Annotated in this window: 61 protein-coding genes and 5 tRNA genes; 59 read left to right on the forward strand and 7 right to left on the reverse strand. The window is 49.9% G+C overall.

The window, feature by feature from the left end; all coding sequences use genetic code 11:
- The first annotated feature begins 225 nt into the window (after positions 1–225).
- The 48 genes from birA (at position 226) to rplQ (ending at position 34,569) form a co-directional block, all read left to right on the forward strand.
- Entirely contained in the window at positions 226–1,194 is a 969-nt protein-coding gene (gene birA, locus EDC56_RS18560; RefSeq protein WP_123714096.1) for a bifunctional biotin--[acetyl-CoA-carboxylase] ligase/biotin operon repressor BirA, read from the forward strand.
- 304 nt (positions 1,195–1,498) lie between these two features.
- Positions 1,499–2,161, forward strand: coding sequence for an SPOR domain-containing protein (locus tag EDC56_RS18565; protein WP_148059466.1), 663 nt, complete (start codon positions 1,499–1,501; stop codon positions 2,159–2,161).
- 26 nt (positions 2,162–2,187) lie between these two features.
- A tRNA-Thr gene (locus tag EDC56_RS18570) sits at positions 2,188–2,263 on the forward strand.
- A 76-nt stretch (positions 2,264–2,339) separates the two neighbouring features.
- Positions 2,340–2,423: transfer RNA gene (locus EDC56_RS18575), tRNA-Tyr, on the forward strand.
- 11 nt (positions 2,424–2,434) lie between these two features.
- Positions 2,435–2,508: transfer RNA gene (locus tag EDC56_RS18580), tRNA-Gly, on the forward strand.
- 15 nt (positions 2,509–2,523) lie between these two features.
- Positions 2,524–2,599 (forward strand) — tRNA-Thr (locus EDC56_RS18585).
- A gap of 89 nt (positions 2,600–2,688) precedes the next feature.
- Positions 2,689–3,912 (forward strand): elongation factor Tu, encoded by a 1,224-nt coding sequence (gene tuf / locus EDC56_RS18590; RefSeq protein ID WP_123714098.1) that lies wholly within the window; start codon positions 2,689–2,691, stop codon positions 3,910–3,912.
- A 39-nt stretch (positions 3,913–3,951) separates the two neighbouring features.
- A tRNA-Trp gene (locus EDC56_RS18595) sits at positions 3,952–4,027 on the forward strand.
- 83 nt (positions 4,028–4,110) lie between these two features.
- On the forward strand, positions 4,111–4,479 hold the full coding sequence (gene secE / locus EDC56_RS18600) for a preprotein translocase subunit SecE (protein ID WP_123714099.1): 369 nt from the start codon (positions 4,111–4,113) through the stop codon (positions 4,477–4,479).
- 6 nt (positions 4,480–4,485) lie between these two features.
- Complete coding sequence (gene nusG / locus EDC56_RS18605) at positions 4,486–5,019, forward strand: transcription termination/antitermination protein NusG (protein WP_123714100.1); 534 nt, start codon at positions 4,486–4,488, stop codon at positions 5,017–5,019.
- Positions 5,020–5,096: 77 nt separating this feature from the next.
- Positions 5,097–5,525 carry a 50S ribosomal protein L11 gene (rplK, locus tag EDC56_RS18610; RefSeq protein WP_123714101.1) on the forward strand — a complete coding sequence of 143 codons (429 nt, stop codon included), beginning with the start codon at positions 5,097–5,099 and terminating at the stop codon, positions 5,523–5,525.
- Positions 5,526–5,528: 3 nt separating this feature from the next.
- Positions 5,529–6,224 carry a 50S ribosomal protein L1 gene (gene rplA, locus EDC56_RS18615; RefSeq protein ID WP_123714102.1) on the forward strand — a complete coding sequence of 232 codons (696 nt, stop codon included), beginning with the start codon at positions 5,529–5,531 and terminating at the stop codon, positions 6,222–6,224.
- 230 nt (positions 6,225–6,454) lie between these two features.
- Positions 6,455–6,949 carry a 50S ribosomal protein L10 gene (gene rplJ / locus EDC56_RS18620; RefSeq protein ID WP_123714103.1) on the forward strand — a complete coding sequence of 165 codons (495 nt, stop codon included), beginning with the start codon at positions 6,455–6,457 and terminating at the stop codon, positions 6,947–6,949.
- A gap of 68 nt (positions 6,950–7,017) precedes the next feature.
- Positions 7,018–7,386, forward strand: a complete 369-nt coding sequence (gene rplL, locus EDC56_RS18625) for a 50S ribosomal protein L7/L12 (RefSeq protein WP_123714104.1) — start codon at positions 7,018–7,020, stop codon at positions 7,384–7,386.
- A gap of 219 nt (positions 7,387–7,605) precedes the next feature.
- Entirely contained in the window at positions 7,606–11,688 is a 4,083-nt protein-coding gene (gene rpoB, locus EDC56_RS18630) for a DNA-directed RNA polymerase subunit beta (RefSeq protein ID WP_123714105.1), read from the forward strand.
- Positions 11,689–11,759: 71 nt separating this feature from the next.
- Positions 11,760–15,977 carry a DNA-directed RNA polymerase subunit beta' gene (rpoC, locus tag EDC56_RS18635; protein WP_123714106.1) on the forward strand — a complete coding sequence of 1,406 codons (4,218 nt, stop codon included), beginning with the start codon at positions 11,760–11,762 and terminating at the stop codon, positions 15,975–15,977.
- Between the two features lie 180 nt (positions 15,978–16,157).
- Positions 16,158–16,532 (forward strand): 30S ribosomal protein S12, encoded by a 375-nt coding sequence (gene rpsL, locus EDC56_RS18640; RefSeq protein ID WP_123714107.1) that lies wholly within the window; start codon positions 16,158–16,160, stop codon positions 16,530–16,532.
- A 96-nt stretch (positions 16,533–16,628) separates the two neighbouring features.
- The gene (rpsG, locus tag EDC56_RS18645) at positions 16,629–17,099 is read left to right on the forward strand and encodes a 30S ribosomal protein S7 (RefSeq protein WP_123714108.1); all 471 of its coding nucleotides are present in this window, start codon (positions 16,629–16,631) and stop codon (positions 17,097–17,099) included.
- A 69-nt stretch (positions 17,100–17,168) separates the two neighbouring features.
- Positions 17,169–19,274: an elongation factor G gene (gene fusA, locus EDC56_RS18650; protein ID WP_123714109.1), complete on the forward strand. Its 2,106-nt coding sequence runs from the start codon at positions 17,169–17,171 to the stop codon at positions 19,272–19,274.
- Positions 19,275–19,316: 42 nt separating this feature from the next.
- A complete protein-coding gene (gene tuf, locus EDC56_RS18655) occupies positions 19,317–20,540 on the forward strand; it encodes an elongation factor Tu (protein WP_123714098.1) in 1,224 nt (407 codons plus the stop codon).
- 203 nt (positions 20,541–20,743) lie between these two features.
- The gene (gene rpsJ / locus EDC56_RS18660; protein WP_123714110.1) at positions 20,744–21,055 is read left to right on the forward strand and encodes a 30S ribosomal protein S10; all 312 of its coding nucleotides are present in this window, start codon (positions 20,744–20,746) and stop codon (positions 21,053–21,055) included.
- Between the two features lie 135 nt (positions 21,056–21,190).
- On the forward strand, positions 21,191–21,826 hold the full coding sequence (gene rplC / locus EDC56_RS18665; RefSeq protein ID WP_123714111.1) for a 50S ribosomal protein L3: 636 nt from the start codon (positions 21,191–21,193) through the stop codon (positions 21,824–21,826).
- Positions 21,827–21,844: 18 nt separating this feature from the next.
- On the forward strand, positions 21,845–22,447 hold the full coding sequence (gene rplD / locus EDC56_RS18670; RefSeq protein ID WP_123714112.1) for a 50S ribosomal protein L4: 603 nt from the start codon (positions 21,845–21,847) through the stop codon (positions 22,445–22,447).
- The gene (gene rplW / locus EDC56_RS18675) at positions 22,444–22,737 is read left to right on the forward strand and encodes a 50S ribosomal protein L23 (RefSeq protein ID WP_123714113.1); all 294 of its coding nucleotides are present in this window, start codon (positions 22,444–22,446) and stop codon (positions 22,735–22,737) included. Before rplD ends, rplW begins: the two co-directional genes overlap by 4 nt.
- Before the next feature lie 14 nt (positions 22,738–22,751).
- On the forward strand, positions 22,752–23,579 hold the full coding sequence (gene rplB, locus EDC56_RS18680; protein WP_123714114.1) for a 50S ribosomal protein L2: 828 nt from the start codon (positions 22,752–22,754) through the stop codon (positions 23,577–23,579).
- Positions 23,580–23,607: 28 nt separating this feature from the next.
- Complete coding sequence (gene rpsS, locus EDC56_RS18685) at positions 23,608–23,883, forward strand: 30S ribosomal protein S19 (protein ID WP_123714115.1); 276 nt, start codon at positions 23,608–23,610, stop codon at positions 23,881–23,883.
- A gap of 12 nt (positions 23,884–23,895) precedes the next feature.
- On the forward strand, positions 23,896–24,231 hold the full coding sequence (gene rplV, locus EDC56_RS18690; protein ID WP_123714116.1) for a 50S ribosomal protein L22: 336 nt from the start codon (positions 23,896–23,898) through the stop codon (positions 24,229–24,231).
- An 11-nt stretch (positions 24,232–24,242) separates the two neighbouring features.
- Positions 24,243–24,920 carry a 30S ribosomal protein S3 gene (rpsC, locus tag EDC56_RS18695; protein WP_123714117.1) on the forward strand — a complete coding sequence of 226 codons (678 nt, stop codon included), beginning with the start codon at positions 24,243–24,245 and terminating at the stop codon, positions 24,918–24,920.
- A gap of 11 nt (positions 24,921–24,931) precedes the next feature.
- Positions 24,932–25,345, forward strand: coding sequence for a 50S ribosomal protein L16 (gene rplP / locus EDC56_RS18700; protein ID WP_123714118.1), 414 nt, complete (start codon positions 24,932–24,934; stop codon positions 25,343–25,345).
- Positions 25,345–25,536 carry a 50S ribosomal protein L29 gene (rpmC, locus tag EDC56_RS18705; protein ID WP_123714119.1) on the forward strand — a complete coding sequence of 64 codons (192 nt, stop codon included), beginning with the start codon at positions 25,345–25,347 and terminating at the stop codon, positions 25,534–25,536. Before rplP ends, rpmC begins: the two co-directional genes overlap by 1 nt.
- A gap of 2 nt (positions 25,537–25,538) precedes the next feature.
- Entirely contained in the window at positions 25,539–25,799 is a 261-nt protein-coding gene (gene rpsQ / locus EDC56_RS18710; RefSeq protein WP_123714120.1) for a 30S ribosomal protein S17, read from the forward strand.
- A 51-nt stretch (positions 25,800–25,850) separates the two neighbouring features.
- Entirely contained in the window at positions 25,851–26,219 is a 369-nt protein-coding gene (gene rplN / locus EDC56_RS18715) for a 50S ribosomal protein L14 (RefSeq protein ID WP_123714121.1), read from the forward strand.
- Positions 26,220–26,250: 31 nt separating this feature from the next.
- Positions 26,251–26,565, forward strand: a complete 315-nt coding sequence (gene rplX, locus EDC56_RS18720) for a 50S ribosomal protein L24 (RefSeq protein ID WP_123714122.1) — start codon at positions 26,251–26,253, stop codon at positions 26,563–26,565.
- Between the two features lie 19 nt (positions 26,566–26,584).
- A complete protein-coding gene (gene rplE / locus EDC56_RS18725; protein ID WP_123714123.1) occupies positions 26,585–27,124 on the forward strand; it encodes a 50S ribosomal protein L5 in 540 nt (179 codons plus the stop codon).
- An 11-nt stretch (positions 27,125–27,135) separates the two neighbouring features.
- A complete protein-coding gene (rpsN, locus tag EDC56_RS18730) occupies positions 27,136–27,441 on the forward strand; it encodes a 30S ribosomal protein S14 (protein WP_123714124.1) in 306 nt (101 codons plus the stop codon).
- Between the two features lie 20 nt (positions 27,442–27,461).
- Complete coding sequence (gene rpsH, locus EDC56_RS18735; RefSeq protein WP_123714125.1) at positions 27,462–27,857, forward strand: 30S ribosomal protein S8; 396 nt, start codon at positions 27,462–27,464, stop codon at positions 27,855–27,857.
- A gap of 25 nt (positions 27,858–27,882) precedes the next feature.
- Positions 27,883–28,416, forward strand: a complete 534-nt coding sequence (rplF, locus tag EDC56_RS18740; protein WP_123714126.1) for a 50S ribosomal protein L6 — start codon at positions 27,883–27,885, stop codon at positions 28,414–28,416.
- Between the two features lie 9 nt (positions 28,417–28,425).
- The gene (rplR, locus tag EDC56_RS18745; RefSeq protein WP_123714127.1) at positions 28,426–28,776 is read left to right on the forward strand and encodes a 50S ribosomal protein L18; all 351 of its coding nucleotides are present in this window, start codon (positions 28,426–28,428) and stop codon (positions 28,774–28,776) included.
- A 9-nt stretch (positions 28,777–28,785) separates the two neighbouring features.
- Positions 28,786–29,295, forward strand: a complete 510-nt coding sequence (rpsE, locus tag EDC56_RS18750; protein ID WP_123714128.1) for a 30S ribosomal protein S5 — start codon at positions 28,786–28,788, stop codon at positions 29,293–29,295.
- A 9-nt stretch (positions 29,296–29,304) separates the two neighbouring features.
- Positions 29,305–29,490 carry a 50S ribosomal protein L30 gene (gene rpmD, locus EDC56_RS18755; protein ID WP_123714129.1) on the forward strand — a complete coding sequence of 62 codons (186 nt, stop codon included), beginning with the start codon at positions 29,305–29,307 and terminating at the stop codon, positions 29,488–29,490.
- 2 nt (positions 29,491–29,492) lie between these two features.
- On the forward strand, positions 29,493–29,936 hold the full coding sequence (rplO, locus tag EDC56_RS18760; RefSeq protein ID WP_123714130.1) for a 50S ribosomal protein L15: 444 nt from the start codon (positions 29,493–29,495) through the stop codon (positions 29,934–29,936).
- Positions 29,937–31,277, forward strand: a complete 1,341-nt coding sequence (gene secY, locus EDC56_RS18765; RefSeq protein ID WP_123714131.1) for a preprotein translocase subunit SecY — start codon at positions 29,937–29,939, stop codon at positions 31,275–31,277. It begins immediately after the preceding gene.
- A gap of 57 nt (positions 31,278–31,334) precedes the next feature.
- Entirely contained in the window at positions 31,335–31,451 is a 117-nt protein-coding gene (rpmJ, locus tag EDC56_RS18770) for a 50S ribosomal protein L36 (protein ID WP_123714132.1), read from the forward strand.
- 149 nt (positions 31,452–31,600) lie between these two features.
- A complete protein-coding gene (rpsM, locus tag EDC56_RS18775) occupies positions 31,601–31,957 on the forward strand; it encodes a 30S ribosomal protein S13 (protein WP_123714133.1) in 357 nt (118 codons plus the stop codon).
- Between the two features lie 68 nt (positions 31,958–32,025).
- Positions 32,026–32,418, forward strand: a complete 393-nt coding sequence (gene rpsK, locus EDC56_RS18780) for a 30S ribosomal protein S11 (RefSeq protein WP_123714134.1) — start codon at positions 32,026–32,028, stop codon at positions 32,416–32,418.
- A gap of 20 nt (positions 32,419–32,438) precedes the next feature.
- Positions 32,439–33,059, forward strand: coding sequence for a 30S ribosomal protein S4 (gene rpsD, locus EDC56_RS18785; protein WP_123714135.1), 621 nt, complete (start codon positions 32,439–32,441; stop codon positions 33,057–33,059).
- A gap of 33 nt (positions 33,060–33,092) precedes the next feature.
- Complete coding sequence (locus tag EDC56_RS18790; RefSeq protein ID WP_123714136.1) at positions 33,093–34,097, forward strand: DNA-directed RNA polymerase subunit alpha; 1,005 nt, start codon at positions 33,093–33,095, stop codon at positions 34,095–34,097.
- Between the two features lie 88 nt (positions 34,098–34,185).
- Entirely contained in the window at positions 34,186–34,569 is a 384-nt protein-coding gene (gene rplQ, locus EDC56_RS18795; RefSeq protein WP_123714137.1) for a 50S ribosomal protein L17, read from the forward strand.
- 72 nt (positions 34,570–34,641) lie between these two features.
- Here the strand turns inward: rplQ and uvrA are convergent, their stop codons facing one another.
- The gene (uvrA, locus tag EDC56_RS18800; protein WP_123714138.1) at positions 34,642–37,461 is read right to left on the reverse strand and encodes an excinuclease ABC subunit UvrA; all 2,820 of its coding nucleotides are present in this window, start codon (positions 37,459–37,461) and stop codon (positions 34,642–34,644) included.
- A 147-nt stretch (positions 37,462–37,608) separates the two neighbouring features.
- On the opposite strand from uvrA, the gene EDC56_RS18805 reads away from it, so the two are divergent.
- The 5 genes from EDC56_RS18805 to EDC56_RS18825 all read left to right on the forward strand — a co-directional run bounded on the left by EDC56_RS18805 (position 37,609) and on the right by EDC56_RS18825 (position 42,398).
- A complete protein-coding gene (locus EDC56_RS18805) occupies positions 37,609–38,988 on the forward strand; it encodes an MFS transporter (RefSeq protein WP_245980749.1) in 1,380 nt (459 codons plus the stop codon).
- A 72-nt stretch (positions 38,989–39,060) separates the two neighbouring features.
- A complete protein-coding gene (gene ssb / locus EDC56_RS18810; RefSeq protein WP_123714139.1) occupies positions 39,061–39,696 on the forward strand; it encodes a single-stranded DNA-binding protein in 636 nt (211 codons plus the stop codon).
- Positions 39,697–39,792: 96 nt separating this feature from the next.
- Positions 39,793–40,656: an SDR family oxidoreductase gene (locus EDC56_RS18815; RefSeq protein WP_148059467.1), complete on the forward strand. Its 864-nt coding sequence runs from the start codon at positions 39,793–39,795 to the stop codon at positions 40,654–40,656.
- A gap of 3 nt (positions 40,657–40,659) precedes the next feature.
- Positions 40,660–41,190 carry a molybdenum cofactor biosynthesis protein B gene (gene moaB, locus EDC56_RS18820; RefSeq protein WP_123714141.1) on the forward strand — a complete coding sequence of 177 codons (531 nt, stop codon included), beginning with the start codon at positions 40,660–40,662 and terminating at the stop codon, positions 41,188–41,190.
- Complete coding sequence (locus EDC56_RS18825; RefSeq protein WP_123714142.1) at positions 41,187–42,398, forward strand: molybdopterin molybdotransferase MoeA; 1,212 nt, start codon at positions 41,187–41,189, stop codon at positions 42,396–42,398. The genes moaB and EDC56_RS18825 overlap by 4 nt, the downstream gene beginning before the upstream one ends.
- A gap of 59 nt (positions 42,399–42,457) precedes the next feature.
- On the opposite strand, the gene fabB is transcribed toward EDC56_RS18825, so the two are convergent.
- Together fabB and fabA are read right to left on the reverse strand one after the other, a co-directional pair.
- The gene (gene fabB / locus EDC56_RS18830) at positions 42,458–43,675 is read right to left on the reverse strand and encodes a beta-ketoacyl-ACP synthase I (RefSeq protein WP_123714143.1); all 1,218 of its coding nucleotides are present in this window, start codon (positions 43,673–43,675) and stop codon (positions 42,458–42,460) included.
- Between the two features lie 63 nt (positions 43,676–43,738).
- Entirely contained in the window at positions 43,739–44,272 is a 534-nt protein-coding gene (fabA, locus tag EDC56_RS18835; protein WP_123714144.1) for a 3-hydroxyacyl-[acyl-carrier-protein] dehydratase FabA, read from the reverse strand.
- A 311-nt stretch (positions 44,273–44,583) separates the two neighbouring features.
- On the opposite strand from fabA, the gene EDC56_RS18840 reads away from it, so the two are divergent.
- A complete protein-coding gene (locus EDC56_RS18840) occupies positions 44,584–45,996 on the forward strand; it encodes a mannose-1-phosphate guanylyltransferase/mannose-6-phosphate isomerase (RefSeq protein ID WP_123714145.1) in 1,413 nt (470 codons plus the stop codon).
- Positions 45,997–46,102: 106 nt separating this feature from the next.
- Positions 46,103–47,455 (forward strand): phosphohexomutase domain-containing protein, encoded by a 1,353-nt coding sequence (locus EDC56_RS18845; protein WP_123714180.1) that lies wholly within the window; start codon positions 46,103–46,105, stop codon positions 47,453–47,455.
- A 55-nt stretch (positions 47,456–47,510) separates the two neighbouring features.
- On the opposite strand, the gene prsR is transcribed toward EDC56_RS18845, so the two are convergent.
- The 3 genes from prsR to EDC56_RS18860 all read right to left on the reverse strand — a co-directional run bounded on the left by prsR (position 47,511) and on the right by EDC56_RS18860 (position 52,235).
- The gene (gene prsR / locus EDC56_RS18850; RefSeq protein WP_123714146.1) at positions 47,511–48,902 is read right to left on the reverse strand and encodes a PEP-CTERM-box response regulator transcription factor; all 1,392 of its coding nucleotides are present in this window, start codon (positions 48,900–48,902) and stop codon (positions 47,511–47,513) included.
- A gap of 15 nt (positions 48,903–48,917) precedes the next feature.
- Positions 48,918–50,975, reverse strand: coding sequence for an XrtA/PEP-CTERM system histidine kinase PrsK (prsK, locus tag EDC56_RS18855; protein ID WP_123714147.1), 2,058 nt, complete (start codon positions 50,973–50,975; stop codon positions 48,918–48,920).
- Positions 50,976–51,272: 297 nt separating this feature from the next.
- Positions 51,273–52,235 (reverse strand): polyprenyl synthetase family protein, encoded by a 963-nt coding sequence (locus tag EDC56_RS18860; protein ID WP_123714148.1) that lies wholly within the window; start codon positions 52,233–52,235, stop codon positions 51,273–51,275.
- A gap of 261 nt (positions 52,236–52,496) precedes the next feature.
- Between EDC56_RS18860 and rplU the strand changes: the two genes are divergently transcribed.
- The 4 genes from rplU (at position 52,497) to proB (ending at position 55,530) form a co-directional block, all read left to right on the forward strand.
- Positions 52,497–52,808 carry a 50S ribosomal protein L21 gene (gene rplU, locus EDC56_RS18865; RefSeq protein ID WP_123714149.1) on the forward strand — a complete coding sequence of 104 codons (312 nt, stop codon included), beginning with the start codon at positions 52,497–52,499 and terminating at the stop codon, positions 52,806–52,808.
- An 11-nt stretch (positions 52,809–52,819) separates the two neighbouring features.
- Complete coding sequence (gene rpmA / locus EDC56_RS18870; RefSeq protein ID WP_123714150.1) at positions 52,820–53,077, forward strand: 50S ribosomal protein L27; 258 nt, start codon at positions 52,820–52,822, stop codon at positions 53,075–53,077.
- A gap of 97 nt (positions 53,078–53,174) precedes the next feature.
- Positions 53,175–54,392: an Obg family GTPase CgtA gene (cgtA, locus tag EDC56_RS18875; protein ID WP_123714151.1), complete on the forward strand. Its 1,218-nt coding sequence runs from the start codon at positions 53,175–53,177 to the stop codon at positions 54,390–54,392.
- 34 nt (positions 54,393–54,426) lie between these two features.
- Positions 54,427–55,530, forward strand: a complete 1,104-nt coding sequence (gene proB / locus EDC56_RS18880) for a glutamate 5-kinase (protein ID WP_123714152.1) — start codon at positions 54,427–54,429, stop codon at positions 55,528–55,530.
- A gap of 60 nt (positions 55,531–55,590) precedes the next feature.
- On the opposite strand, the gene rpsT is transcribed toward proB, so the two are convergent.
- Positions 55,591–55,857, reverse strand: a complete 267-nt coding sequence (gene rpsT / locus EDC56_RS18885; protein ID WP_123714153.1) for a 30S ribosomal protein S20 — start codon at positions 55,855–55,857, stop codon at positions 55,591–55,593.
- Between the last annotated feature and the right edge of the window lie 322 nt (positions 55,858–56,179).

A 56,179-nucleotide genomic window follows, 5' to 3' on the forward strand; every position in this document is an offset into this window, starting at 1 on the left:
GTGGGGCTTCCCCATGTGAGAGTAGGTCATTGTCAGGCTCTTATGCTAAAACCCCGTAAGCTAACGCTTACGGGGTTTTTTTATGCCTGGATAAAACGGATGTTATTTCCGTCGCAGTTCATTGCTCGCCAAAGATGTATTGTTAGTGTCAGCTCACTGGTAATAATGAGGTATTGAAAGTAACCTCTTTTGTCGGTTTGAGTGTTTAAATCTATAGGTAGATTGATGACGAATGACGATCTTATAAAAATATTGGCTGATGGTCAGTATCACTCTGGTGAGGCCCTAGGTGATTCACTTGGGATCTCGCGCTCGGCTGCTTGGAAGCAAATTAAGAAACTAAATCTCAGCGGAATGAACATAGAGAGCGTTAAGGGGCTGGGATATAGAGTCGAGGGTGGAATAGATCTACTGTTTCCAGCGGAGCTGTCAGAGCGTTTACGGCTTTCTGGTTCAGAAATTCAATACGACCATCGAGCTGTACTGAGTTCGACAAATAGCGAGCTAATGGCTGCCGCAGCAGATACGGTTGGCTTTCATAAGCAGGCGTTAACCTGTGATATGCAAACAGCTGGCCGTGGTCGTAGGGGACGCTGTTGGGTTAGTCCTTATGCACAGAACATCTATCTCTCTCTTGGTTGGAAATTTGATGGTGGTGCTTCGGTCTTGGAGGGAATGAGTCTCGCAGTCGGTGTGTCGCTAGCGAAGGCGCTAATGTCCCTGGGGATTGAAGGTGTGGCACTAAAATGGCCAAACGATGTGCTAGTGAGTGGTAGAAAGCTTGCAGGTGTGTTGTTGGAGATGACTGGCGATCCTTCAGGGCTTTGCAGCGTAGTTATCGGTATCGGTATAAATGTACACATGAAGGGAGAAGAGCAGAGTATAGATCAGCCATGGATTAGCTGTGATGAGGCTGCTGGAGGGCGAATATCGAGGGCTGAGCTTATTTTTTCGCTTTTGGTAGGGCTTGAAACCATGTTGACAGATTACGAGCAACTGGGCTTTTCTCACTATCGGGATGCTTGGCTTGCCTTGCATGCACATCAGAATAAGCAGGTAGTCGTCACCAGTGGTAATGACACATATGTTGGTGAGGCGTTGGGTGTTGATGAAAGTGGAGCACTACAGGTAAGTCGTGGTAATGAAATAAAGGTATTTCATGGTGGAGAAGTTAGTGTGCGGGGGCAGGCATAGGAGGCCCTGAGGCTAAATAGTGCTTATCAGTAGGTATAATTATCTTTCAGTTATGATATTAATACCTGTTCGTTATTTGCGTGCGGATGGTTGGGCTTGTTTTTAGGTCATGACCGGTAATTCATTGTGGGAACTTGACTATTGTGCTGCTGTTTTGCGTGGCTAGTGAAGTTGCACGACTTTAGCATCAGCTACCCTCACTCGGCAGCGGGCTATTTTAACTTTGGGTGTATTCGACGTTGTGCGCTTAATATTTATTGTCTGTTTAGTGTTTAATCTTGTCTATGTTGGCATAGGCTTATTTTTGCAGCATGGAACTGTCGTCAAGGTGGCGCTTCCGGTAGGGGAGGACTACCAGCCTTTCAAACTGTATAGCGAGCTAGGTGAAAAGGAGCATTCTGCCCTAATGGCGCTGCTCAGGCCTTCGGCAGTTGAGAAGGTTGATGCATCGGAGACGATCTCGGTAATCGATAAGCAAGCAGAGCTTTGTTGGGCTATCGGGCCGATAGGCGACGAACTTACCAAAGGTCAGCTGCAGAATCGTTTTGATGCTGCTGGAATAGATGTCGAATTTAAGGCGTTGCGCAACAAGACCGGCGAGGACTACTGGGTCTATTTAGGTCCTTACTCAAGCAAGAAAGAGGCGCTCCGCAAGCTAAGGCAGCTTCAGGCAAATCAGGTGGATAGCTTCCATATATCAACTGGCGACCTTAAGAATGGTATCTCTTTAGGGGTGTTTAAGAATCGTGCTCGAGCCGACCAATTGCAGCGCAAATATATCTCGCTTGGCTACGGGGTCAAGCTGAAAGTGGTGGAAAGGTTTGGCAGTGTGTTTTGGGCAGTGGGTGCGCAAAATGCAGCGCTAACGATCGATAAAGTGTATGAAAATCTCCATTCAGACTTCTCATACTTAGAAAATAGAAAATTAGTTTGTAAAACACTTGCCAACGCAGAAAGCTTCCACTAATATTCGCGTCGTTCTCAGGGCACAGTGCTGATGTAGCTCAGTCGGTAGAGCAGCTGATTTGTAATCAGCCGGTCGTAGGTTCAATTCCTATCATCAGCTCCATTCTGTTTTGAGAAAGATTGTCATCATTGATGGCAGGCTATTGAGGTAGTAAAAGCATTTGCTTGTACCTCATGTTGGTGGGATTCCCGAGTGGCCAAAGGGATCAGACTGTAAATCTGACGCGAAAGCTTCGGTGGTTCGAATCCACCTCCCACCACCATTATTTATACCGCGGGTATAGTTTAGTGGTAGAACCTCAGCCTTCCAAGCTGATGATGCGGGTTCGATTCCCGCTACCCGCTCCAGTTTTTATATATTTCGCTCTTGTAGCTCAGTTGGTAGAGCACACCCTTGGTAAGGGTGAGGTCGGCAGTTCAAATCTGCTCAAGAGCTCCAAATTTGTATGGACAGGAGAGTACTCTATTTGGGGCTCTCCTGTTTACGCATGGTTTAGTTGATAATTACTCTGTTTGGAGGTCGTCTCGATGGCTAAGGAAAAGTTTGAACGTAGTAAGCCGCACGTAAACGTCGGTACCATTGGTCACGTCGACCACGGTAAGACCACACTTACTGCGGCTCTTACCCGTGTATGTGCTGAAGTTTTTGGCGGCGAAGCTGTTGCATTTGACGGCATCGATAATGCGCCAGAAGAGCGTGAGCGCGGTATCACTATCGCAACATCTCACGTTGAGTATGACTCAACTATCCGTCACTACGCACACGTAGACTGCCCGGGTCACGCTGATTATGTTAAGAACATGATCACCGGTGCTGCGCAGATGGATGGTGCTATCCTAGTTTGTGGTGCGACCGATGGTCCAATGCCTCAGACTCGTGAGCACATCCTGCTTTCGCGTCAGGTCGGCGTACCTTACATTGTTGTTTTCCTTAACAAGGCCGACCTTCTTGCAGAAGATTGTGGTGGCGTTGATTCTGAGGAATTCGAAGAGATGCAAGAGTTGGTCGAAATGGAGCTGCGTGATCTGCTGAGCCAGTACGACTTCCCTGGCGACGACACGCCAATTATCTGTGGTTCTGCGCTGATGGCGCTAAACGGCGAAGATGATAACGAGCTAGGTACTACCGCTGTTAAGAAGCTGGTTGAAGCTCTTGATACTTACATCCCTGAGCCTGAGCGTGCTATCGACGGTGCTTTCATCATGCCGATTGAGGACGTATTCTCGATCTCTGGTCGTGGTACTGTTGTAACTGGTCGTATCGAGCGCGGTATTCTTAACACTGGTGACAGCGTTGAGATCGTTGGTATTCGCGACACTCAGACTACTACCTGTACTGGTGTAGAGATGTTCCGCAAGCTGCTTGACGAAGGTCGTGCAGGCGAGAACGTTGGTGCGTTATTGCGTGGTACTAAGCGTGATGACGTTGAACGTGGCCAGGTACTTTGTGCGCCAGGTTCGATCTCTCCTCATACTAAGTTTGAGGCAGAAGTATACGTGTTAGGTAAGGATGAGGGCGGACGTCACACTCCATTCTTCAAAGGTTACCGTCCACAGTTCTACTTCCGTACCACTGATATCACTGGTGCTTGTGAGTTGCCAGAGGGTGTTGAGATGGTAATGCCGGGTGATAACGTCCAGATGGTTGTTACTCTGATCAACCCAATCGCCATGGATGATGGTCTACGCTTCGCGATTCGCGAAGGTGGTCGTACCGTTGGTGCTGGTGTTGTTGCTAAAATCATCGAGTAATTGATGAAGAGGGGTGGTATACTGCCCCTCCAATTTTATAGGCCACTGGCTCAATTGGTAGAGCATCGGTTTCCAAAACCGAGGGTTGGCGGTTCGAGTCCGTCGTGGCCTGCCATATTTAACAAACCGCCCGCCTTAGGGCGGTTTGTGTTGGTGCGAGATGCACATTAACCTTGAGAAAGAGGCGTTAACCTCTCTATGAACGCTAAAGTAGAAGACCAAGCTAGCAAGTTCGACATCATCAAATGGGTGTTGGTAGTTGCTATTGTAGTTGCTGGTGTTGTCGGTAATACATATTTCTCCGATGAATCTTTGTTGTATAGGGTGTTGGCGTTGATTGTTATGGCAGGGGTTGCGGTGGCAATTGCGCTGCAGACTGCTAAGGGTGCTGCCTTCTGGGGGCTGATTAAAGATGCTCGCATCGAGATACGTAAAGTCGTTTGGCCTACGCATCAGGAGACGTTGCAGACTACATTTATTGTTGTGGCGCTGACTCTAGTGATGGCGCTGATATTGTGGATGCTAGACTCTGTGTTGGGTTGGGCTATCTCGAAAATTATAGGGTAGAGGCTAATGGCTAAGCGTTGGTATGTTGTTCATGCCTTTTCAGGTTATGAAAAACGTGTTCAGAATGCGATTAAAGAGCAAATAGAGCTTAAGCAGATGCACCATCTTTTTGGTGATGTGCTAGTTCCTACTGAGGAAGTGGTCGAGGTACGTGCCGGTCAAAAGCGTAAGAGTGAAAGAAAATTCTTTCCTGGTTATGTCTTGGTCGAAATGGAGTTGTGTGACGAGAGTTGGCACTTGGTCAAAGAGACGCCGCGTGTTATGGGCTTTATTGGTGGTAAGGCCGATAAGCCGGCACCGATCTCCGAGGCAGAGGCTCATACCATCCTTAATAGGATTCAGGATAGCAGCGAGAAGCCTAAGCCGAAAACACTGTTCGAGCCAGGTGAGACCGTCCGTGTTGTCGATGGTCCGTTTAATGACTTTAATGGCAGCGTGGAAGAAGTTGATTATGAGAAGAGTCGACTCAAAGTTGCTGTCTTGATTTTCGGGCGTTCTACACCAGTTGATCTCGAGTTTGGTCAGGTAGAAAAGATTTAGTTTTAACTGTAGCGAAAGCTACTAAGCCGGGAAGCATCATTGTTTGATGCGTTATACCCACATTGGAGAAGGTCGCAATGGCGAAGAAAGTAGAAGCTTATATTAAGCTGCAAGTTGCAGCTGGTAAAGCAAATCCAAGTCCACCAGTTGGTCCTGCATTGGGTCAGCACGGTGTGAATATCATGGAGTTCTGTAAGGCGTTTAACGCTCAGACTCAGGGTATGGAAGCAGGTCTGCCAATCCCAGTAGTTATTACTGTATATGGCGATCGTAGCTTTACCTTTATCACCAAGACACCACCTGCAGCAGTTTTGTTGTTGAAGGCCGCTGGTATCAAGAGTGGTTCAGGTACGCCTAACAGCAAGAAGGTTGGCAAGGTTACCCGCGCTCAACTGGAAGAAATTGCCACTACTAAGATGGCTGATTTAACTGCTGCTGATATGGATGCGGCTGTTCGCTGTATTGCGGGTACTGCTCGCAGCGCTGGTTTAGAGGTGGAGGGATAACTCATGGCTAAGCTAACTAAGCGCCAGAAGGCGATCAATGAGAAAGTTGAACCAGGTAAGCAGTACGCTATTGATGAAGCGGTTGCGTTGTTGACTGAGCTATCAACAGTAAAGTTTAAAGAGTCTGTTGAAATCGCGGTTAACCTTGGTGTTGATGCGCGTAAATCTGATCAGCAGGTTCGTGGTGCGACAGTAATGCCACACGGTACTGGTTCTGATGTACGTGTTGCGGTATTTACACAGGGTGCAAACGCTGAAGCTGCTAAGGCAGCTGGTGCAGAGTTTGTCGGTATGGATGATCTGGCTGCTGAAATCAAAGGCGGCATGATGGACTTCGACGTTGTTGTCGCTAGCCCGGACGCCATGCGTGTTGTCGGTCAGTTAGGTCAGGTGCTGGGTCCTCGTGGTCTTATGCCTAATCCAAAGACTGGCACCGTAACCCCTGATGTTGCTACAGCGGTTAAGAACGCTAAAGCCGGTCAGGTTCGTTATCGCACAGATAAAAAGGGCATCATCCACGGTGCTATCGGTAAGGTTGGCTTTGATGTCACTGCTGTCAAAGAGAACCTTGAAGCTCTAGTGGCTGACCTGAAGAAGGGTAAGCCAGCTTCAGCGAAGGGTATTTATCTTAAGAAGATAACTCTGAGCACTACTATGGGGCCTGGTCTTGTTTTGGACCAGTCTAGCTTAGAGCTGTAATTTCTTTGTTCGCAGTGATGCGAGCAAAGGGTGTGAACTTTGGGGTCTTTAGTTAAGACTGAAGACCATCAAAGACCGTCGGTGCGTAAGCTTAATTGCCTTTGGGCTGCCAACGTAGATGGTTGAATAGGTATTTAATTTACTTATTTTACTGAAATTGCATAGAGACCTTAACAGCTTTCTATGTGCAGAATAGATCGATTTATCGGTCATATTTCAGGAGAAATTTTGTGGCATTAGGACTAGAAGACAAAAAAGCGATTGTCGCTGAAGTCCATGAAGCTGCTAAAAACGCTCTGTCTGCAGTGGTTGCCGATGCACGTGGTGTATCTGTGACTGATATGACAGCTCTGCGTAGCGAAGCTCGTGAGGCAGGTGTAAGCCTTCGCGTGATTCGTAATACGCTAGCTCGTCGTGCCGTACAAGGTACCGATCTGGAATGTCTAGTCGACTCTTTCAGCGGTCCTACTCTAATTGCATTTTCTGACGAGCACCCTGGTGCTGGTGCGCGTATCCTCAAGGATTTCGCTAAAGGTAATGACAAGTTAGAGCTTCGCGCTGCAGCATTCGAAGGTGAGTTAACAGATATTGCTCTGTTGGCCAGCCTACCGACATACGACGAGGCTATTGCTAAGTTGATGAGCGTAATGAAGGAAGCTTCAGCTGGTAAGTTGGTTCGCACTTTTGCGGCCCTTCGCGACCAGAAAGAACAGGAAGCAGCGTAAGTTTTTACTTGCCGCTCCTAATTTAGATTTTAACGAACGAAAGTTCCCAAAGTACTAGGATTTGACAAATGTCTTTGACTAAAGAAGATATCATCAATGCTGTAGCCGAAATGTCTGTAAAGGACGTGGTTGAGCTAATCGAAGCAATGGAAGAGAAATTCGGCGTATCTGCAGCTGCTGTTGCTGCTGGTCCTGCTGCTGGTGGCGAAGCCGCTGCTGAAGCACAGACTGAATTCGACGTCATCTTGACTGACGCTGGTGAGAAGAAAGTATCTGCTATTAAGGCAGTTCGTGCTATCACCGGTCTTGGCCTGAAAGACGCTAAGGCGTTGGTTGACGGCATTCCTGCTACCATCAAAGAAGGCATTCCTAAGGAAGAAGCTGAGCAGATGGTTAAAGACTTCGAAGAAGCAGGTGCTAAAGCCGAGCTTAAGTAAGCTGGCAGTTGCATAAGGCTTTTCGAGAGAAAAGCAGAGAGGCTGGCGGTAATTTCACCGTCGGCCTTTTGTCGTCTCTAAAGGGTAATACTGACAGCGACGTTATTCTATGCCGGTTCAACGGGGTTTAGCCAACCTCTGAGGGAGCAGATCGAACGCGCAAGTGGTGGCGTTTTCCTCGACCATTTAGAGATCTCAATAAACTACTGGGGAGTACTGATGGCCTACTCGTACACTGAGAAAAAACGTATCCGTAAGGATTTTGGTAAACTGCCGCATGTTAAGGATATTCCTTATCTTTTGGCAATTCAGCTGGATTCCTATCGCAATTTTACCCAAAGCGGTATCACCGTAGCTGAGCGCCAAGATGTTGGCTTGCATGCAGCCTTTAAGTCGGTTTTCCCTATCGTTAGCTACTCAGGTAGTGCAGCGCTTGAGTATGTTGATTATGCTCTTGGTGCACCTGTTTTTGACGTTGTTGAGTGTCAGCAACGTGGTGTGACGTACGCGGTTCCCTTGCGCGTCAAGGTTCGCCTTATTATTTACGATAAAGACTCTGCTAATAAGTCCATTAAGGACATAAAAGAGCAGGAAGTCTACATGGGTGAAATTCCCTTGATGACTGAGAATGGTACCTTCGTTATTAACGGTACTGAACGAGTCATTGTTTCACAGCTACACCGTTCCCCGGGTGTATTCTTCGACCATGATAAGGGTAAGACCCACTCCTCAGGTAAGTTGCTTTACTCTGCGCGTGTGATTCCTTACCGTGGCTCGTGGTTGGATTTTGAATTTGATCCTAAAGATCTTGTATTTGTCCGTATCGATCGACGTCGCAAACTACCAGCGACCGTTCTACTTCGAGCTTTGGGATACAGCTCCGAAGAAATGATCGATATGTTCTACGGTGCTGACGAGTTTTCGTTACAGGCAGACGGCACCTACAACTATAAGTTGGTGCCAGAACGTCTGCGCGGTGAAGCTGCAGCCTTTGATCTCAAAGATGCTGACGGTAAGATCATTGTCGAGACGGGTCGACGTATAACAGCGCGCCATATTCGCCAAATCACCAAGCTGAATCTTCAAGAGCTTAATGTGCCTGCGGATTATTTGTTAGGTCGTGCGCTGGCAAAGGATGTGGTGAATACCGAAACCGGTGAGCTGCTGCTTGAGTGCAACACGCTGCTTACCGAAGAGGCGATTGAAGCGCTTGTTGAGGCAAAAGTCCCTGCCGTTGAGACTATTTACACTAACGAATTAGATTGTGGTTCGTTTATTGCCGACACACTACGTACTGATATTACTCGTAGTAGCTTGGAAGCTTTGGTCGAGATCTACCGGATGATGCGTCCAGGTGAGCCGCCGACAAAAGAAGCGGCTGAGACCTTGTTCCAGAACCTGTTCTTCTCGCCTGAGCGCTATGACCTTTCAAGCGTTGGTCGGATGAAGTTCAATCGCCGCTTGGGTCGCGAAGAGTCGGTGGGCGAGGGTACGCTGTCGCGTGATGATATTGTCGATGTTTTGAGGACTCTCGTTGCTATTCGCAACGGTGATGGCATGGTCGATGATATTGATCACCTCGGTAACCGACGCATTCGCTCTGTGGGTGAAATGGCTGAGAACCAGTTCCGTGTCGGACTTGTGCGTGTTGAACGTGCCGTTAAGGAACGCCTGAGCATGGCAGAGTCTGAAGGTTTAATGCCTCAAGACCTGATCAATGCCAAGCCTGTTGCTGCTGCCGTTAAAGAATTCTTCGGTTCTAGCCAGTTGTCGCAGTTCATGGATCAAAACAACCCGCTCTCGGAGGTCACGCATAAACGACGTGTCTCTGCTTTAGGCCCTGGTGGTTTAACGCGTGGGCGTGCTGGTTTTGAGGTGCGAGATGTACATCCAACTCACTATGGTCGTGTATGTCCTATCGAAACACCGGAAGGACCGAATATCGGTTTGATCAACTCGTTGGCCACCTATGCTCGTACCAACGAGTATGGTTTCCTAGAGTCGCCGTATCGAATCGTTAAAGATGGTCATGCGACTGACGAAATTGTTTTTCTTTCGGCAATTAACGAAGCTGAATATGTCATCGCCCAGTCTTCTGCGCAACTCGATGAGAACAATAACCTTATCGAAGACATGGTTAATGTTCGTCACTTGAATGAATTCACCCTCAAGACACCGGGTGAAGTGCAGTATATGGACGTGTCGCCGAAGCAGGTGGTTTCTGTCGCTGCCTCTTTGATCCCGTTTCTAGAGCACGATGACGCGAACCGCGCATTGATGGGCTCTAACATGCAGCGTCAGGCTGTACCGACGCTGAAGTCACAAGCACCAGTGGTTGGTACCGGTATTGAGCGCAACGTCGCGCAAGACTCCGGTGTCTGTGTTGTTGCACGCCGCGGTGGTGTGATTGACTCAGTTGATGCGCAGCGTATTGTTGTTCGTGTTAACGAAGAAGAGATTGCCGATGGCCGTAACGGTGTCGACATCTACAATCTAACCAAGTACACACGTTCTAACCAGAACACCTGTATTAATCAGCGTCCAATTGTTAAGAAGGGTGATGCCGTTAAGCGTCGCGATATTCTTGCTGACGGGCCCTCGATCGATCTTGGTGAGCTGGCACTTGGTCAGAATATGCGTATCGCGTTTATGCCTTGGAACGGTTACAACTTCGAAGACTCGATCCTTGTTTCAGAGCGCGTCGTTAAAGAAGATCGCTTTACCACTATTCACATTCAGGAGCTGACCTGTATCGCACGTGATACCAAGTTGGGAGCAGAAGAAATTACTGCTGATATTCCCAATGTAGGTGAAGGTGCTCTCGGCAAGCTTGATGACTCTGGTATTGTTTATATCGGTGCCGAAGTACTGGGTGGTGATATTCTGGTTGGTAAGGTCACACCGAAGGGCGAGACACAGCTAACTCCAGAGGAGAAGCTGCTACGTGCCATCTTTGGCGAGAAAGCCTCCGATGTTAAGGATACTTCATTACGTGTTCCTTCAAGCGTAAAAGGTACTGTCATCGACGTTCAGGTCTTCACGCGTGACGGTCTAGAGAAGGATTCGCGTGCGAAAGAGATTGAGACTTCGCAGCTGGATAACTACCGCAAGGACTTGCAGGAAGAGTTCCGCATTGTTGAATCGGCGGCACTTGATCGCTTGAAAACTGCATTGCTTGGCGCAACTGTTAGCGGTGGCGCAGGCCTTTCGGCTGGTACTGTTCTCGACGAGGCAAGCTTGAGCGGCCTTGAGGGCGAGCAGTGGTTCCGTCTACGTATGCAGGATGAGTCTCTTAACGAGCTGATCGAAGAATCTGAGAAGATCATGGTTGAGCTCCGTAAGGACCTCGACGAGCGCTTCGAGATCAAGAAAGGCAAGCTACAAAGTGGCGATGATCTCGCCCCAGGTGTACAGAAGATCGTTAAGGTCTACCTTGCTATTAAGCGTCGTATTCAGCCCGGTGATAAGATGGCTGGTCGTCACGGTAACAAGGGTGTTATCTCGGTCATCATGCCGGAAGAGGATATGCCTTACGACGAGAAGGGGCGTCCAGTCGATATCGTACTGAACCCGCTTGGCGTACCGTCACGAATGAACGTTGGTCAGATTCTTGAGACTCACCTTGGCCTTGCGGCGAAGGGGCTTGGTCATCGTATCGGCGATATGCTGGAGCAGCAGCGCGCTGTTGCAGATATTCGCAAGCTACTAGAAGAGATCTACAACACTACCGGTGAGGCCAACCGTAAAGAAGACCTTGATAGCTTTAGCGATCAGGAGATTATCGAGTTAGCTGAAAACCTCAAGACTGGTGTGCCGATGGCTACCCAGGTCTTCGATGGTGCGAAAGAAGCGGAGATCAAAGCGCTGCTGAAACTCGCTCACCTACCAGATAGTGGCCAGCTAGTGTTGAAAGACGGTCGTACCGGTGATGAGTTTACGCGTCCTGTAACCGTTGGTTATATGTACATGCTGAAGTTGAACCACTTGGTTGACGATAAGATGCATGCGCGTTCTACCGGTTCGTACAGCCTTGTCACGCAGCAGCCACTGGGCGGTAAAGCTCAGTTTGGTGGCCAGCGCTTCGGTGAGATGGAAGTGTGGGCATTGGAGGCATATGGTGCCGCCTATACCTTGCAGGAAATGCTGACGGTTAAGTCTGATGACGTTAATGGTCGTACTAAGATGTACAAGAATATCGTAGATGGTGATCATCGTATGGAGCCGGGCATGCCCGAGTCCTTCAATGTTTTGATCAAAGAGATCCGCTCGCTCGGTATCGACATCGACTTAGATACTGAATAAGCCAATCTATTGATTTTATCGGCGGCGGGCCTTGCGGCTCGCCAAGCTGACGCACCGAACGGAGAAAAGCCTTGAAAGACTTATTGAATTTGCTCAAGTCACAGGGACAATCTGATGAATTTGATTCTATCAAGATTGGCCTGGCATCCCCTGAGATGATTCGCTCTTGGTCTTATGGTGAAGTTAAAAAGCCTGAGACTATAAACTATCGTACCTTTAAGCCAGAGCGCGACGGCTTGTTCTGTGCCAAGATTTTTGGCCCAGTTAAAGATTACGAGTGCCTGTGTGGTAAATATAAGCGCCTGAAGCATCGTGGCGTGATTTGTGAGAAGTGTGGTGTCGAAGTCGCATTGGCAAAAGTGCGTCGTGAGCGCATGGGTCATATTGAGCTGGCTAGCCCAGTAGCCCACATTTGGTTCCTAAAATCACTGCCAAGCCGTATTGGCTTGCTACTCGATATGACCTTGCGTGATATCGAGCGTATTTTGTACTTCGAACACTTCGTTGTTATCGATCCAGGCATGACGACGCTGGAGCGTGGTCAGCTACTCAACGATGAGCAGTACTACGAAGCAATGGAAGAGTTCGGCGACGAGTTTGTCGCTAAGATGGGGGCTGAAGCGGTACAGGCCCTTATGTCGAGCATGGATCTTGAGGTAGAGGTTCGCGATATCCGCGAGGCGATGCCACTAACCAACTCTGAAACTAAGATCAAGAAGCTCTCTAAGCGACTGAAGCTTATGGAAGCCTTCCAAAATTCTGGCAATAAGCCAGAGTGGATGATTCTTGAGGTTCTACCGGTACTGCCGCCCGATCTTCGCCCGTTGGTACCGCTTGATGGTGGTCGTTTCGCGACTTCTGATCTTAACGATCTGTACCGTCGAGTAATCAACCGTAACAACCGTTTGAAGCGTCTACTCGAGCTCAACGCGCCAGATATCATTGTACGCAACGAAAAGCGTATGTTGCAGGAAGCCGTTGATGCGTTACTGGATAACGGTCGTCGTGGCCGTGCTATCACGGGTTCAAATAAGCGTCCGCTGAAGTCTCTTGCCGATATGATCAAAGGTAAGCAGGGTCGCTTCCGTCAGAACTTACTTGGTAAGCGTGTCGATTACTCCGGTCGTTCGGTTATCGTGGTTGGTCCGACGCTTCGACTGCATCAGTGTGGTCTGCCTAAGAAGATGGCGCTAGAGCTATTTAAGCCGTTTATCTATGCCAAGTTAGAGGCACGTGGTCAGGCGACTACGATCAAGGCGGCGAAGAAGCTTGTTGAGCGTGAGCCAGCGGAAGTCTGGGACATTCTAGAAGGCGTTATTCGCCAGCACCCAGTGCTACTTAACCGAGCACCGACATTGCACCGTCTTGGTATCCAAGCCTTCGAGCCTGTATTGATCGAAGGTAAGGCGATTCAATTGCACCCATTGGTCTGCGCGGCATACAACGCCGACTTCGATGGTGATCAGATGGCGGTACACGTACCGCTGACGATTGAGGCTCAGCTTGAGTCTCGTGCTTTGATGATGTCGACGAACAACATCTTATCGCCAGCGAACGGCGACCCAATCATCGTGCCTTCGCAGGATGTGGTATTGGGGCTTTACTGGATGACCCGTGAGCGCATTAACGCCAAAGGTGAGGGCACTTACTTTGCCGATATGGCAGAAGTAACACGCGCGTTTGGTTCGCACCAAGTTGATCTGCAGGCTAAGGTCAAGGTTCGTATCGAAGAAGCTATTTTTGATGAGGCCGGTGAAAAAATCGTTTCTCAGCGCATCGCCGATACAACGGTGGGTCGTGCTCTGCTTTGGCAGGCTGTGCCAGATGGACTTCCGTTTGATGCGACAACAGTCAACCGCGACATGACCAAGAAGGCCATTCAGCAGGTTTTGAACGAGTGTTATCGTAAGGTTGGTCTGAAAGCGACGGTTATTTTTGCCGATCAGCTGATGTATACCGGATTTGAGTACTCGACTAAGTCGGGTGCCTCGATCGGTGTTAATGACTTCGTCATCCCGGATGAGAAGAAAGTCATCATCGCAGACGCTGAAGCTGAAGTGAAAGAGATCGAAGACCAGTATGCATCTGGTCTAGTGACGCAGGGCGAAAAGTACAACAAGGTGATTGATATTTGGTCGCGCACCAACGACTTGGTCACCAAGAAAATGATGGAGACGTTGGAAGTGGAGAGTGTCATCGATCGTGATGGCAATGAAGTCCAGCAGAAGTCCTTCAACTCTGTCTTTATCATGGCCGACTCCGGTGCTCGTGGTTCGCAGGCGCAGATTCGTCAGCTCTCTGGTATGCGTGGCTTGATGGCCAAGCCGGACGGCTCGATCATTGAGACGCCAATCACGGCTAACTTCCGTGAAGGTCTTAACATCCTGCAGTACTTTATCTCGACTCACGGTGCTCGTAAGGGGCTAGCGGATACCGCCTTGAAGACGGCGAACTCGGGATACTTGACGCGCCGCCTGGTCGATGTGGCTCAGGATTTGGTTGTTACTGAAGACGATTGTGGCACTGAGAACGGTCTCACCATGACGCCTGTTATCGAGGGTGGTGACATCATCGAAACTCTTGGTGCGCGGGTACTTGGTCGTACCGTCGCTCGTGACGTTCTTAAGCCTGGTAGCGACCAGATTGCAGTCACTGCCGGCACCTTGATCGACGAAAAGTGGGTTATACGCCTTGAAGAGTTTGGTATTGATGAGGTACTGGTACGCTCTGTAATTACCTGTGATACATACCACGGCGTATGTTCAAGCTGTTACGGTCGTGATTTGGCTCGTGGTCACCGTGTTAATGCCGGTGAGTCAATTGGTGTTATTGCCGCGCAATCAATCGGTGAGCCCGGTACACAGTTGACGATGCGTACCTTCCACATTGGTGGTGCGGCCTCACGTGCTACCGCCGCCGATAGCGTACAGGTTAAGCAGTCGGGGACGATCCGCTATGTCAACGTTAAATCAGTAGATAAAGAAGACGGTAGCTGTATTACCGTTTCTCGTAGCTCTGAAATTACCGTTGCCGACCTAAATGGTCGCGAGCGTGAGCGTTACAAGCTACCGTTTGGTGCCATCATCAACGCCAAAGATGGAGCGAAGATCGAAGCTGGTGATATCGTCGCTAAGTGGGATCCGCACACGCACCCAATCGTTACCGAGGTGGGTGGTATCGCGAAGTTCTCCGGAATGGAAGAGGGTATTACCGTCCGCACCATTACTGACGAGCTGACTGGCTTGAGCAGTATCACGGTTATCGATCCAGCCGAGCGTCCGTTGGCCGGTAAAGATATTCGACCTGCTGTTACACTGGTTGACGCCTCTGGTGTTGAGGTTTGTATTGCCGGTACTAACGTACCCGCACACTACTTCTTGCCAGCGAATGCGATCCTACAGATGACCGATGGCAGTGATGTGAAGTCAGGCGACGTTCTGGCACGGATACCGCAGGAAGGTTCGAAGACCCGTGATATCACCGGTGGTCTGCCGCGTGTTGCCGATCTGTTCGAGGCGCGTAAGCCGAAAGAGCCAGCTATTTTGGCGGAAATTACCGGTACGATCAGTTTCGGTAAGGAAGCCAAAGGTAAGCGTCGACTGGTCATTACGCCACTCGAAGGACAGGAAGGGCCAAATGGCGCGGATCACTATGAACTGTTGATCCCGAAATGGCGCACCATGTCTGTGTTTGAAGGTGAGACGGTTGAGAAGGGTGATGTGGTTTCTGAAGGGCCACCAAGTCCACACGATATTCTGCGTCTTAAGGGTGAGGAGGTGCTTGCGCGCTACATCACTACTGAGATTCAGGAAGTTTATCGCCTACAGGGTGTTGGTATTAACGATAAGCATATTGAGGTTATCGTTAACCAGATGCTGCGTAAGGTTGATATCACGGACTCAGGAGACTCCAGCTTCATCAAAGGTGAGCAGGTAGAGTACGTTAACTTAATCAGAGAAAATGCCGCGCTGATTGCTGACGGCAAGTTCCCTGCTAAGTATGAGCGTGTGTTGCTAGGTATCACTAAGGCATCGTTGGCTACTGAGTCGTTCATCTCGGCGGCCTCGTTCCAGGAGACGACGCGTGTTCTTACTGAGGCAGCCGTTACTGGCAAGCGTGATTACTTACGCGGCTTGAAAGAAAACGTGGTAGTCGGTCGTTTGATTCCGGCCGGTACTGGCTTGGCATATCATGCTGAGCGTAAGCGTAAGAAAGACGAAGTCTTGACTCGTGGACAGGGCATCTCTGCCCTCGAAGCAGAGCAGGCTCTGTTCGAGGCCCTGAAGTAATTCAAGGCTGAATAATTCAGAGTGGGGGGGTGATAGCCTTCGCTCTGCTTGACGAAAGCGGTCAGGCCAGATAATATCTGCCTCCGCTTTTTCAACGAGAGCGGGATGATCAATACCGATCATCTTTTTGTAATGTTTTAGTGCAATGATGCGCTGAAATTATATTTGGAGTCCATATCTATGGCAACGATCAACCAGTTGGTTCGTAAGCCTAGGAAGCGTAAGGTCAAAAAGACTGACGTTCCGGCTCTGCAGGCTTGTCCGCAGCGTCGTGGCGTATGCACACGTGTTTATACAACCACTCCTAAGAAGCCGAACTCAGCGCTACGTAAAGTATGTCGTGTTCGTCTGACTAATGGTTTTGAAGTTACCTCCTACATCGGTGGTGAAGGTCATAACCTGCAGGAGCACAGTGTTGTGCTGATTCGTGGCGGTCGTGTTAAGGATTTGCCGGGTGTGCGTTATCACACCGTTCGTGGCGCCCTCGACACCTCTGGTGTAGCAGACCGTAAGCAAGGCCGTTCTAAGTACGGTACTAAGCGTCCTAAGTCATAAATCAATCCTGGCTTTTTCGGTGTCAACTGACACGAAGAGAAAGTAAGGCCAAACGGTCACAAGACACGTTTTGGAATAACCTGAAGAGAGCAAGACATGCCTAGAAGACGCGTTGTCGCTAAGCGTGAGATCCTACCAGACCCTAAGTTTGGTGATGTCACGCTAGCTAAGTTTATCAACCACGTAATGATTAGTGGTAAGAAGTCGGTTGCAGAGCGCATTGTTTACAAAGCGCTGGACCAGGTTGCAGAGAAAAGCAGCAAGCCGCCAGTAGAAGTATTCATCGAGGCGTTAGAGAATATCGCGCCTATGGTTGAGGTTAAGTCGCGTCGTGTTGGCGGTGCAACTTACCAGGTGCCCGTTGAAGTGCGTCCATCTCGCCGTCAAGCGCTAGCTATGCGCTGGTTGGTTGAGTACTCCCGTAACCGTGGTGAAAAATCCATGCAGCAGCGTCTAGCTGGTGAAATCCTTGATGCTTCACAGAGCAAGGGTGCAGCGGTTAAGAAGCGTGAAGATGTTCACCGTATGGCTGAGGCCAACAAGGCGTTCTCTCACTACCGCTTCTAAAGCTCGTAGATTGACTGGGGCATTTTTGCCCCAGTTTAATTTTGGCTTTAATAAACTGGAGATCGTGACGTGGCACGTCAGACCCCAATAAGCAAATACCGTAATATCGGTATATGTGCGCATGTAGATGCTGGTAAAACCACCACTACAGAGCGAGTTTTGTTCTATACCGGCCTTTCCCATAAAATTGGTGAGGTTCACGATGGTGCAGCCACCATGGACTGGATGGAGCAAGAGCAGGAGCGCGGTATAACTATTACCTCTGCAGCAACTACTTGTTTTTGGCAGGGTATGCAGCAGCAGTTTGATCAGCATCGAATCAATATTATCGACACCCCTGGGCACGTAGACTTTACCATCGAGGTAGAGCGTTCTCTGCGCGTGCTTGATGGCGCTGTGGTTGTGTTATGTGGTTCATCAGGTGTGCAGCCGCAGACCGAAACGGTGTGGCGTCAAGCAGATAAATATGAAGTTCCTCGCTTGGTGTTCGTCAACAAGATGGATCGAGCTGGAGCAGACTTTGGCATGGTTGTTGAGCAGCTAAAGACCCGCTTGGGTTGTAATGCTGTGCCATTACAAATGACCATTGGAGCTGAAGAAGAATTTAAGGGTGTTGTCGATCTTGTAAAAAACAAGGCAATACTTTGGAATGAGGCTGATCAGGGGATGACCTTCGATTATGCTGAGGTGCCTGCCGATATGGTCGAGCAGGTCCAAGAGATGCGTGAGTACATGATGGAGTCCGCGGCAGAAGCCAACGAGGAGCTCATGGAAAGGTATCTCGAGGAAGGGGAACTGACTGAGTCTGAGCTAAAGTCTGGCTTAAGGGCGCGCACCCTTGCGAATGAAATTGTGCCGGTTATCGGTGGTTCGGCCTTTAAAAACAAAGGCGTTCAAGCGATGTTGGATGCGGTGGTCGAATATATGCCGTCTCCTGAAGAGGTTAAAGCAATCGATGGTGAGCTGGAGGATGGCTCACACATCATTTGCGAGGCAAAGGATGATGCGCCTTTTGCGGCCTTAGCCTTTAAAATCGCGACTGACCCTTTTGTTGGCACGCTGACCTTCTTTCGGGCTTACTCTGGCACGCTGAAAAGTGGCGATGCTATTTATAATTCGGTTAAGCAGAAGCGTGAGCGGATTGGTCGGATGGTGCAGATGCACTCAAATGATCGTCAGGAAATCAAAGAGGTCTTGGCTGGCGATATTGCGGCGGCGATCGGCCTAAAAGATGTGACAACCGGCGACACGCTTTGCTCGATGGATCATAAGGTCGTGCTCGAGCGTATGGAGTTTCCTGAGCCTGTCATCTCGGTAGCTGTTGAGCCGAGGACAAAGGCGGATCAGGAACGGATGGGCATGGCGCTAGGTAAGTTGGCGCAAGAAGATCCATCGTTTAGGGTTGAGACTGACGAGGAGTCGGGGCAGACGATTATCTCTGGTATGGGTGAGCTGCACCTAGATATCCTTATTGATCGTATGCGTCGTGAGTTTAGTGTCGAGGCGAATATCGGTAAGCCGCAGGTCGCCTATCGCGAAACGATTCGCAATACTTCTGATATTGAAGGAAAGTTTGTGCGTCAGTCTGGCGGGCGAGGGCAGTATGGTCATGTCTGGATCAAATTTGAGCCAGCTGATGATAGTAATGCCGAAGAGTTAGAGTTTGTTAGCGAAATCGTCGGTGGCTCTGTGCCTCGTGAGTATATACCGGCAGTGCAGAAGGGTATTGCTGAACAAACTAAGAATGGCGTATTGGCGGGCTATCCTTTGCTGGGTATCAAGGCTACGCTTTACGATGGTTCGTTCCACGATGTTGACTCGAATGAAATGGCTTTTAAGGTTGCGGCAAGCATGGCAACCAAGAAGTTGAGTGAGCATGGTGGTGCAGTGCTGCTTGAACCGATAATGAAGGTTGAGGTGGTTACGCCGGAGAATTATATGGGTGACGTCGTTGGTGATTTGAATCGGCGTCGCGGTATAATTGGCGGCATGGAAGATGGTCCTTCTGGCAAAGTGGTAACTGCAGAGGTACCGTTGGCTCAGATGTTTGGCTATGCAACTGATTTACGTTCTGCGACTCAGGGGCGTGCGACATATGCTATGGAGTTCGACAAATATGCCGAGGCTCCAAAGAATGTTGCAGATGAAATAATTGCAAAAAACACCGGTAGATAACGGCGTTATATTTAACACTTATATATTTAGAGGATCACGAAAGTGGCAAAAGAAAAATTTGAACGTAGTAAGCCGCACGTTAACGTCGGCACCATCGGTCACGTTGACCACGGTAAGACCACACTTACTGCGGCTCTTACCCGTGTATGTGCTGAAGTTTTTGGTGGCGAAGCTGTTGCATTTGACGGCATCGATAATGCGCCAGAAGAGCGTGAGCGCGGTATCACTATCGCAACATCTCACGTTGAGTATGACTCAACTATCCGTCACTACGCGCACGTAGACTGCCCGGGTCACGCTGATTATGTTAAGAACATGATCACCGGTGCTGCGCAGATGGATGGCGCTATCCTGGTTTGTGGTGCGACCGATGGTCCAATGCCTCAGACTCGTGAGCACATCCTGCTTTCGCGTCAGGTTGGCGTACCTTACATTGTTGTTTTCCTTAACAAGGCCGACCTTCTTGCAGAAGACTGTGGTGGCGTTGATTCTGAGGAATTCGAAGAGATGCAAGAGTTGGTCGAAATGGAGCTGCGTGATCTGCTGAGCCAGTACGACTTCCCTGGCGACGACACGCCAATTATCTGTGGTTCTGCGCTGATGGCGCTAAACGGCGAAGATGATAACGAGCTAGGTACTACAGCTGTTAAGAAGCTGGTTGAAGCTCTTGATACTTACATCCCTGAGCCTGAGCGTGCCATCGACGGTGCTTTCATCATGCCGATTGAGGACGTATTCTCGATCTCTGGTCGTGGTACTGTTGTAACTGGTCGTATCGAGCGCGGTATTCTTAACACTGGTGACAGCGTTGAGATCGTTGGTATTCGCGACACTCAGACTACTACCTGTACTGGTGTGGAAATGTTCCGCAAGCTGCTTGACGAAGGTCGTGCAGGTGAGAACGTTGGTGCGCTATTGCGTGGTACTAAGCGTGATGACGTTGAGCGTGGTCAGGTGCTTTGTGCGCCGGGTTCGATCTCTCCTCACACTAAGTTTGAAGCAGAAGTATACGTGTTGGGTAAGGATGAAGGCGGACGTCACACTCCATTCTTCAAGGGCTACCGTCCGCAGTTCTACTTCCGTACCACTGATATCACTGGCGCTTGTGAGTTGCCAGAGGGTGTTGAGATGGTAATGCCGGGTGATAACGTCCAGATGGTTGTTACTCTAATCAACCCAATTGCCATGGATGATGGTCTACGCTTCGCGATTCGTGAAGGTGGTCGTACTGTTGGTGCTGGTGTTGTTGCTAAAATCATCGAGTAATATCGGTTGATTACGAAAGGCGCCTTAGGGCGCCTTTTTTGTGTCTTAATTTCGTTGCTATTGCGCTGTCATGATCGTGCGCAAGAAAAGATTTGACGGGCCACTTGAACGTCTATAGAATGCGCACTCCATTCGTATGAACCATCTAGAATCTTGTCATTTTAGGAAGGCATACACTATTAAAACGTATTGGAGTTTTTAAAATGCAGAATCAACGCATTCGCATTCGCTTAAAAGCCTTTGATCACCGTTTAATCGATCAGTCTACGCAAGAGATCGTTGAGACAGCAAAGCGAACTGGTGCTCAGGTCCGTGGTCCTATCCCACTGCCTACTAAAAAAGAGCGCTATACCGTTCTTGTTTCGCCTCACGTGAACAAAGATGCCCGTGATCAGTACGAGATTCGTACCCATAAGCGTCTTCTAGACATCGTTGAGCCTACCGAGAAAACAGTTGATTCTTTGATGAAACTGGATCTTGCGGCCGGTGTAGAAGTACAGATTAGTCTTGGTTAAGTTCTTCCTGCTTTAAGGAAACGAACAAGTCAGGATGAACCCCTATTGAAAGTCTGGGGTTTTATATAAGTTAGTGTGACGCACATCGAGTGCGGCCATAGCGGGTATAGCCCCATACGCTAAGAGGTTATTGTGATGACTATTGGTATAGTCGGCCTAAAACGCGGTATGACACGAGTGTTTACCGATGAAGGTGTCTCCATTCCGGTTACTGTGATTGAGGCTTCGCCCAATCGTGTAACTCAGATCAAAACAGTTGATACTGACGGCTATGACGCTGTTCAGATTACAACTGGTTCTCGTCGCGCGTCTCGCGTGAGCAAGGCAGCAGCTGGTCATTATGCTAAGGCAAGCGTAGAAGCTGGTCGTGGTGTCTGGGAATTCCGTTTGGAAGATGCATCTGCGGAGCTGGCCCTTGGCGGCGAGCTGACAGTTGAAGCTTTCGAAGCTGGCCAGAAAATTGATGTTACTGGTCAGTCTAAAGGTAAAGGTTTCCAGGGTGGTATCAAGCGTTGGAATTTCTCCATGCAGGATGCTACACACGGTAACTCGATCTCTCACCGTTCAAACGGTTCTATTGGTATGTGTCAGACCCCTGGTCGCGTCTTCAAAGGTAAGAAGATGTCCGGTCATATGGGTTCTGAGCGCACAACCACACAGAATCTAGAAGTTGTGCGGGTAGATGTCGAGCGCAACCTGATATTGGTTAAGGGTCCAGTTCCTGGTGCCAACGGTGGCGACGTTATTATTCGCCCAGCCGTTAAAGCTTAATACTAGGGAGTTTTGAGCATGCAGCTAAATATAGCCGGTGCAGGGACCTTAGAAGTTTCTGACACAGCATTTGCAAGAGAATTTAACGAAGACTTGGTTCACCAAGTAGTAACTGCCTATCTGGCAGGTGCTCGTCAAGGTACCCGTGCACAGAAGAACCGCGCTGCGGTTTCTGGTGGCGGTGCTAAGCCTTGGCGCCAAAAAGGTACTGGCCGCGCGCGTGCCGGTACAATCCGCAGCCCAATATGGCGTTCAGGTGGTGTTACATTTGCTGCTCAACCTCAGGATTTTTCACTGAAGTTGAATCGTAAGATGTATCGTGCCGCTCTTCAGACTATCTGGTCTGAATTGCTTCGTCAGGAACGTGTTGTCGTAGTGGAAGACTTCGCTATTGATGCACCAAAGACCAAGCTTCTGAAAGCTAAGCTTTCAGAAGCCGGTCTAGAGAACGTACTGATTGTTACTGAAGAAGTTGATACCAGCTTGTTCCTAGCGGCTCGCAACCTGCATAAGGTTGATGTACGTGATGTTTCTGGTGTTGATCCAGTTAGTCTTGTTGGCTTCGATAAAGTGTTGGTAACTGTTGCCGCACTTAAGAAAGTTGAAGAGGGACTATCATGAATCAGGAACGCGTATTCAAAGTAGTGATGGGTCCACACGTATCTGAAAAAGCTGCCATGGCTGCCGAGAGCAACCAAGTGGTTTTTAAAGTTGCTGTTGACGCTACCAAGCTAGAAGTTAAAAACGCCGTTGAGAAGATCTTTGATGTGAAAGTTGAAGGTGTTCGCGTAGTTAACGTAAAGGGCAAATGCAAAATGAACCGTTATGGTCAAGTTCGCAAGCCTAGCTGGAAAAAAGCATACGTTAGCTTAGCGGAAGGTCAAGACATTGACTTCGCAGCAGCCGAATAAAGGAGATAGGTAGAATGGCTATTGTAAAAATGAAACCTACTTCTCCTGGTCGCCGTCACGTAGTTCGTATCGTAAGTGATGAGCTACATAAAGGCGCGCCGCACAAAGCGTTGCTGGAGAAGAAGAGTAAGTCTGGCGGTCGTAATAACAACGGTCGTATCACTACTCGTCACATTGGTGGTGGACACAAGCAGCACTATCGCGTTATTGACTTTAAGCGAGTCAAAGACGGTATTGCGGCGACTGTTGAACGCCTAGAGTACGATCCCAATCGTACGGCTCACATTGCTCTTATCTGTTACGCAGATGGTGAGCGCGCTTATATTATCGCTCCTAAGGGCGTTAAAGCAGGTGATGAGCTCATGTCTGGTGAAGCTGCGCCAATCAAAGTGGGTAACACTTTGCCGCTGCGTAATGTTCCACTAGGTTCAACCGTTCACGCTATTGAGCTTAAGCCAGGTAAGGGTGCGCAAATTGCACGTTCTGCCGGTACTTCTGCTCAGTTAGTTGCTCGTGAAGGTCGTCACGTTACTCTACGTCTCCGCTCCGGCGAAATGCGTAAAGTGCTTGCAGACTGTCGCGCAACATTAGGCGAAGTATCTAACAGCGAACACAGCTTACGTAAGCTGGGTAAAGCTGGTGCTTCACGCTGGCGTGGTGTTCGTCCAACCGTTCGCGGTGTCGCGATGAACCCTGTAGATCACCCACATGGTGGTGGTGAAGGTCGTACCTCTGGTGGCCGTCATCCAGTTTCACCTTGGGGAACTCCTACTAAGGGCTTCAAGACTCGTAAGAACAAACGTACTGATAAGCTAATCGTGCGTCGTCGCGGTTCTAAGTAACTGCGCGATAGATAGAGAGGAATTAGTTGTGCCACGTTCACTAAAGAAAGGTCCTTTTATCGATCTTCACCTGTTGAAGAAAGTTGAAAAGGCACTGGACAGCAACGATAAGCGTCCAATCAAAACTTGGTCGCGCCGCTCCATGATCAGCCCAGATATGGTTGGACTGACTCTAGCGGTACATAACGGTCGCCAGCACGTGCCAGTATTGGTTAACGAAGAAATGGTCGGTCATAAACTGGGCGAATTTGCTGTAACGCGTACCTATAAAGGTCACGTTGCAGACAAGAAAGCCAAGCGCTAAGGGGTTATTGAGATGGAAGTATCCGCCAAGCTGAAAGGTGCGCGTATATCTGCTCAAAAAGCTCGTTTGGTAGCTGATCAGATCCGCGGCAAGTCTGTTGAGGAAGCACTAGATATCCTAGCGTTTTCTAACAAGAAGGCTGCAGAAATCATCAAGAAAATTGTTGATTCTGCGATTGCCAATGCCGAACACAACGAAGGTGCTGATATCGACGAACTGTCAATATCTACCATCTTTGTTGATGAAGGTATGACTATGAAGCGTATCCGCCCGCGTGCCAAAGGTCGTGCAGATCGTATTATGAAGCGCAGTTGTCATATCACTGTCAAAGTCGCTGACATTAACTAGGAGAGTGCCAGATGGGTCAGAAAGTACACCCCACCGGTATCCGACTCGGTATCGTCAAGAGTCACAACTCTGTCTGGTATGCCGACAAGCAGGGTTACGCTAAGAACCTGATTAACGATCTTGAAGTTCGCTCTTTTGTTGAAAAAGAACTTGCTCATGCATCAGTTAGCCGCATTCTTATCGAACGCCCAGCTCAAAGCTGCAGACTGACTATTTTCACCGCTCGCCCCGGTATCGTTATCGGTAAGAAAGGTGAAGATGTAGATAAGCTACGTAAGAAGCTTACCGCAATGACTGGCGTTCCTGTCCAGATCAACATCGAAGAGATCCGCAAGCCGGACCTCGACGCTAAGTTGACTGCTCAGAACGTTGCTCAGCAGCTAGAACGTCGTGTGATGTTCCGTCGTGCTATGAAGCGCGCGGTCCAGAACGCAATGCGTCAAGGTGCACTAGGTGTAAAGATTCAGATCGGTGGTCGTCTTGGCGGCGCTGAGATCGCACGTAGCGAGTGGTACCGTGAAGGTCGCGTTCCGCTACATACATTGCGTGCTGATATCGATTATGCAACCTATGAAGCTCACACTACTTATGGTGTGTTGGGTATCAAGGTGTGGATCTTTAAGGGCGAAATTCTAGAAAACGAACTTCCAGCTGTCGAAAAAAAGCCAGCAAAGAAGTCTGCTAAGTAAGGAGTACGCCAATGTTATTGCCGAAGCGTACAAAGTTTCGCAAGATGATGAAGGGCCGCAACCGCGGCCTAGCACACCGTGGTAGCAAGGTCTCCTTCGGTGAATATGCGTTGAAAGCTACAGGTCGTGGTCGTATCACTGCTCGTCAAATCGAAGCAGCTCGTCGCGCTATGACTCGTCATATCAAACGTGGTGGTAAAATCTGGATTCGCGTTTTTCCTGATAAGCCGATTACTCAGAAGCCTCTTGAGGTTCGTCAGGGTAAAGGTAAGGGTAACGTTGAGTACTGGGTTGCTCTAATACAGCCAGGTAAAATCCTGTACGAAGTAGAGGGTGTCTCTGAAGAGCTTGCTCGCGAAGCATTCGCGCTTGCTGCAGCAAAGATTCCAGTTGCCACTGCTTTCGTTAAACGGACGGTAATGTGATGAATACAACTGAATTGAAAGCTAAAAGCGTTGAAGAGCTTAAGGCTCAGCTACTGACATTGCTCGAAGAGCAATTTAAGTTGCGTATGCAGAAGGCTACTGGTCAGTTGAATCAGTCGCATTTGCTAAAGGCTACTCGTCGTGATATCGCACGGGTAACAACCGTGTTGAATCAAAAGGCAGGTAATTAATCATGGCTGAAGCAACAACTGCACGTACCGCGACCGGTAAAGTGACTAGCAACAAAATGGATAAAACCGTTACTGTTCTAGTTGAGCGTCGTGTTAAGCATGCGATCTACGGCAAATATATCACTCGCTCATCTAAGCTACATGCACATGATGAAAGCAATGAGTGTAAAATTGGCGACGTAGTGACCATCCAGGAAACTCGTCCGTTGTCTAAGACTAAGTCTTGGGCTTTGGTCAAGATTGAAGAGCGCGCTGAAGCTTAAGTCTTAGGACTTGAGCTCGCTTCTAACGAAGAGCGACTCCCGGAGTAAAGAATGATTCAGACACAATCCTACCTTGATGTAGCAGACAACAGTGGCGCACGCCGTGTTATGTGTATCAAGGTATTAGGTGGTTCACATCGCCGCTATGCGCGCGTTGGTGACATCATCAAAGTTACCGTCAAGGAAGCAATTCCTCGCGGTAAAGTCAAGAAGGGTCAGGTAATGAACGCAGTAGTCGTTCGTACCAAGCAAGGCGTACGTCGTAATGACGGTTCAAAGATTAAGTTCGATGACAACGCCGCGGTATTGTTGAATGCCAGCAACGCCCCTATTGGCACACGTATTTTTGGGCCAGTTACTCGTGAATTGCGCTCAGAAAAGTTCATGAAAATTGTTTCTTTGGCTCCAGAAGTACTTTAAGTACTTCTTGGACGAAGATCGAGGTCTGAAAATGCGTAAGATTAAGCGTGACGACGAAATAATCGTTATCGCCGGCAAAGACAAGGGTAAGCGCGGTAAGGTTTCTTCTGTTAAGAAGGATGGCCGTCTTGTTGTTTCTGGTATTAATGTTATTAAGAAGCATCAAAAGCCTAACCCTCAAGCGGGTGTAGCTGGTGGGATTATCGAAAAGGAGGCTGCAATTCAGGCTTCCAATGTTGCGATTTTTAACCCAAACACTAACAAAGCTGATCGAGTAGGTTTCAAAGTAGAGGGCGACGTTAAAACTCGCATCTACAAATCTACTGGCGAAGCTATTGATGCTTAAGGTGTCTTGAGGGTTTATAATGGCTAATTTGCAAGAAATCTACAAAAGCGAGCTGATGGCTAAGCTGCAAGAAGAGCTTAACCTAAAGAACGTAATGGAAGTGCCACGTATCACTAAAATCACCCTGAATATGGGTGTAGGTGAGGCGTTGGGTGATAAGAAAGTTCTAGAACATGCTGTGGGCGATCTAGAGAAAATCGTTGGTCAGAAAGTTGTGGTCACTAAAGCGCGCAAGTCTATTGCGGGTTTTAAGGTTCGCGAAGACTGGCCAATCGGTTGTAAGGTAACTCTGCGCGGTGAGCGCATGTATGAGTTCCTTGATCGCTTGATTGCTATTGCTATTCCACGTATTCGTGATTTCCGGGGCTTGAACCCGAAGTCGTTTGACGGTCGTGGTAACTATGCAATGGGTGTGACTGAGCAGATCATCTTCCCTGAAATTGAATACGACAAGATAGATGCACTACGTGGTTTGGATATTGCTATCACAACCTCGGCTCGCACTGACGACGAAGGTCGCGCATTGCTACGTGCATTTAACTTCCCGTTTAAGAACTAAGGGCTAGTAAAATGGCGAAGAAATCTATGATCGCTCGCGAAGCAAAGCGTGAGCGCACCGTTGCGAAGTTTGCTACTAAGCGTGCTGAACTGAAGGCAATTATTGTTAACCCAACCTCCTCTGATGAGCAGGTTTGGGATGCTCAAATTGCGCTACAGAAGCAGCCACGTAATGCTAGCGCTAGTCGTCAGCGTCGACGTTGCCAGATAACTGGCCGTCCACACGGCGTATACCGCAAGTTTGGTCTGTGTCGTAACAAGTTGCGTGAAGCGGCTATGCGCGGCGACATTCCAGGTCTTGTTAAGGCCAGCTGGTAATTTAAATTTAGGAGCTAGCTATGAGTATGCAAGATCCGTTGGCGGATATGTTAACCCGTATCCGTAACGCCCAAATGGCTGCGAAGCCATCTGTTAGCATGCCTTCATCTAAGTTGAAGGTCGCAGTTGCTAACGTGCTTAAAGAAGAAGGTTACGTAACCGATTTAAGCGTCAGTGATGTTGAAGGTAAGGTCGTTCTTAACATCGATTTAAAATATTTCGAAGGCAAGCCTGTCATCGAAGAGATCGATCGTGTAAGCCGCCCAAGCCTACGTCAATACGTCGGTTCAGGTGACCTACCAAAAGTACGTGGTGGTCTAGGCGTGGCAATTGTTACTACCTCTAAGGGTGTAATGACTGACCGTGCAGCCCGTGCTGCAGGTGTTGGTGGCGAAGTGCTTTGCACTGTCTTCTAACAATACTAGGTTAAGAGAAAGAATTATGTCACGAGTAGCAAAAAGTCCTGTACAGCTCCCTAGTGGAGTTGAGGTTACTCTTAAAGGCCAGAACCTATCTGTTAAAGGTGGTAAAGGTACTTTAGAGCTGGTCGTTCACGATTCCGTTACCGTTAACCAAGACGAAAGTGTTTTAACCTTTGAAGCGGCTGCTGGCGATAAGTCAGCTTCAGCTTTAGCGGGAACAATGCGTTCACTTGTTAACAACATGGTAATTGGTGTTAGCGAAGGCTTCGAGAAAAAGTTGATTCTTAATGGTGTCGGTTACCGTGCGAAAGCAAGCGGTAAGGTGCTGAATCTAACTCTCGGTTTTTCGCATCCAGTGAATTACGAACTGCCTGAAGGTGTTAGTGCCACAACGCCATCTCAAACTGAGATCGTTATTAGTGGTTCTGATAAGCAAAAGGTTGGTCAAGCGGCTGCAGAGATTCGTGCCTATCGTCCACCAGAGCCTTATAAGGGCAAGGGTGTGCGTTACGCGGACGAACATGTACGTCGTAAAGAAGCCAAGAAGAAGTAAGGTAAAATCATGAGCGTGAAGAATGAATCAAGACAGCGCCGTGCACGTCGTGCACGCGCTAAGATGCGCGAGTTAGGTGCTGTTCGCCTAGCCGTCCATCGCACTCCTCGCCACATCTACGCACAGGTGATCTCACCTGAAGGCGACAAGGTGTTGGCCCAGGCGTCGACCCTGGATAGCGCACTGCGTGCAGGCAAAACTGGTAACAAGGAAGCTGCTGCGGCAGTGGGTAAGCTTGTTGCTGAGCGTGCTAAAGAAGCAGGTATCTCAAAAGTAGCGTTCGATCGTAGTGGTTTCCAGTACCACGGTCGTGTACAGGCCTTGGCCGACGCTGCACGTGAAGCTGGATTGGAGTTCTAAGGTAAAAATATGGCTTTTAATAAAGAGACAGACAAAAATACCGAAGGGCTACAGGAAAAGCTGGTTCAAGTTAACCGCGTAGCTAAAGTTGTTAAAGGTGGTCGTATCTTCGGTTTCACCGCACTGACTGTAGTCGGTGATGGCGAAGGTAAGGTCGGCTTCGGTCGTGGTAAGGCGCGTGAAGTGCCAATCGCAATCCAGAAAGCTATGGAAGCAGCTCGTCGTAACTTGATCCAAGTTGATCTGAATGGCGACACTATCCAATACGCAATTAAGGCGCGCCACGGCGCATCTAAGGTATACATGCAGCCAGCTTCTGCTGGTACGGGTATCATTGCCGGTGGCGCTATGCGTGCTGTGCTCGAGCTTGCAGGTGTACACAACGTTTTGGCTAAGTGTTACGGCTCTACCAATCCAGTCAACGTCGTTCGTGCGACTTACAACGGTCTTGCACAGATGCGCTCTCCAGAGCAAATCGCTGCTAAGCGTGGTAAGAGCATTGAAGACATCACAGGCTAAGGTGTGAAGATGTCTAAGAAAACTATTAAAGTTACGCAGTTGCGATCAAAGTTTGGTCGCCTACCTGCTCACCGTGCATGTATTGACGGTCTCGGACTGCGTCGTATTGGTCATACTGTTGAAGTAGAAGATACTCCTTCTGTTCGCGGTATGATCAACAAGGTCAACTATCTTGTTAAGGTTGAGGGAGAGTAAACATGGCTGAATTACGTCTTAACACTCTGAGCCCTGCACCTGGCGCAAAGCATGCTAAAAAGCGTGTCGGACGCGGCATTGGTAGTGGTACTGGTAAGACTTGTGGCCGCGGTCACAAAGGTCTGAAGTCTCGCTCAGGCGGTAGTGTACGTCCTGGTTTTGAAGGTGGTCAGATGCCTTTGCAGAAGCGTTTACCTAAGTTTGGCTTTACCTCTCGTATCTCACGCGTTAGCGCTGAAGTACGTTTGGGTGAGCTAAACACAGTAAATGCTGATGTTATTGATTTGGCAGCTCTTAAAGACGCTGATATCATTGGCGGCCAGATGATCCGTGCAAAAGTAATTTTGTCGGGCGAAATCACCAAGGCAGTCACTTTGAAAGGTCTTGCGTGCACCAAAGGCGCACGCGCTGCAATCGAAGCTGCCGGCGGCAAAGTCGAGGACTAAATGGCTAAAAAAGGACCACTTGCGTCAAGTGGTCAATCTGGCACAGGCGAGCTTTGGGCTCGCCTTCGCTTTCTATTCTTAGCAATAGTGGTATACCGGATTGGCACACACATTCCAGTTCCAGGGATTAACCCTGATGAGCTGGCTAAGCTATTCAACCAGAACCAAGGTACTGTCCTGGGTTTATTCAATATGTTCTCGGGCGGTGCCCTACAGCGTATGAGTATACTCGCGCTAGGGATAATGCCTTACATATCTGCCTCGATTATAATGCAGCTAATGTCGGCAGTTTCGCCAACATTAGAGGCGTTAAAGAAAGAGGGTGAGGCTGGGAGACGCAAGATAAGTCAGTACACGCGTTATGGTACTGTCTTGCTGGCTACTGTACAGGCCGCGGGTATGTCCGCAGGCATGGCAGGTCAGGGTCTAGCTCTGTTGCCTGAGGCAGCTACTTCTGTCGATCTGATGCTGTTCCATTTCGTGGCGGTTATTTCGCTCGTGACCGGTTCGGTATTCATGATGTGGCTGGGAGAGCAGGTTACTGAACGTGGTATTGGCAACGGCATTTCGATGCTGATATTTGCCGGTATTGTTGCCGGGTTACCGGGAGCGATTGGTCAGTCACTGGAGCAGGCTCGTCAAGGTGAGTTAAACTTGCTGGTGCTTTTGGTTGTGGTCGCCCTGGCTATTGCGGTGATTTATTTTGTCGTAATGATCGAGCGTGGCCAGCGTCGTATCGCGATCAACTATGCTAAGCGTCAGCAGGGGCGTCGAACCTACGCGGCTCAAAGCTCGTTCCTGCCTCTTAAGGTGAATATGGCCGGTGTTATTCCAGCTATTTTTGCCAGCAGCATTCTGCTCTTTCCAGCGTCAGTGGCGCAATGGATCGGCCAGTCTTCTGATAATATGGAATGGTTGCAAGATGTTGCCCTCGCTATTGGCCCGGGTCAGCCTCTCAATATCCTTCTATTTACAGTCTTTATAGTGTTCTTCTGTTTCTTCTATACGGCATTGGTTTTCAATCCCGATGAAGTGGCAGATAACCTGAAGCGTTCTGGTGCATTTGTTCCAGGGATACGTCCAGGCAAAAACACTGCGCAATATATCGATGGTGTGCTGACTCGTCTAACTATGTTTGGCGCCGGTTATATCGCACTAGTTTGTCTACTGCCGCAGTTCCTGGTTGTATTTGCTAATGTACCGTTCTATCTCGGTGGTACTTCTCTGTTAATCGTTGTAGTGGTTATCATGGACTTTATGTCCCAGGTGCAAAGCCATCTGATGAGTAATCAATACGATGGTCTAATGCAGAAGGCCAACTTGAAAAACTACGGTAAGTAGTTTTTATCGGGGCGGGGCGCTATTGACCTCGTCTCTTTTTCGCGTTTGGAGTCGGAAATGAAAGTTCGCGCATCTGTTAAAAAAATGTGTCGCAACTGCAAAATTGTTCGCCGTAACGGTGCGGTTCGAGTGATTTGCAAAGCAGAACCACGTCACAAACAGCGTCAGGGTTAATTTACCCACGCTACTAGACCACCGAGAGGTGGTTGATTTTTGTCTGCTCAGTGTGTAGACTCTTGCGCCTTTCGCATTCCAAGTTGTGAGGCTTGGGTGTGAGGGGTAATTAGAGTTAGCATTAGAGCTAATCAAGATTGGAGTTAAAAATGGCCCGTATAGCTGGTGTTAATATACCAGATCACAAGCACGCGGTGATCTCGCTGACCTACATTTATGGTGTTGGTCGTACAAGTGCGAAGAAGATGTGTGCAGCAACTAACATTGCTGAAGATGCTAAGATTTCAGATCTTAGTGAAGAACAAATTGATGCACTGCGTAACGCAGTAGCAACTCTTACTACTGAAGGTGATCTTCGTCGTGAGGTGTCTATGAACATCAAACGTCTGCTAGATTTAGGTTGTTACCGTGGTCTTCGCCACCGTCGCAGTCTGCCTCTTCGTGGTCAGCGCACTAAGACAAACGCGCGTACCCGTAAAGGTCCTCGTAAGCCAATTCGTAAGTAATCAATATTTTTGATTGTTTAGTGTAGCTGTATGAAAAATACAGTGTCGATATTAAGCAGGGTAAGTACATGGCAAAGCCAAGTTCCAAAACTACACGTAAAAAGGTCAAAAAGACCGTTGTCGATGGTATCGCGCACATTCATGCGTCGTTTAACAATACCATCGTCACTATCACTGACCGTCAAGGAAACGCATTGACTTGGGCCACCGCCGGTGGTTCTGGTTTCCGTGGTTCTCGTAAATCAACTCCATTTGCTGCACAGGTTGCTGCTGAACGGGCCGGCATCGCCGCGCAGGAGTATGGGTTGAAGAACCTTGACGTTCAGGTTAAAGGTCCAGGACCAGGCCGTGAATCAGCAGTTCGCGCCTTGAATAACTGTGGTTATAAAATCACAAATATTACCGATGTGACTCCGATCCCTCACAACGGCTGTCGTCCACCTAAGAAACGTCGCGTGTAACTGAGACTAGGAATTAGAAAATGGCAAGATATATAGGTCCAACTTGTAAACTTTCTCGTCGTGAAGGCACCGATCTGTTTCTTAAGAGCGGTGTTCGTCCACTAGAGTCAAAGTGTAAAGCTGAAACTGTACCAGGTGTTCACGGCGCACGCCGCACCCGTCTTTCTGACTTCGGTGTTCAGTTACGTGAAAAGCAGAAAGTTCGTCGTATGTACGGCGTTCTTGAGAAGCAATTTAAGAAATACTACAAAGAAGCCGCTCGTGTTAAGGGCCCAACAGGTGAAAACTTGTTGAAGTTGTTGGAGAGTCGTCTCGATAACGTTGTTTATCGTATGGGCTTTGCATCAACTCGTGCTGAAGCGCGTCAGTTGGTTTCACACAAGGCAATCACCGTCAATGGTACCTGCGTTAATATCGCATCTTACCAAGTAAAGGCAGGCGACATTGTTGCCGTGCGTGAGAAGTCTAAGAAGCAGCTTCGTGTTGAAGCAGCACTTAAGCTGGCCGAGAACCGTGCTCCTACCGAGTGGATCGACGTAAATGCAGCTAAGGTTGAGGGTACTTTTAAAGCCCAGCCTGATCGTGCTGATCTATCCTCTGAGATCAATGAAAACTTGATCGTAGAGTTGTACTCGAAATAACACTAACGACTAACCGTCAAGACAGGTGTAAATATGCAGAGTGCCGTCAATGAGTTTTTGACACCGCGTAATATCGATGTTTCTGAAACATCGATCACTCGCGCGAAGGTAACATTAGAGCCACTCGAGCGTGGTTTTGGACACACATTAGGAAGCGCGCTACGTCGTATTCTTCTATCATCAATGCCTGGTGCTGCAGTAGTCGGCGCTAAGATTGATGGTGTTGAGCACGAATACAGTGCTATCGAAGGTGTTGACCAAGATGTTATTGAGATTCTAATGAATCTTAAAGGCGTCGCCATCGTTATGGAGGGTAAGACAGAGGCAACGCTTACTCTTAACAAGAAAGGTCCTGCGGTAGTAACCGCTGGCGATATCGAGTTGCCTGGCGACATCGAAATTAAGAACCCTGAGCATGTTATTGCAAGTGTTTCAGCTGGTGCCGAACTGAATATGACCCTCACAGCGCGTGTTGGTCGTGGTTATGTGCCCGCGGACCAGATCAATGCTGGTGACGAGGAAACTCGCAGTATTGGTCAGCTGGTGCTTGATGCCTCTTATAGCCCAGTGCGCAGTGTTTCTTATGTTGTTGAGAATGCTCGTGTTGAACAGCGTACTGATCTCGATAAGTTGGTTCTCGACATAGAGACCGATGGCACTTTGGATCCTAGCGAAGCTATTCGCCGCGCTGCAACAATCCTGCAGCAACAGCTTGCAGCTTTCGTTGATCTTGAAAGCGAGACTGAGGTAGAACCTGAAGAGCATGAAGAGGAAATTGATCCGATTCTGCTACGCCCAGTCGATGATCTTGAGCTTACCGTTCGCTCTGCGAACTGCCTCAAAGCTGAGAACATCTACTACATCGGTGACCTGGTTCAGCGTACTGAAGTTGAGTTGCTCAAGACTCCTAACCTAGGTAAGAAGTCTCTTACTGAGATTAAGGATGTCTTGGCGTCACGCGGTTTGTCACTAGGTTTGCGTTTAGATAACTGGCCACCCGCCAGTCTTCGTAACGACGACCGTGTACTCGTCAATTAAGATTATGTGTTGCGTCGCTGCTTGCCAGCGATGCGATCTCGGTTAATTTTTATTGCTGTGATAGCAATGAATTGTAAGGAATTAAGCCATGCGTCATCGTAAAAGTGGCCGTCAATTAAATCGAAACAGCTCGCACCGCAGTGCGATGTTTCGAAATATGGTCAACTCTCTAGTAGAGCACGAACTGATCAAAACTACTTTGCCTAAGGCAAAAGAGCTTCGTCGTCACGCCGAGCCTCTTATTACCCTAGCCAAAGAAGACACTGTCGCCAATCGCCGTCTAGCTTTTAGCCGCCTGCGTTCTAAAGAAGCAGTTGCTAAGCTATTCGCCGAGGTAGGTCCTCGCTATCAAGGTCGTCCAGGTGGTTACCTGCGCGTACTTAAGTGTGGTTACCGTACTGGTGATAAGGCCCCAATGGCCTATGTTGAGCTTGTTGATCGTCCAGTAGCTGAAGCTACAGACGAAGATTAAGTTTGATGTGATGATAAAAAAAGCAGCTTCGGCTGCTTTTTTTATGTTTGCTTTTTATATTTTTCTAACTGCTTAGTTGAGCATGCCTTTAAGAAAGCGTCCGGTATGTGACTCTTTGTGCTTTGCAATATCTTGCGGCGTTCCTGTGGCAATTATCTGACCACCTCCAGAGCCTCCCTCCGGCCCGAGATCAACTACCCAGTCGGCGGTTTTGACGACATCGAGGTTGTGTTCGATGACAACAATAGTATTGCCTTGATCTCGTAGGTGGTGCAGCACGCTTAAGAGCTGTTGGATGTCGTGGAAGTGTAGTCCGGTAGTTGGCTCGTCGAGAATATACAGGGTCTTGCCTGTGTCTCTCTTGCTGAGTTCCTTTGCCAGCTTGACGCGTTGCGCTTCACCGCCTGAGAGTGTTGTTGCTGCTTGGCCTAGCTTGATGTAGCTGAGTCCGACGTCCATCAGTGTACTGAGTTTGCGTTTGACAGAAGGCACGGCGTCGAAGAAGTCGAGGGCATCTTCGATAGTCATATCGAGGATTTCATGGATATTTTTGCCTTTGTATCGAACTTCTAATGTTTCGCGGTTGTAGCGTTTTCCTTCGCAGATGTCACAGGGCACGTAAATATCAGCTAAGAAATGCATCTCGACCTTGGTGACACCGTCACCCTGACAGGCTTCACAGCGCCCACCTTTGACGTTAAAGCTAAAGCGACCGGGTTTATAGCCCCGTGACCTTGCTTCTTGCGTGCCTGCGAACAGTTCGCGTACGGGGGTAAAAATACCTGTATAGGTTGCAGGGTTGGAACGTGGTGTGCGTCCAATAGGGCTCTGATCAATGTCGATGCACTTATCAACGAGGTCAAGACCGCTGATACCCTCGTGGGGCGCTGCTGTGAGCGTGGTTGCACCGTTGAGTTCGGTTGCAGCGAGAGGGTAGAGCGTGCCGTTTATCAGCGTAGACTTACCTGAGCCAGAAACGCCGGTGACGCAGGTCATTAGGCCAAGAGGGATTTTTAGGGTGACATCCTGGAGGTTGTTACCGCTGGCGCCACTGATGATGAGCTCGCGTGTTGGATCATAGTCTGTCAGCTTTGTTGGCACGGCGATCTGCTTCTTGCCGCTCAAGTAGTGCCCAGTCAGGGAGTCCTTGCTCTTCATAATCTTGGCGGCGGTGCCGGCCGCGATCACTTTGCCGCCATGGACTCCTGCCCCAGGGCCAATGTCGATGACGTGGTCGGCATGGCGGATGGCATCCTCATCATGCTCGACGACGATGACGGTATTACCAAGATCTCGTAAGTGGGTCAGTGTCTTTAGTAGTCTTTCGTTGTCGCGCTGATGGAGTCCGATTGACGGTTCATCCAAAATATACATAACCCCGACGAGGCCGGCACCGATCTGACTGGCGAGCCGGATTCTCTGCGCTTCACCGCCGGAAAGGGTATCTGCCGAACGCTCTAGTGTAAGATAGTTGAGTCCGACATCGACAAGGAACTGTAAGCGGTCTCTAATTTCCTTGAGGATTTTTTCAGCAATTTCGCCTTTGCTACCGCTTAAACGTAGTTCTTGTGTGTAGGTGAGGGCCTCAGCAATAGGAAGGCGAGTTAGGCTTGGAAGGTTTTTGTTGTTGATGAAAACGTTTCGTGCAGAGCGCCGTAACCTGGAGCCATCACAAGAGGGGCAAGGTTGGCTGTTGAGGTATTTTCCCAGCTCCTCGCGTACCATATTCGATTCGGTGTCACGATATCGGCGCTCTAGGTTTGGGATGATGCCTTCGAAGCTGTGCGTACGTTTATAGGTGTCACCCTTGTCGTTGACATAGTTAAAGACGATTTCCTCTTCGCCGCTGCCGTAAAGGATCTTGTTTTTATGTACATCATTAAGTTCTTTGAAGGGGGTGTCGATATCGAACTGATAGTGTTCTGATAGCGAACTGAGCATGTGGAAATAATAGATACTACGGCGGTCCCAACCTCTGATTGCACCTTCGGCTAGGCTCGCTTCGTCGTCTAAAATAAGACGGGCAGGATCGAAGAACTGCTTCTGCCCTAGACCATCACAGTCGGTACAAGCGCCGGCAGGGTTGTTGAATGAGAACAATCTCGGTTCGAGCTCTTTCAGGCTGTAGCCGCATTCAGGGCAGGCAAAACGAGCTGATAATACTTGTTCTTGGTCGCTATCCATTTCTGCGATAACCGCGAGACCGCCTGAGAGCTGCAGTGTGGTCTCAAAGGATTCCGATATTCTCAGGCGTAAATCTTCCCGCACCTTGAAGCGATCGACGACGACATCAATGCTGTGTTTCTGGTTTTTTACCAGTGTTGGTAGGTCGTCCAATTCATAAATAGCGCCATCGACCCTGACTCTGATAAAACCTTGGCTGCGTAGTTGGTCGAAGGTTTGATGGTGCTCACCCTTGCGTTCCTTGATCACCGGCGCTAACAGCATTAGCTTGCTGCCCTCATCCCTCGCCAGCACTTCGTCGACCATTTGGCTGATGGTTTGTGCCTCGAGGTCGAGCTGGTGATCAGGGCAGCGTGGGGTGCCTACACGTGCAAATAATAGACGTAGGTAGTCGTAAATCTCGGTGATGGTGCCCACGGTGGAGCGAGGGTTGTGTGATGTTGACTTCTGTTCGATCGATATTGCCGGTGATAGCCCTTCGATATGGTCTACATCGGGCTTTTCCATCATCGACAAGAACTGTCTGGCATAGGTGGACAGCGATTCGACATAGCGTCTCTGGCCCTCCGCATACAAGGTATCAAAGGCCAGTGAGGACTTGCCAGAGCCGGATAAGCCGGTGATAACGGTGAGTTTGTCGCGCGGAATATCAATATCGATATTTTTAAGGTTATGAGTACGAGCACCGCGCACTAAGATTTTATCCATCGCTTATCACCGCTAAAACAGAAAATTATATCCTGCTACGGAAGTTAGTCATAGTGGCTGGCCGAAGATGCGGCGTGTTCAGATTAGAGGTTCCTGCTATGATGCGGCCCTCGATCGTTTTTTTGTTATTAATAAGGAAGCATTGCGTTGTCGAATAATTCCATTACAGGCGTTGAGCGCCGCTCGATATACGGTTTGGCGGCTTTGTATTCGTTCAGAATGCTAGGCTTATTCATGGTGTTGCCGGTACTGGCGCTCTATGCGGATGGTTTTACCGGTAGTACACCAGCGTTGATTGGTCTCGCACTAGGTGCCTATGGCATCAGTCAGGCGCTGTTGCAGATACCGCTGGGCATGCTATCGGACAAGATCGGTCGCAAGACCGTTATCGTTACCGGCTTATTGATTTTCGCTCTTGGCAGTATTGTTGCAGCGCAGGCTGACAGTATTTGGGGGGTGATTTTTGGCCGTTGCCTGCAGGGGTGTGGTGCCATCGCGAGCTCTGTCTTAGCGCTGATGACTGATTTGACGCGTGAAGAGCATCGGACACGGGCGATGGCGACAATAGGGATGAGTATCGGCGTTTCGTTTATGGTCGCGGTAATTATCGGGCCGTTCATTGCGGGTGCGTTTAGTATTTCTGCTATTTTTATTCTGACCGCTGTATTGGCTGCGGTAGGGGTGGTGATCACGTTATGGTTAATACCGACACCGTTGCGTCAGAGCAGTGCTCAGCCCGACGTGGTGGCAGCTCCAGCGCTGCTGAAGCGTGCTTTGCACGACAAAGAGTTGTTACGTTTGAACTCAGGGATTTTTACCCTGCACTTTGTACTCATGGCTACTTTTGTGCACCTTCCATTAATGTTAGGTGATGTTTTGTCGTTGTCGGCGCATGGGCAGTGGAAGTTTTATCTGCCAATTTTTGCGTTGTCGTTTGTTGCCATGGTGCCGTTGATTATCTTTGGTGAGAGAAAGCAGAAGATTAAGCCGGTGTTCATTAGTGCCATTTGTCAGCTGTTGTTGTCGTTGTTGCTGCTCGCGGTGTTTGGTCATCATGGTTGGGCCTTGATTATGGGGTGTTTTGGCTTCTTCATGGCTTTCAATTTGTTAGAGGCGACATTACCTTCCCTAATTAGTAAGCGTGCCTTTGCCGGTGGTAAGGGGACGGCGATGGGGGTGTATTCGACCTCGCAATTCCTAGGTGCTTTTCTCGGTGGCAGCTGCGGTGGCCTGGCGGTGCAGTACTGGGGAGGTGTCGGAGGTTTCTGGCTGTCAGCTGCAGTCGTATTGGCTTGGTTGTTAATCGCAGTTGGAATGAAAAAGCCGAGGCACCTCAAAGGGTTGGCTCTGCGCTATCAAAGCTGCTTCAGTGCGGAAGATATGCTGGCGGAGCTGAAACTTGTGCCAGGTGTTGTCGATGTCATGCTGGTAGCAAAGGATTGCCAGGCTTACCTTAAGGTCGATGAGAAAGTGTTTGTTGAGACGGAAATCCTGCCTTTTAAGGCAGAGGCAAATCCATTGTCCTAGCGCCTAGTTCGCGGTGGTTTATTGCGTTATGATTGGTGCGAAATTTTCGCTCTCATTATGAAGGAGAAGCTAATGGCTTCAAGAGGTGTCAACAAGGTTATTTTGGTGGGTAATATTGGGCAAGACCCTGAGACTCGTTTTACCGCTGCAGGCGCTGCTATTACCAATATAACTTTGGCGACGAGCGAGACTTGGAAAGATAAGAATACTGGCCAGCCACAAGAGCGTACCGAATGGCACCGAGTCGTATTTTTTAACCGATTGGCTGAAATCGCTGGTGAGTATCTGCGCAAGGGTTCGAAAGTGTATGTTGAGGGGGCCTTGCGTACACGCAAGTGGCAGGGACAGGACGGCCAAGATCGTTATACCACTGAAATCGTTGCTAATGAGATGCAAATGCTCGATAGCCGCAACAGTAATCAAGACGCTGGTCAGCCTGGCTATGCCGCGCAAAGTTATCAGAAGCAGCAACCAGCGGCTGCACAGCCATCTGCGGCTCCGCAGCAAACCGGCTACCAGCAGCAGGCACCAGCTTCTGCGCCGCAGCCCGCCAGCAATCAGCAGGCTGGTTATCAGCAGCCTCAACAGCAAGCGGCTCCGCAGCAGGGCGGTTACCAGCAGCAGCCAGCCAGGCAGCAACCTACAGCTCCTGCAGCGCCGCAGCAACCGTTTAGTGACACAGGGTTTGATGACGATATTCCGTTCTAGGTTGTCAGTTGTTAGATGATTTTGTGAGAACCACCTGCTACGGTGGTTTTTTTGTTTTTGCAGATAGTGTATTAATAATATGTGAAGGTGGCGGCGATGAAAGTGCTGATACTAGATGATAATAGTCGGGTAGGAATGGAGTTGGTTCCGCTGTTAGTAAGCAAACATTATCGTGTTGAGTTGCTAGGGCGTGAGCAGCTACTGGCCGATGATGAGGCGTTGGTGGCGATTAACCATCATAGCGTCGATGTTGTAGTGAATTGCTTTAACCTGCAGAGCCCTGAAGAGGGAGGACTGCAGGAGCATGATATTGAGTTGGTTACCCGTATCGCAGAGCTTTGTCAGCGTGAGCGCCTACCTTGTATTCAGTTGTCGAGCGCGCAGGTCTTCTCGGTTAATTTAGCGCAAGGTTACATTGAGGGTGATGCACCGAACCCTGTGACTCGTGATGGCGAGATGTTGGTGAGGGCCGAGCAGGCGATGTTGAGGCTTTGTGATATCTCATTGGTGATGCGTGTGGGTTGGGTTTTTAGTGACAGTGGCGCGGGTGTCTTCGAGGATATGCTGATGCACCTCGAGACGGGCCGTGAACTTGTTGTTTATAGCGGTTTAGAGGGGTGCCCGACACCTGCGTCTGATGTGGCTAGGGTTGTTGTCGCCTGTGCCGAGCAGCTGCAGGCCGGAGCGGAGTGCTATGGCATATATCATTATTGCAGCTCTGATGTTACCAGCAGCGAGGACTTTACAGAGGCAATTATCGCCACTTGCCAGCAGTACGGCCAGGTAGATCCTGAGAAGGTGAATATCAAGTCTGTGGATAACTTCCAGAAATACGGCGCCGTGCCGCACCCGGCACTTAAGTGTCTGCGTATATTGAATCATTTTGGGATAAAGCAACGTCCCTGGCGGTCTGTTATGGCAAGCTTGCTGAAAGATCGCTACAGCGCAACGACGGAGTAGGCTATGTCGACAGAGATAATATCAAAGAGCTTAAAAGTGGCAGTATTAACTGTCTCAGATACACGTGATGAACAGACGGACAGCTCGGGGCGCTACCTGCAGAGTGTGGCTGCTGAAGCGGGCCACGAAGTCGTTGATAAGCGTATTGTCAAAGATGATATCTATGATATCCGCGCCGTCGTTTCGGCCTGGATTGCCTCTGATGTGCAGGTTGTACTTGTCACCGGTGGTACTGGTTTTACGGGTAGAGACTCGACGCCAGAGGCTCTAATACCGTTATTCGATAAGAGGGTAGAGGGCTTTGGAGAGACCTTTAGGGCTATCTCTTATCACGACATCGGTACCTCGACAGTGCAGTCAAGGGCGGTGGCTGGGCTTGCTAATTATACCGTCGTATTTTGTCTGCCGGGCTCTACTGGAGCTTGCCGTACTGGCTGGGAAGGAATTATTAAAGAGCAGATAAACAGTGCGCATAGACCCTGTAACTTTGTCGGTGTACTTGAGCGTGATGGGGTGATGGGGCATACCCAATGAGTGCATCATGGACGGCCATTGAGACCGCATTGGCAACGCTTCTGAACGATGCTCCGCTAGTAACGGAGGCTGTTACCGTTAAGCTGGCAGATGCCGTTGGTAGGGTGCTGGCAGAAGATGTTGTAGCAGCGGTCTCGGTACCGCCTTTTGATAACAGTGCGATGGATGGCTATGCGGTGCGCGCAGGGGATCTTGCTGCTGGTGCTTCGGTGCGAGTCACTCAACGTATATCGGCGGGTTCCGTCGGTGTTGAGGTGGTGGCAGGTGAAGCGGCACGGATCTTCACTGGCGCGGCGATGCCGGCAGGGGCCGATGCGGTCTTGATGCAGGAAAAGGCCGTTGTCAGTGATAAGTGCTTGTCGACGACTAGTGTTATACCGGTTGGGAATAATATTCGCCGAGCAGGGCAAGACCTTATCGCTGGCGAGGTGGTGCTCCCGGCTGGCCACCGTTTGAGGCCTCAAGATCTAGGGGTATTGGCCTCTGTCGGTGTTGAATTGTTACAGATTCGACGCCCGCTAAAGGTGGCGCTACTTTCTACTGGTGATGAGTTGCGGGAGCCTGGGCAGGTTTTGCTACCAGGACAAATCTATAATTCGAACCGTTACACGCTGAGCGCTCTGCTGGGGCGATTAGATGTTGAGGTTGTCGACCTAGGAATTTGCCGAGATACCGCTGAGGATACTGAGAGGCTGTTGCGCAAGGCCGCCGGGGCCTGCGACCTAATCATCAGCAGTGGTGGTGTGTCCGTAGGCGAGGAGGACCACGTCAAGGCTGAGGTAGAGAAACTGGGCGCGCTTAAATTGTGGAAACTGGCCATTAAGCCCGGCAAACCGTTGGCCTATGGTAAGGTGTTAGGCGTGCCCTTTTTAGGCTTACCTGGCAACCCAGCAGCAGTCTTTGTCACTTTCTGTCTAGTGGCTCGGCCCTATATTTTAACGATGCAGGGTTGCAGGGAAACTGCACCGCTTTCAGTCTTCTTGCCTGCTAATTTTACTGTCGCTAAGCCTGGGCGCCGACAAGAATATTTACGAGCGAAGATAGAGAGGGATGGGGGGACTGCCGTTGTTTCGCAATTCTCGAATCAGAGCTCGGGGGTATTGTCGTCAACGTCCTGGGCCAACTGTCTGGCTATTGTACCGATAGGCCAAGCGATAGCGGAAGGAGATATGGTCGAGGTACTGCCTTTAGATGGCTTGCTTTGTTAATTGCTTATCTGTGAACAAAAAAAGGCTGCGAAATCGCAGCCTTTTTTGTGCTTGTCTATTTAGTCGTTATAGCTTTGAAAGACTAGTGAGGCGTTAGTTCCGCCGAAGCCGAAGCTATTCGACATGATGCGTTCGAGCTTAACGTTGTCTTTGCGCTCTGTGACGATTGGCATACCCTTAGCTTCTTCATCGAGAGTCTCGATATTGGCGGACGCGGTGATAAAACCATGCTCCTGCATAATGAGGCTATAAATCGCCTCCTGTACACCAGCGGCGCCAAGAGAGTGCCCCGATAGTGACTTTGTGGAGCTAATGTCGGGGAGGTTGTCACCAAAGGCTTGCTTCATCGCGCGTAGCTCTGGGATGTCGCCAGCCGGGGTGCTGGTGCCGTGGGCATTGATGTAGTCAACTGTACCGTCAACTGTGCTCAGTGCCTGTTGCATACAGCGTACGGCGCCTTCACCGGAGGGGGCGACCATGTCGTAACCGTCAGAGGTGGCGCCGTAGCCGACAAGCTCGGCGTAGATCTTGGCGCCACGCGCCTTGGCGTGTTCCAGCTCCTCCAGCACGATCATGCCACCACCACCGGCGATGACGAAACCGTCGCGGTCGGCATCGTAGGCACGTGAGGCCTTGCTAGGGTCATCGTTACGCTTTGAGGATAGTGCACCCATGGCGTCGAAGAGGCTGCTCATGGTCCAGTGCAGCTCCTCTGCGCCACCAGCAAATACAACATCCTGTTTGCCCAGTTGAATTTGCTCCATCGCATTGCCGATGCAGTGTGCGCTGGTGGAGCAGGCTGATGAGATCGAGTAGTTGACACCCTTAATCTTAAAGGGGGTCGCTAGACAGGCGGATACAGTAGAGCCCATGGTCTGAGTGACGCGGTAGGGGCCGACACGCTTGATGCCTTTGTCGCGTAGGATATCGGCAGCCTCAGTTTGGCTGGCCGCAGAGGCGCCGCCAGAGCCAGCGATAATACCGGTGCGTACATTAGAAACTTGCTCATCCGTTAGGCCAGAGTCGTCGATTGCCTGTTGCATGGAGATATATGCATAGGCAGCGGCATCTCTCATGAAGCGGAGTTGCTTGCGGTCGATATGCTCTTTGAAGTCGATAACCGGGGTACCGCTGACGTGGCTGCGAAAACCCATCTCTGCGTGTACTTCGTTAAAGCTAATGCCAGAGCGTCCTTCGTATAACGACTCTTTGACGGCTTCTTTGCTGTTACCTAAGCAGGAGACGATGCCTATGCCTGTAACTACAACTCTTCTCATAACAAACTCACTTGTATAAATTAAATCAATGAGCGGCAGCCACTAAGGAGGTGCCGCAAAACCTTAAAAGTTGTCGGTAGAAGTAAATAGGCCAACACGAAGGTCTTTAGCGACATAGATTACTTCGCCATCGACAGAGACCGTACCATCGGCTATGCCCATAATTAATTTGCGTTCAATGACGCGCTTGAGCGTTAGGTGATAGGTGACCTTGCCTGCGGTGGGCAGTACTTGACCGGTAAACTTCAATTCGCCTACACCGAGGGCGCGACCACGGCCAGGGTTGCCTTTCCAGCCTAGGAAGAAACCAACCAGCTGCCACATGGCATCGAGGCCGAGACAGCCTGGCATCACTGGGTCGCCGGGGAAGTGGCATTGAAAGAACCATAGGTCAGGGTTGATGTCGAGCTCGGCAATAACCTCGCCTTTACCGTACTCACCGCCGTCTACGCTAATATTAGTGACACGATCAACCATGAGCATGTTGTCTACTGGAAGTTGAGCGTTGCCGGGGCCGAACATGCGTCCGTGGCCACACTCGATAAGGTCTTCCTTAGTAAAGCTGTTTATGTGTGTTAAACCTTTCTTCTCGCTCATTTGCTTCTCTTGTTGTGCAGACGACGGAGACCCCGCCGTTAGGTAATCATAGTGAGGCGTTATTGTAACCGTTTACTAGTGGCTGTCTAGTGGTGCAAATAATAGGACAAATCCTCGATAGGTAGTAGGTTTCATCGCCACTATTGTCGTTCTGAACAAAAAAATGCCCTCTTCCTCGGTGAAGCTTTAAGTTATTGATGTATTTGGGCCTAGGTGAATCAGTAAGACTCCATATATAATTACGGGGCTTATGTTAAAGAATGTAAATGTTACCTTGAGCTGAAAAGCTATTGACTGATCACGAGACTATTATGATTCATCCTGTATTACTTTGTGGAGGCGTTGGCAGTAGACTCTGGCCTGTTTCTAGGGGGTTGTTTCCGAAGCAATTTATTCGCCTGATGAGTGATCAATGGTCGATGTTGCAACAGACCCTAGGGCGTCTCGAAGGGTTAGAGCTTGCCCCGCCCATTGTCGTTTGTAACGAGGAGCATCGCTTTCTGGTGGCTGAACAGCTTCGTCAAATGGGTGTTGAAAATGCAGCGATCATTCTAGAGCCTGTAGGGCGAAATACCGCTCCAGCAGTGGCTTTGGCAGCGATGGCTGCACAGAAAAACGATGCAGAGGCGGTATTATTAGTGCTGCCAGCAGATCATGTAATAAAGCAGCCGACAATATTTCATCAGGCGGTGATGCAGGCTGTGGTGGCTGCGGAGCAAGGGCACTTAGCGACTTTTGGGGTTGTGCCGGAAGGGCCAGAGACGGGCTACGGTTATATTGAGCGGGGAGTCGAAGTGCTCCCAAATTGCTATAAAGTGACTCGGTTTGTTGAGAAGCCCGACCTGCCAACGGCGAAGTCCTATGTCCGCTCGGGGAAGTACGCGTGGAACAGCGGTATGTTTGTCTTTCGGGCCGAACAGTTTTGCACTGAACTTGGGCAATTCTCACCCGAAATATTTCACGCCTGTCGTAAGGCTTATGATGACCGTGAGCATGACTTGAGTTTTATCCGTATTGACCGGTTGGCGTTCGAGCAGTGTCCCAGTGATTCGATCGATTATGCGTTGATGGAGAAGACAAACAATGCCGTAGTTATAGCGCTTGCGGCAGGCTGGAGTGACGTTGGCTCTTGGAGTTCATTGTGGCAGGTCAGTGAGCACGATGATGATAATAATGTTTGCAGGGGGGATGTTATCACCCACAATGTTAGCAACAGCTATTTGCGTAGTGGCAAGCGGCTGGTGGCTGCGGTGGGCGTTGATAATCTAGTGGTGGTTGAAACAGAGGACGCGATACTCGTCGCTAGTAAAGATCATGTGCAAGATGTTAAGCATATTGTCAGTCGGTTGAAGTCGGAGGTACGGCCTGAAACAGATCGCCATACACAGGTATTTCGTCCGTGGGGGAGCTATCAAGCTTTAGTGGCTGATCGGCGTTTTCAGGTGAAGCGGATTATTGTCAGCCCTGGTCAGACACTCTCCCTGCAGATGCATCATCACCGTGCCGAACACTGGGTCGTGGTTAGTGGCACAGCCCACGTCACCTGTGGAGAGAAAGAGTTTATATTGACCGAGGATCAGTCCACCTATATCCCCTTGGGGCATCAGCATCGACTGTCAAATCCAGGCGTTATTCCTCTTGAGTTGATTGAGGTGCAGAGTGGTAGCTACTTAGGTGAAGATGATATTGTTCGCTTTGAAGATATATATGGACGCTCTAAGTGAGGCTGTGTGTTTATATTGCGTCAAGATATGCTTGGCTAGGCGCACCTCAAGGTGAGCAGCTTACTGTGCCATCGTGATAAATTAATCATTGTGGATGAATGATGTTATGAGTGAAAAACTGCTTTGCTTTAAGGCCTACGATGTGCGTGGGCGTATTCCTGATGAGCTTAACGAGGATATTGCCTACAGAATAGGTCGAGCCTACGCCGAGGTCGTACGTCCGAAGAAAGTTATTATTGGTTACGATATTCGCCTTAGTAGTGAGGCAATCTGTGAGGCGCTAACTAACGGCCTGCTCGATGCTGGGGTTGATGTGTTTTCTATTGGCTGCTGTGGCACGGAGGAGGTCTACTTCGCTACCTTCCATCGCGAGATGGATGGTGGCATTGCGGTGACGGCGAGTCACAACCCAAAAGATTACAATGGCATGAAGTTCGTGCGTGAAGGTGCCAAGCCAATTAGCGGCGATACAGGCTTGTTTGATATTCAAGCCTTGGCGGAAGCCAACGCATTCGCGGCAGTGGCGGAGCGGGGGGCGTTGTACCATATTGACACCCGCCCTGCGTATGTGCAGCATCTGCTGGGTTATGTTGACGCGAGCAAGCTGAAATCGTTGAAAATTGTTGCGACGGCGGGTAACGGTGGTGCGGGCATGGCTCTCGATGCGATAGAGCCAGAGTTACCGCTCACATTTATTAAGCGGCATCATGAGGCCGATGGTAACTTCCCCAATGGTGTGCCTAACCCATTGCTCGAGGAAAACCGAGGTGTGACGAGAGAGGCGGTGATACGTGAGGGGGCTGATTTTGGTATAGCCTGGGATGGAGACTTCGATCGCTGTTTTTTCTTTGATGAGCATGGCGCCTTTATTGAGGGTTACTATGTCGTAGGCTTGCTCGCAGACGCTTATCTCGCTAAGCACCCCGGCGAGCGTGTCGTACATGATCCGCGGCTTACCTGGAATACTGTCGATATCGTTGAGGCAGCAGGAGGCGTCGCCATTGAATGTAAGACGGGCCATGCTTTTATTAAAGAGCGTATGCGTCTAGAAAATGCTATTTATGGCGGAGAGATGAGTGCGCACCATTATTTTAGGGAGTTTGCTTACTGCGATAGCGGCATGATTCCCTGGTTGTTGGTGGCGCAGTTGCTTTCAGAGAGTGGTAAGACTTTATCTCAATTGGTATCTGAGCGAGTGGCAGCATACCCCTGTAGCGGCGAGATAAACCGTACCGTGACGGATGCGAAGGTGTTAATAGAGGCTATTGAGACGGTTTATGCGCCTGCTGCGGTATCGGTGCAGCACACCGATGGACTGAGCGTTGCTTATCAGGATTGGCGTTTTAATGTGCGCATGTCGAATACCGAGCCGGTATTGCGTTTAAATGTAGAGGCGCGTGGTGACTCAGCCTTGATGAAGCAGAAAACGGCTGAATTGCTTGCCATTATAGAGGCTTAGGAGGTAGTGCGAGCACCGGTGTTTTTTGTCACCGGCGTTCGCTGTGGCGATCTTGTTACAGGTCGGCAGAGGCGAGTGTTCGCATCGGTGAGTTGGGTATTTGGATCTCGTACTTTTTTACTAGGTCATAGAGCGTAGGGCGGGTGATACCCAGCAGTTTAGCCGCTGCAGAGATGTTGCCCGCGGTGATATACAGCGCTTTATTGATTGCCTGTTTTTCCGCCTCATAGCGAACCTTCCTCAAATTGATGCTGAGGTCTTTGGTGGTCTCGAGGCAGAGATCAGCTGCCGATATTTTTTTGCCTTCGCACATGATGACGGCGCGTCGTATCTTATTCTCCAGCTCGCGGATGTTGCCGGGCCAGTTGTAACTCTCAATGGCGGCGGTGGCTTCGTTGCTGTAGCTGGTGATGTTGCGGCTCTGTTCCTCGCTGAAGCGCTGCAACAGGAATCTGGCGAGGAGAATCTTATCGCCACTGCGTTCACGTAGAGGCGGAATATTGATCACCATTTCACTGATACGATAGTACAAGTCTTCACGGAAATCGCCGCTGCTAACCATGCTCTCAAGATCTTTGTTGGTGGCGCAGACGACCCTGACATCGACGGCGATAGTCTCACGCCCACCGACGCGCTCAATTTCACGCTCCTGTAGGAAGCGCAGCAGTTTTGCCTGCAGCGGCAGCGGCATGTCGCCTATTTCGTCGAGAAATAAAGTGCCGTGATGTGCGGTCTCAACCTTACCGGGGGTGGTCTTATTAGCGCCCGTAAAGGCGCCGCGCTCGTGGCCAAATAGCTCACTCTCCATCAGTGCTTCCGGTACGGCGGCGCAGTTGATGGCGATGAAGCGCTCTTCGCGGCGCGGACTTGACTCGTGGATGGCTTTCGCCAGTACTTCCTTGCCGGTGCCGCTTTCTCCGAGCAAAAGACTGGTGATATTGGTAGGAGCTATCTTTTCGATGGTCTGACAGATGCGTAGCATCGCCGGGTCGGAGGCAATCAGTCCGTTGAGGGTGCTGGTGGACTGGCTGTGTAGTTTGCGATTCTGCTCTTCCAAATTGTAAATATGGAAGGCGCGGTTGACGATGAGATCAAGTGCTTCGGTGTTAACGGGCTTTTCATAGAAGTCGTAGGCGCCGAGGTCAACGGCGCGAAGGGCGTTCTCTCGCTCGTGATGACCGGTAACAACGATGATTTTGGTGTTGGGAGCCAGCGCCAGCGTCTCGCGGACGGTGGCGAAGCCCTCTTCGACACCTTCTTCGTCGGGCGGTAGCCCCAGGTCTTGTACGACGACGGCGGGTTCCTCTTTGCGGATGGCGGCGATTGCCGAGGGCCGGTCGCTGGCGAGGACGACATTATAGGAATCGAAATGCCAGCGTAATTGGCTCTGTAGTCCGATGTCGTCCTCTACTATCAGCAAGGTAGGCTTACTATTATTTTTATTCATGAGCTGATTCCAAGGTTATTGTATACAGTATGCGGAATTTTCAGGTATAGAAAGGGTGAACAAGCTGCCCTTGCCAAGCTGACTCTTGACATGGATCTCTCCCTGTAGACTGCGGATGTACTCCCTGGCCTGAAAGACACCAATACCCATGCCTTTGCCAGATTTTGTGGTATCAAAGGGTTTAAATAGACGGTCACGAATAAAGCGGTCGTCCATGCCTGACCCCGTATCTTCGATACTGATCACAACCATCGTGCCCTTCTTATGCAGGCCGATGGTAATGGCGCCGTCGGCGGGGGTAGCTTCTTGAGCATTCTTGATTAGGTGGCAAAGCACCATGGTCAAAGTGTCGATATCCGCGTTAATTGTCAGGTCTTGGCCGGCCGCTAAGTTGAGTTCGGGCACTGGCCAATCGTGACGACATTTCTGTGCTGCCTCGGTAATGAGTTTCGGTGCGGGAATGACCTGGTTTAGGCTCCTGCTTTGAGTTTGCAGCTTGGAGAGTAGGCTGCTCATTCGGGTTACCGAATTGTCGATGGTATTGATCGCGTCGTCGAAAAACTCGGCGTTATTCTTGTGCTTTACAGCGTTTTGCACCACCAGTGCCTGCTGTGCAATAAGGTTCTTTAGGTCGTGCATGATAAAGGCGGTAAGTTTGTTGTAAGTGTCAAATTGACGAGATTGAGCAAGGAGCTCGGCGGCCTCGTGGCGGGCGAGATAAGCGGCAATTTGTCTGCCAACAGTTTTCAATAGATCGAGGTCCTCCCAGCTTAGAGGTGAGACTTCTTCCGCCGGCTTCTGCAGCGCCATGAAACCGAGTAGGCTGTTTTCGTTGAGCAGAGGCAGAATGATCCAGAGATCCTTAATGGACCTCGACCAACTCGGTAATAGATTGTTTTCCGAGTAGCGTACGCTGTGTAAACCGATCGCCTCAAAGACCCATTCCTTGTCGCGTAGAGCTTGCACGAAAGCAGAATCGACGCTCTCTATAGCGTCTTCAGGAAGGCTGCAGTTGGTGGCGCAAATAGGTAGGAAGTGCTGATGTTGAAGTTGCCAGACGACACCGCCGGGGCTGCCAAAAATATGCGCGACAGCCTTGATGGTGCGCTTTTGTAGGTTATCCTGCTCGACCGGTTGGGAGAGGATTTGGATCAGGTTTAGCCACTCGTTACGGTAGTCGTATTTGTGTCTGAAAAAATGTTTGTTGATGAGCACTAGCATGGTGGCGCGAAACTTTGAGATGGAAAAAAGCAATGCAGTGCCGGCAAGGGAGGCAAATATCAGCACCTTTTGCAGGGCACCTCCCCAGGAACCACCGTAGATGCGCATGTAGTAGCCGATGCCGCCCATCAAAAATAATAGGATGCCTGCGCCGGTCAGGCTTGTCGTATAGAAGACCATTTTTCGTGACAAGGTCAGCTGGGGGGTCGATCGGTTGCTGAGCGTGAGTAGCAGGAAGAGGCCTACTAGTGCGTAAACTCCCCCTCGCGCCTGCCAGCTATCGAGCGGAAGGCTTTGAAATATTAGGGTGTGTGTATACAGGTAGAGCTCGTAGGTAAAGAGTGCAGCAAGGCCAAGGCAGAAAAATTTAAAGGAGTGTCTGTCGGCGTTCTTGAGGTTCTTATAGAGCTGTTCGATTAGGATTAAGCTGAGGATGGAGAAGACAATATTAGTCCAGATTGTGGGTGTTGAGGTGTATGTTTTTAGATTGATATCGAAAATGATATAGCTAATCAGGCAGCTGAAAACAATGGCGAGATAGGTCGCGATGATCGGATAGGTGAGTAGTTTAGGTAAGGGGTGTTGGGTGGCCAGTTTTACGGTGTGCAACAGCGTTGTAATCCATATGCCGTAGAAAGCGATATCGATAATCAGCAGTATTGAGCCCGAGAGGTTGTAATGACTATAGAGAATCGATGAAGTACAGCGAACAGCGGTAATTAGACAGGCTATTAACAGTGTCAGTGGGTAGATATTTTGTCGTTGCAGCACTAGGCACAGGGGCGTCAGTATAGCGAACGCCAGTGCGCCAATAGCGTAGCTGATGGCTCCGATAGTACTGCCTAAAAACATAGCGTAAATTCTTTGACCATTATTATTATTCCATAGTGCGGCTACTTCAGTCGGGGCGACAGATGAGCGGCTCGCAAACACCACTTTCGCGGTTTGGTCATCGTGTTGTCAATAAATATGCTCGGCTTTGTTTAGATTTATAGGCATCCGTGGTGGAGTGTTACCAATATCCACGCGCCTCTAGCTTAGTCGAGGCGCTGTGTGTCGAGTTTGTTTACACTTCCCCTGTCTGGAATAGGGGACACAAGAGAGTCGCTGCGTATTGTGAGGTTGCTTCTCACCGACTCAGCTCATTGTCTAGGCGCGCCGATTAACCGCGAGATGGGCGAGTCGAGCCATTTGGCGGGTGGCTTCGTTGTCGGGTAGGTGTTCGAGTGCGCGGATAGCTCTCTCCTGTTCCTTGACAGCGCAGCTGTGGGTGTATTCGAGGGCGCCGTTGCTGCTGACGGCTTCGATAATCTGCGATAGCTGTTCGCTACTTTTGTTGCGGATAGCTTGCTCAACGATTGTGGCCTGCTCTTGGTTGTTTTGGCGCATAGTGTATATAAGAGGGAGGGTAGGTTTTCCCTCGGCGAGGTCGTCACCGATATTCTTCCCCATCTCCTCTGCTTTACCCTGGTAGTCGAGGACGTCATCGATGAGTTGGAAGGCCGTACCTAAGGCGCTGCCGAAGGTGCGTAGGGCCTCACACTGAGTGGGTGAGGCGCCTGCTATCATCGCGCCGCCGAGTGAGGATGCCTCAAATAAGATGGCGGTCTTATTTTTGATGACGGTGAGGTATTCTTCTTCGGTGGTCGTTGGGTCACCGGCTTTCTGTAGCTGTAGTACCTCGCCTTCCGCTATTTTATTAGTCGTTGTAGCCAGTAAAGCCATGATTGGCATGTCGTTCATGGCCACCAGCATCTGAAAGGCTCTGGAGTAGATGAAGTCACCTACCAGAACGCTAGGGGCGTTGCCCCACTGTGCGTTGGCGGTCGGTCGACCTCTGCGTAACATTGAAATATCGACGACGTCGTCATGGAGTAATGTCGCAGTGTGGATATATTCGATGGCAGTGGCCAATTGAATACTGAGTCGGCCATCGTAACCGAGTGCCTTGGCGGCGAGCAATACTAAGGTAGGGCGCATACGTTTGCCGCCAGCCTCAACAATATAGTGACCGATATCTTCGACCAGTGGGACATCCGAGTGGAGTTGCTCGACAATGAGTTGGTCGACAGATTCAAGTTCGCTGGAGATGACGGCACGGATGTCTTGCATGATATTCCTGATATTAAAGAGCTAGCATCGTATGGGCTGGATGCTATGGCCTCGTGGGAATGCTGTCAACAGGCCTGCTCATAATTTATGCGAAAGTTGCCTTGTTTGTGTATTGCGACTTGGGTATAATCCGCGGCCTTATATCACAAACCTAAAGTCTGAGCGTAGTTCACTACCTTGGCTTTGGTGCCTGAATCTTGCCCAAAACAGCCGTAGCGGCTTGTCACTTGGATTGTAAGCAGGCTTAAATGGAGCAGTGCAATGTACGCAGTATTCGTAAGCGGTGGTAAGCAACACCGTGTAGTTGAGGGCGAGACCCTCAAGCTAGAGAAGATTGAGAAGTCTGTTGGTGACGTGATCGAATTCGATCAGGTGCTACTGGTTGGCGAAGGTGAAGGCGTTAAGATCGGTGCCCCTGTTGTTGAAGGCGCCAAGATTACCGCTGAGGTTGTTACTCAGGGTCGTCACAAAAAAGTGAAGATCATGAAGTTCAAGCGTCGTAAGCACCACATGAAGCAGATGGGTCACCGTCAGTGGTTCACCGAAGTTAAAATTACCGGTATTAACGGCTAAGGAGATAGAAGATGGCTCACAAGAAAGCTGGTGGTAGTACTAGTAACGGTCGCGATTCCGAGAGTAAACGCTTAGGTGTTAAGCGCTACGGCGGCCAGAAAGTTCTAGCAGGTAACATCCTTATTCGTCAGCGTGGCACTAAGTTCCACGCCGGTGAAAACGTAGGTATCGGCAAAGATCACACCTTGTTCGCCAAGGCGGATGGTGTCGTTAAATTCGTAGTGAAGGGCCCTAAGAACCGTAAGTTTGTAACGATTGTTGCGGCTTAACTCTTAGTTCTCATAGCTACTATAAAGCCCCGTCTATAGACGGGGCTTTTTTGTTTTATAATAGTTGAATATTTACAACCCTTAGCGGAGATTGGCGATGAAGTTTGTTGATGAGGCAAGCATCTTGGTGCAGGCGGGACGAGGCGGGTATGGTGCATTGAGTTTTCGCCGTGAAAAATATATCGCTAAGGGTGGGCCCGACGGCGGTGATGGCGGTGATGGTGGCAGTATTTGGTTTGAGGCTGACTCGGCATTAAACACCCTGGTTGATTATCGCTATACGCGTAAATTCTTTGCCAAGGATGGGCAGCGTGGGCAGCGCAGCAATATGACGGGCTGCAAGGGCGAGGATATGACCATCCATGTGCCTGTAGGTTGTACCGTTATCGATGAGGATACCGAAGAGGTGCTGGGTGATCTCTCCGAGCCTGGTCAGCGCCTGTTGGTCGCTCAGGGTGGCTTTCATGGTCTGGGTAATACGCGTTTCAAGTCTAGTACCAATCGCGCCCCGACACAGACTACCAAAGGTTCTGAGGGGGAGATGCGCAACCTGAAGCTGGAGCTTAAGGTGCTGGCTGATGTCGGGCTGTTGGGAATGCCCAATGCCGGTAAGTCGACTTTTATCCGCTCTGTTTCTGCCGCACGACCGAAGGTGGCTAACTATCCGTTTACGACGTTGGTGCCAAATTTAGGTGTGGTCAGTGTGCAGAAGCACCGCTCGTTTGTGCTGGCTGATATCCCGGGGTTGATTGAGGGGGCTTCTGAGGGGGCTGGTCTCGGCATACGTTTCCTCAAGCACCTGACTAGGGCGCGAATGCTGCTGCATATTGTCGATGTGGCGCCCTATGACGGGGTTGACCCGAGCGATACGGCGAAGAAAATCGTTCATGAGCTTGAGCTATTTAGTCCGGCATTGGCCCAGCGAGAGCGCTGGTTGGTGCTGAACAAGCTTGATCTGTTGCCGGTAGAGGAGCGTCAGGCGAAGCAGCAGGAAATTGTCTCGGCGCTCGGTTGGGAAGGGCCAGTATATTCGGTGTCGGCAATAAACGGTGATGGCACCGAGCTTCTGGTTAGCGATATCATGGAGCATATCGAGCAGCAGAGAGAGCGAGAGCAGGCAGAGCCAGAGCTGTTAGAGCAGGAGCGAGAGCAGCAGTTGTTGATGCAGGCGCAAGGGCGCAAGCGTATTGAAGAGCTGGCTGAACACCATGCCTTGGAAAGGGCGGTAGCGCGTAAGGCGATGCTTGAGGGCGATGACGATGACGATGACGATGACGATGACGATCATGATGTCGAAATTGTCTATGCGCCGTAAATTTTATATGTTCATTGATGGCTAGGGGTTTGACGTGGCTGAGCGCTGGGTAATAAAAATAGGTAGTGCGCTATTGACGGCGAACGGTGCTGGTTTGGCGAGTGAGGCTATCGCTGACTGGGTGTCGCAGATTGCTGATCTGCGCCTTCGAGGTATCGAGGTGGTCTTGGTATCCTCCGGTGCGGTTGCCGAGGGCATGAGTCGGATGGGGTGGAGTAAGCGGCCCAAGCAGATGGCAGAGTTGCAGGCGGCGGCGGCTATTGGCCAGATGGGTTTGGTGCAAACCTATCAGGCAGAATTTGCTAGGTTTGATCTGCAAGCGGCCCAGATTCTTCTGGTGCATGACGATTTGTCGAATCGTAAACGTTATCTGAATGCGCAAGCGACGCTGAAGGCGCTGTTGATGATGGGGGTGGTTCCTGTTGTTAACGAAAATGATACCGTCGTCACCGATGAAATACGCTTTGGTGATAATGATACCTTGGGGGCTTTGGTGGCTAACTTGGTCGAGGCTGATCGTCTAATTATTTTGACGGATCAGGAGGGTCTCTATGATGCGGATCCTCGTTTTAATCCCTCGGCTCAGTTGATTGCCCAGGCGGATGCTGAAGATGAGGCTCTGCTGGCCGTGGCGGGCGATAGTGGTGGCCACCTTGGTAGGGGTGGGATGTATACCAAGGTCAATGCGGCACGCCTAGCTGCGCGTTCTGGTGCTGACACAGTGATCGTGGGTGGTGCTATCGAGGCGGTGTTGACGCGTATTGCGGCAGGAGAGCTCTTGGGGACGACGCTGTGTGCGGCGCGAGAGCGGGTCGTTGCGCGTAAGCAGTGGCTGGCGGGTCATCTGCGTGTTGCAGGCTCGCTGCAGCTTGATGCTGGTGCGGTGCGGGTTCTGAAGGAGTCTGGCAGTAGCTTATTGCCTGTCGGTGTTGTCGGCGTAGAGGGTGTCTTTGATCGCGGCGAGGTTGTGATCTGTCGCGATGCCGATGGTTGCGAGGTGGCTAGAGGCTTGGTTAATTATTCGAGTGAGGAGGCTCAGCTGCTCTGCGGTGTCGCGAGTGATGCTATTAGGGAGGTGTTGGGTTATCGCGGTGACGATGAGTTGGTGCATCGAGACAATATGGTGTTGGCAATTTGAGGCTAGCGCGCACAAAAAAGCCGGCGTAGGCCGGCTTTTTTGTGCGCGTAAGAAGCGAGATTAAGCGGCTAGGGCTTTAACCTTGCTGTTTAGGCGGCTCTTAATGCGTGCGGCTTTATTCTTGTGAATAATGCCTTTGTCGGCCATGCGGTCGATGACAGGTGCTGCTTCGTTGAGGGCAGTCTGTGCTGATTCATGGCTACCGCTGGCAATGGCTGCGATAACTTTCTTAATGTAAGTACGAACCATTGAGCGCAGGCTGGCGTTGTGGTTACGACGCGTTTCGGCCTGGCGAGCGCGTTTTTTTGCTTGTGGAGAGTTAGCCACCGTATTGCTCCTAAATTGGGTGAATAAATAAAGACGCCGGATTATTCACTGCCAGAGGGCGTCTGTCAATAGATTTTGGTGAAAACACTGGCCTTGGTTAGACGTTTTAATGTTGTGTGGTGCTTTTGGGAGTGGGCTGGGTTGTTGAGAAGAGGGGGTGTGCGGAGTGCTTCGCTGCTGTTACCTCTACGCGTATCCTTGTCACAGGTATGCCAGGGCTTTATGAGGGGGCGTAAAGGTTGCTCCACCCTCATGTCTATAGGTGTCCGCCACAGGCTTTCAGGGGTTAGAATACGGCAGGAGTTATGCTTTAATCGTATAT

Source organism: Sinobacterium caligoides, assembly GCF_003752585.1.
In the GTDB taxonomy this organism is placed as follows: Bacteria; Pseudomonadota; Gammaproteobacteria; order Pseudomonadales; family Sinobacteriaceae; genus Sinobacterium; species Sinobacterium caligoides.

Bases quoted from the DNA above. Each gene is read 5' to 3' on its own strand.
- rpsH (WP_123714125.1), top strand. From the start codon at position 27,462: ATGAGTATGCAAGATCCGTTGGCGGATATGTTAACCCGTATCCGTAAC.
- EDC56_RS18790 (WP_123714136.1), top strand. From the start codon at position 33,093: ATGCAGAGTGCCGTCAATGAGTTTTTGACACCGCGTAATATCGATGTT.
- rpmC (WP_123714119.1), top strand. From the start codon at position 25,345: ATGAATACAACTGAATTGAAAGCTAAAAGCGTTGAAGAGCTTAAGGCT.
- rpmD (WP_123714129.1), top strand. From the start codon at position 29,305: ATGTCTAAGAAAACTATTAAAGTTACGCAGTTGCGATCAAAGTTTGGT.
- rpoB (WP_123714105.1), top strand. From the start codon at position 7,606: ATGGCCTACTCGTACACTGAGAAAAAACGTATCCGTAAGGATTTTGGT.
- ssb (WP_123714139.1), top strand. From the start codon at position 39,061: ATGGCTTCAAGAGGTGTCAACAAGGTTATTTTGGTGGGTAATATTGGG.
- rplO (WP_123714130.1), top strand. From the start codon at position 29,493: ATGGCTGAATTACGTCTTAACACTCTGAGCCCTGCACCTGGCGCAAAG.
- rplE (WP_123714123.1), top strand. From the start codon at position 26,585: ATGGCTAATTTGCAAGAAATCTACAAAAGCGAGCTGATGGCTAAGCTG.
- birA (WP_123714096.1), top strand. From the start codon at position 226: ATGACGAATGACGATCTTATAAAAATATTGGCTGATGGTCAGTATCAC.
- cgtA (WP_123714151.1), top strand. From the start codon at position 53,175: ATGAAGTTTGTTGATGAGGCAAGCATCTTGGTGCAGGCGGGACGAGGC.
- rplP (WP_123714118.1), top strand. From the start codon at position 24,932: ATGTTATTGCCGAAGCGTACAAAGTTTCGCAAGATGATGAAGGGCCGC.
- EDC56_RS18840 (WP_123714145.1), top strand. From the start codon at position 44,584: ATGATTCATCCTGTATTACTTTGTGGAGGCGTTGGCAGTAGACTCTGG.
- tuf (WP_123714098.1), top strand. From the start codon at position 2,689: ATGGCTAAGGAAAAGTTTGAACGTAGTAAGCCGCACGTAAACGTCGGT.
- rplU (WP_123714149.1), top strand. From the start codon at position 52,497: ATGTACGCAGTATTCGTAAGCGGTGGTAAGCAACACCGTGTAGTTGAG.
- moaB (WP_123714141.1), top strand. From the start codon at position 40,660: ATGTCGACAGAGATAATATCAAAGAGCTTAAAAGTGGCAGTATTAACT.
- rplW (WP_123714113.1), top strand. From the start codon at position 22,444: ATGAATCAGGAACGCGTATTCAAAGTAGTGATGGGTCCACACGTATCT.
- EDC56_RS18845 (WP_123714180.1), top strand. From the start codon at position 46,103: ATGAGTGAAAAACTGCTTTGCTTTAAGGCCTACGATGTGCGTGGGCGT.
- rpsD (WP_123714135.1), top strand. From the start codon at position 32,439: ATGGCAAGATATATAGGTCCAACTTGTAAACTTTCTCGTCGTGAAGGC.
- rpsM (WP_123714133.1), top strand. From the start codon at position 31,601: ATGGCCCGTATAGCTGGTGTTAATATACCAGATCACAAGCACGCGGTG.
- prsK (WP_123714147.1), bottom strand. From the start codon at position 50,975: ATGTTTTTAGGCAGTACTATCGGAGCCATCAGCTACGCTATTGGCGCA.
- rplD (WP_123714112.1), top strand. From the start codon at position 21,845: ATGCAGCTAAATATAGCCGGTGCAGGGACCTTAGAAGTTTCTGACACA.
- rplA (WP_123714102.1), top strand. From the start codon at position 5,529: ATGGCTAAGCTAACTAAGCGCCAGAAGGCGATCAATGAGAAAGTTGAA.
- rplL (WP_123714104.1), top strand. From the start codon at position 7,018: ATGTCTTTGACTAAAGAAGATATCATCAATGCTGTAGCCGAAATGTCT.
- EDC56_RS18815 (WP_148059467.1), top strand. From the start codon at position 39,793: ATGAAAGTGCTGATACTAGATGATAATAGTCGGGTAGGAATGGAGTTG.
- EDC56_RS18860 (WP_123714148.1), bottom strand. From the start codon at position 52,235: ATGCAAGACATCCGTGCCGTCATCTCCAGCGAACTTGAATCTGTCGAC.
- nusG (WP_123714100.1), top strand. From the start codon at position 4,486: ATGGCTAAGCGTTGGTATGTTGTTCATGCCTTTTCAGGTTATGAAAAA.
- rplR (WP_123714127.1), top strand. From the start codon at position 28,426: ATGAGCGTGAAGAATGAATCAAGACAGCGCCGTGCACGTCGTGCACGC.
- rpsK (WP_123714134.1), top strand. From the start codon at position 32,026: ATGGCAAAGCCAAGTTCCAAAACTACACGTAAAAAGGTCAAAAAGACC.
- prsR (WP_123714146.1), bottom strand. From the start codon at position 48,902: ATGAATAAAAATAATAGTAAGCCTACCTTGCTGATAGTAGAGGACGAC.
- rpsN (WP_123714124.1), top strand. From the start codon at position 27,136: ATGGCGAAGAAATCTATGATCGCTCGCGAAGCAAAGCGTGAGCGCACC.
- rpsC (WP_123714117.1), top strand. From the start codon at position 24,243: ATGGGTCAGAAAGTACACCCCACCGGTATCCGACTCGGTATCGTCAAG.
- rpsQ (WP_123714120.1), top strand. From the start codon at position 25,539: ATGGCTGAAGCAACAACTGCACGTACCGCGACCGGTAAAGTGACTAGC.
- rpmJ (WP_123714132.1), top strand. From the start codon at position 31,335: ATGAAAGTTCGCGCATCTGTTAAAAAAATGTGTCGCAACTGCAAAATT.
- rplN (WP_123714121.1), top strand. From the start codon at position 25,851: ATGATTCAGACACAATCCTACCTTGATGTAGCAGACAACAGTGGCGCA.
- rpsE (WP_123714128.1), top strand. From the start codon at position 28,786: ATGGCTTTTAATAAAGAGACAGACAAAAATACCGAAGGGCTACAGGAA.
- rplQ (WP_123714137.1), top strand. From the start codon at position 34,186: ATGCGTCATCGTAAAAGTGGCCGTCAATTAAATCGAAACAGCTCGCAC.
- secE (WP_123714099.1), top strand. From the start codon at position 4,111: ATGAACGCTAAAGTAGAAGACCAAGCTAGCAAGTTCGACATCATCAAA.
- rplX (WP_123714122.1), top strand. From the start codon at position 26,251: ATGCGTAAGATTAAGCGTGACGACGAAATAATCGTTATCGCCGGCAAA.
- fabB (WP_123714143.1), bottom strand. From the start codon at position 43,675: ATGAGAAGAGTTGTAGTTACAGGCATAGGCATCGTCTCCTGCTTAGGT.
- rpmA (WP_123714150.1), top strand. From the start codon at position 52,820: ATGGCTCACAAGAAAGCTGGTGGTAGTACTAGTAACGGTCGCGATTCC.
- rpsG (WP_123714108.1), top strand. From the start codon at position 16,629: ATGCCTAGAAGACGCGTTGTCGCTAAGCGTGAGATCCTACCAGACCCT.
- rpsJ (WP_123714110.1), top strand. From the start codon at position 20,744: ATGCAGAATCAACGCATTCGCATTCGCTTAAAAGCCTTTGATCACCGT.
- secY (WP_123714131.1), top strand. From the start codon at position 29,937: ATGGCTAAAAAAGGACCACTTGCGTCAAGTGGTCAATCTGGCACAGGC.
- fabA (WP_123714144.1), bottom strand. From the start codon at position 44,272: ATGAGCGAGAAGAAAGGTTTAACACACATAAACAGCTTTACTAAGGAA.
- rplK (WP_123714101.1), top strand. From the start codon at position 5,097: ATGGCGAAGAAAGTAGAAGCTTATATTAAGCTGCAAGTTGCAGCTGGT.
- rplC (WP_123714111.1), top strand. From the start codon at position 21,191: ATGACTATTGGTATAGTCGGCCTAAAACGCGGTATGACACGAGTGTTT.
- rpsL (WP_123714107.1), top strand. From the start codon at position 16,158: ATGGCAACGATCAACCAGTTGGTTCGTAAGCCTAGGAAGCGTAAGGTC.
- rplB (WP_123714114.1), top strand. From the start codon at position 22,752: ATGGCTATTGTAAAAATGAAACCTACTTCTCCTGGTCGCCGTCACGTA.
- rplV (WP_123714116.1), top strand. From the start codon at position 23,896: ATGGAAGTATCCGCCAAGCTGAAAGGTGCGCGTATATCTGCTCAAAAA.
- rplF (WP_123714126.1), top strand. From the start codon at position 27,883: ATGTCACGAGTAGCAAAAAGTCCTGTACAGCTCCCTAGTGGAGTTGAG.
- EDC56_RS18825 (WP_123714142.1), top strand. From the start codon at position 41,187: ATGAGTGCATCATGGACGGCCATTGAGACCGCATTGGCAACGCTTCTG.
- uvrA (WP_123714138.1), bottom strand. From the start codon at position 37,461: ATGGATAAAATCTTAGTGCGCGGTGCTCGTACTCATAACCTTAAAAAT.